This is a genomic window from Pseudomonas sp. HMSC066A08 (assembly GCF_001813025.1).
Lineage (GTDB): Bacteria > Pseudomonadota > Gammaproteobacteria > Pseudomonadales > Pseudomonadaceae > Pseudomonas > Pseudomonas aeruginosa.
In genome coordinates, this window is the sequence record NZ_KV811371.1 from 197960 (window position 1) to 244598 (window position 46639).

42 protein-coding genes and 1 pseudogene (1 of these 43 only partly in view) are annotated in these 46639 nt (G+C 68.7%); 18 read left to right on the forward strand and 25 right to left on the reverse strand.

The genetic code is table 11. From position 1 onward, the window contains the following. Positions 1–55, reverse strand: the 5' end (the start) of a protein-coding gene (locus HMPREF2886_RS29440) for a LysR family transcriptional regulator (RefSeq protein WP_058173052.1). Its footprint begins 860 nt before the window's first position; the window shows 55 of its 915 coding nt (coding positions 1–55); the start codon lies at positions 53–55; the stop codon falls past the left edge of the window. A 299-nt stretch (positions 56–354) separates the two neighbouring features. Between HMPREF2886_RS29440 and ycaC the strand changes: the two genes are divergently transcribed. The 7 genes from ycaC (at position 355) to HMPREF2886_RS29475 (ending at position 7224) form a co-directional block, all read left to right on the forward strand. Further along, positions 355–972, forward strand: coding sequence for an isochorismate family cysteine hydrolase YcaC (gene ycaC, locus HMPREF2886_RS29445; protein ID WP_003082476.1), 618 nt, complete (start codon positions 355–357; stop codon positions 970–972). Positions 973–1114: 142 nt separating this feature from the next. Then, entirely contained in the window at positions 1115–1522 is a 408-nt protein-coding gene (locus tag HMPREF2886_RS29450; RefSeq protein ID WP_033969206.1) for an OsmC family protein, read from the forward strand. Between the two features lie 27 nt (positions 1523–1549). Further along, entirely contained in the window at positions 1550–2107 is a 558-nt protein-coding gene (locus tag HMPREF2886_RS29455; RefSeq protein ID WP_057389006.1) for an NAD(P)H-dependent FMN reductase, read from the forward strand. A 26-nt stretch (positions 2108–2133) separates the two neighbouring features. Continuing rightward, a complete protein-coding gene (locus HMPREF2886_RS29460; protein WP_042164578.1) occupies positions 2134–3081 on the forward strand; it encodes a pirin family protein in 948 nt (315 codons plus the stop codon). Positions 3082–3240: 159 nt separating this feature from the next. Further along, on the forward strand, positions 3241–3714 hold the full coding sequence (locus HMPREF2886_RS29465) for an SRPBCC family protein (protein WP_003082488.1): 474 nt from the start codon (positions 3241–3243) through the stop codon (positions 3712–3714). Positions 3715–3716: 2 nt separating this feature from the next. After that, positions 3717–5558 (forward strand): glutathione-regulated potassium-efflux system protein KefB, encoded by a 1842-nt coding sequence (kefB, locus tag HMPREF2886_RS29470; protein ID WP_039027938.1) that lies wholly within the window; start codon positions 3717–3719, stop codon positions 5556–5558. A gap of 166 nt (positions 5559–5724) precedes the next feature. Continuing rightward, complete coding sequence (locus HMPREF2886_RS29475; protein WP_033969200.1) at positions 5725–7224, forward strand: flavin-containing monooxygenase; 1500 nt, start codon at positions 5725–5727, stop codon at positions 7222–7224. A gap of 16 nt (positions 7225–7240) precedes the next feature. Here HMPREF2886_RS29475 and HMPREF2886_RS29480 read toward each other — a convergent pair whose 3' ends face one another. The 15 genes from HMPREF2886_RS29480 to HMPREF2886_RS29550 all read right to left on the reverse strand — a co-directional run bounded on the left by HMPREF2886_RS29480 (position 7241) and on the right by HMPREF2886_RS29550 (position 24605). Then, positions 7241–8176 (reverse strand): DedA family protein/thiosulfate sulfurtransferase GlpE, encoded by a 936-nt coding sequence (locus tag HMPREF2886_RS29480; RefSeq protein ID WP_033969198.1) that lies wholly within the window; start codon positions 8174–8176, stop codon positions 7241–7243. Positions 8177–8354: 178 nt separating this feature from the next. Further along, on the reverse strand, positions 8355–9053 hold the full coding sequence (locus HMPREF2886_RS29485) for a pirin family protein (RefSeq protein ID WP_024915217.1): 699 nt from the start codon (positions 9051–9053) through the stop codon (positions 8355–8357). A gap of 117 nt (positions 9054–9170) precedes the next feature. Next, on the reverse strand, positions 9171–9806 hold the full coding sequence (locus HMPREF2886_RS29490) for an alpha/beta fold hydrolase (RefSeq protein ID WP_033976721.1): 636 nt from the start codon (positions 9804–9806) through the stop codon (positions 9171–9173). After that, complete coding sequence (locus HMPREF2886_RS29495; RefSeq protein ID WP_033976722.1) at positions 9803–11032, reverse strand: MDR family MFS transporter; 1230 nt, start codon at positions 11030–11032, stop codon at positions 9803–9805. Before HMPREF2886_RS29495 ends, HMPREF2886_RS29490 begins: the two co-directional genes overlap by 4 nt. Continuing rightward, positions 11029–11988, reverse strand: coding sequence for a clavaminate synthase family protein (locus HMPREF2886_RS29500; protein ID WP_033976723.1), 960 nt, complete (start codon positions 11986–11988; stop codon positions 11029–11031). Before HMPREF2886_RS29500 ends, HMPREF2886_RS29495 begins: the two co-directional genes overlap by 4 nt. Beyond that, positions 11985–13583: an asparagine synthetase B family protein gene (locus HMPREF2886_RS29505; RefSeq protein ID WP_039027939.1), complete on the reverse strand. Its 1599-nt coding sequence runs from the start codon at positions 13581–13583 to the stop codon at positions 11985–11987. Before HMPREF2886_RS29505 ends, HMPREF2886_RS29500 begins: the two co-directional genes overlap by 4 nt. Then, the gene (locus tag HMPREF2886_RS29510; RefSeq protein WP_033969186.1) at positions 13583–15061 is read right to left on the reverse strand and encodes a long-chain fatty acid--CoA ligase; all 1479 of its coding nucleotides are present in this window, start codon (positions 15059–15061) and stop codon (positions 13583–13585) included. The genes HMPREF2886_RS29505 and HMPREF2886_RS29510 overlap by 1 nt, the downstream gene beginning before the upstream one ends. Before the next feature lie 9 nt (positions 15062–15070). Beyond that, positions 15071–15817, reverse strand: coding sequence for a class I SAM-dependent methyltransferase (locus HMPREF2886_RS29515; RefSeq protein ID WP_070748903.1), 747 nt, complete (start codon positions 15815–15817; stop codon positions 15071–15073). Continuing rightward, the gene (locus tag HMPREF2886_RS29520; protein ID WP_003082506.1) at positions 15814–17181 is read right to left on the reverse strand and encodes a 2-isopropylmalate synthase; all 1368 of its coding nucleotides are present in this window, start codon (positions 17179–17181) and stop codon (positions 15814–15816) included. Before HMPREF2886_RS29520 ends, HMPREF2886_RS29515 begins: the two co-directional genes overlap by 4 nt. Further along, positions 17178–18056: a phytanoyl-CoA dioxygenase family protein gene (locus HMPREF2886_RS29525; RefSeq protein WP_003116358.1), complete on the reverse strand. Its 879-nt coding sequence runs from the start codon at positions 18054–18056 to the stop codon at positions 17178–17180. Before HMPREF2886_RS29525 ends, HMPREF2886_RS29520 begins: the two co-directional genes overlap by 4 nt. Further along, positions 18053–18667 (reverse strand): alpha/beta fold hydrolase, encoded by a 615-nt coding sequence (locus HMPREF2886_RS29530; RefSeq protein ID WP_033969182.1) that lies wholly within the window; start codon positions 18665–18667, stop codon positions 18053–18055. Before HMPREF2886_RS29530 ends, HMPREF2886_RS29525 begins: the two co-directional genes overlap by 4 nt. Beyond that, the gene (locus tag HMPREF2886_RS29535; RefSeq protein WP_070748905.1) at positions 18661–19923 is read right to left on the reverse strand and encodes a hypothetical protein; all 1263 of its coding nucleotides are present in this window, start codon (positions 19921–19923) and stop codon (positions 18661–18663) included. Before HMPREF2886_RS29535 ends, HMPREF2886_RS29530 begins: the two co-directional genes overlap by 7 nt. Further along, a complete protein-coding gene (locus HMPREF2886_RS29540; protein ID WP_177344469.1) occupies positions 19920–21740 on the reverse strand; it encodes a non-ribosomal peptide synthetase in 1821 nt (606 codons plus the stop codon). Before HMPREF2886_RS29540 ends, HMPREF2886_RS29535 begins: the two co-directional genes overlap by 4 nt. A 718-nt stretch (positions 21741–22458) precedes the next feature. Further along, positions 22459–23616 (reverse strand): murein transglycosylase A, encoded by a 1158-nt coding sequence (locus HMPREF2886_RS29545; RefSeq protein WP_070748909.1) that lies wholly within the window; start codon positions 23614–23616, stop codon positions 22459–22461. A gap of 95 nt (positions 23617–23711) precedes the next feature. Beyond that, the gene (locus tag HMPREF2886_RS29550) at positions 23712–24605 is read right to left on the reverse strand and encodes a LysR family transcriptional regulator (protein WP_070748910.1); all 894 of its coding nucleotides are present in this window, start codon (positions 24603–24605) and stop codon (positions 23712–23714) included. 84 nt (positions 24606–24689) lie between these two features. Here HMPREF2886_RS29550 and HMPREF2886_RS29555 point away from each other — a divergent pair, with 84 nt between their 5' ends. After that, the gene (locus tag HMPREF2886_RS29555) at positions 24690–25469 is read left to right on the forward strand and encodes an NAD(P)H-dependent oxidoreductase (protein WP_058177983.1); all 780 of its coding nucleotides are present in this window, start codon (positions 24690–24692) and stop codon (positions 25467–25469) included. A gap of 7 nt (positions 25470–25476) precedes the next feature. On the opposite strand, the gene HMPREF2886_RS29560 is transcribed toward HMPREF2886_RS29555, so the two are convergent. Continuing rightward, positions 25477–26103: an NAD(P)H-dependent oxidoreductase gene (locus HMPREF2886_RS29560; protein ID WP_033969171.1), complete on the reverse strand. Its 627-nt coding sequence runs from the start codon at positions 26101–26103 to the stop codon at positions 25477–25479. A 105-nt stretch (positions 26104–26208) separates the two neighbouring features. Between HMPREF2886_RS29560 and HMPREF2886_RS29565 the strand changes: the two genes are divergently transcribed. Together HMPREF2886_RS29565 and HMPREF2886_RS29570 are read left to right on the forward strand one after the other, a co-directional pair. Then, positions 26209–26817 carry a TetR/AcrR family transcriptional regulator gene (locus HMPREF2886_RS29565; RefSeq protein ID WP_033969167.1) on the forward strand — a complete coding sequence of 203 codons (609 nt, stop codon included), beginning with the start codon at positions 26209–26211 and terminating at the stop codon, positions 26815–26817. Positions 26818–26855: 38 nt separating this feature from the next. Continuing rightward, entirely contained in the window at positions 26856–27704 is an 849-nt protein-coding gene (locus HMPREF2886_RS29570) for an aminoglycoside phosphotransferase family protein (protein WP_079385161.1), read from the forward strand. A 76-nt stretch (positions 27705–27780) separates the two neighbouring features. Here HMPREF2886_RS29570 and HMPREF2886_RS29575 read toward each other — a convergent pair whose 3' ends face one another. Together HMPREF2886_RS29575 and HMPREF2886_RS29580 are read right to left on the reverse strand one after the other, a co-directional pair. Beyond that, a complete protein-coding gene (locus HMPREF2886_RS29575) occupies positions 27781–28131 on the reverse strand; it encodes a hypothetical protein (protein ID WP_033969162.1) in 351 nt (116 codons plus the stop codon). A 109-nt stretch (positions 28132–28240) separates the two neighbouring features. Beyond that, on the reverse strand, positions 28241–29047 hold the full coding sequence (locus HMPREF2886_RS29580) for an AraC family transcriptional regulator (RefSeq protein WP_003082516.1): 807 nt from the start codon (positions 29045–29047) through the stop codon (positions 28241–28243). A gap of 134 nt (positions 29048–29181) precedes the next feature. Between HMPREF2886_RS29580 and HMPREF2886_RS29585 the strand changes: the two genes are divergently transcribed. The 4 genes from HMPREF2886_RS29585 to HMPREF2886_RS29600 are packed head-to-tail and all read left to right on the forward strand — an operon-like array spanning position 29182 to position 32593. Further along, positions 29182–29379, forward strand: a complete 198-nt coding sequence (locus HMPREF2886_RS29585; protein ID WP_003082517.1) for a DUF1656 domain-containing protein — start codon at positions 29182–29184, stop codon at positions 29377–29379. A 12-nt stretch (positions 29380–29391) separates the two neighbouring features. Then, positions 29392–30300, forward strand: coding sequence for an efflux RND transporter periplasmic adaptor subunit (locus HMPREF2886_RS29590; RefSeq protein ID WP_033969161.1), 909 nt, complete (start codon positions 29392–29394; stop codon positions 30298–30300). After that, positions 30300–32339, forward strand: a complete 2040-nt coding sequence (locus HMPREF2886_RS29595; RefSeq protein ID WP_070748913.1) for an FUSC family protein — start codon at positions 30300–30302, stop codon at positions 32337–32339. Before HMPREF2886_RS29590 ends, HMPREF2886_RS29595 begins: the two co-directional genes overlap by 1 nt. Continuing rightward, positions 32336–32593, forward strand: a complete 258-nt coding sequence (locus HMPREF2886_RS29600; protein ID WP_070748915.1) for a DUF2790 domain-containing protein — start codon at positions 32336–32338, stop codon at positions 32591–32593. The genes HMPREF2886_RS29595 and HMPREF2886_RS29600 overlap by 4 nt, the downstream gene beginning before the upstream one ends. A 21-nt stretch (positions 32594–32614) precedes the next feature. On the opposite strand, the gene HMPREF2886_RS29605 is transcribed toward HMPREF2886_RS29600, so the two are convergent. Beyond that, positions 32615–33118 carry a thioredoxin family protein gene (locus tag HMPREF2886_RS29605; protein ID WP_033969145.1) on the reverse strand — a complete coding sequence of 168 codons (504 nt, stop codon included), beginning with the start codon at positions 33116–33118 and terminating at the stop codon, positions 32615–32617. Between the two features lie 191 nt (positions 33119–33309). Here HMPREF2886_RS29605 and HMPREF2886_RS29610 point away from each other — a divergent pair, with 191 nt between their 5' ends. Next, positions 33310–34092, forward strand: a complete 783-nt coding sequence (locus HMPREF2886_RS29610; RefSeq protein ID WP_024918330.1) for an AraC family transcriptional regulator — start codon at positions 33310–33312, stop codon at positions 34090–34092. A gap of 2 nt (positions 34093–34094) precedes the next feature. Here the strand turns inward: HMPREF2886_RS29610 and HMPREF2886_RS29615 are convergent, their stop codons facing one another. The 3 genes from HMPREF2886_RS29615 to HMPREF2886_RS29625 are packed head-to-tail and all read right to left on the reverse strand — an operon-like array spanning position 34095 to position 38192. Further along, entirely contained in the window at positions 34095–35606 is a 1512-nt protein-coding gene (locus HMPREF2886_RS29615) for an MDR family MFS transporter (protein WP_033976740.1), read from the reverse strand. Then, complete coding sequence (locus tag HMPREF2886_RS29620; RefSeq protein ID WP_033969140.1) at positions 35596–36747, reverse strand: HlyD family secretion protein; 1152 nt, start codon at positions 36745–36747, stop codon at positions 35596–35598. The genes HMPREF2886_RS29615 and HMPREF2886_RS29620 overlap by 11 nt, the downstream gene beginning before the upstream one ends. Then, positions 36744–38192: an efflux transporter outer membrane subunit gene (locus HMPREF2886_RS29625; RefSeq protein WP_039027950.1), complete on the reverse strand. Its 1449-nt coding sequence runs from the start codon at positions 38190–38192 to the stop codon at positions 36744–36746. Before HMPREF2886_RS29625 ends, HMPREF2886_RS29620 begins: the two co-directional genes overlap by 4 nt. Positions 38193–38543: 351 nt before the next feature. Between HMPREF2886_RS29625 and HMPREF2886_RS29630 the strand changes: the two genes are divergently transcribed. Then, positions 38544–40316, forward strand: a complete 1773-nt coding sequence (locus HMPREF2886_RS29630) for a S8/S53 family peptidase (protein ID WP_033976744.1) — start codon at positions 38544–38546, stop codon at positions 40314–40316. A gap of 22 nt (positions 40317–40338) precedes the next feature. Here HMPREF2886_RS29630 and HMPREF2886_RS29635 read toward each other — a convergent pair whose 3' ends face one another. Beyond that, positions 40339–42915 (reverse strand): PAS domain-containing protein, encoded by a 2577-nt coding sequence (locus HMPREF2886_RS29635; RefSeq protein WP_070748917.1) that lies wholly within the window; start codon positions 42913–42915, stop codon positions 40339–40341. A gap of 228 nt (positions 42916–43143) precedes the next feature. Continuing rightward, the gene (locus tag HMPREF2886_RS29640) at positions 43144–43458 is read right to left on the reverse strand and encodes a LasR-specific antiactivator QslA (protein WP_003106944.1); all 315 of its coding nucleotides are present in this window, start codon (positions 43456–43458) and stop codon (positions 43144–43146) included. A 1051-nt stretch (positions 43459–44509) separates the two neighbouring features. Here HMPREF2886_RS29640 and aprX point away from each other — a divergent pair. Both aprX and aprD read left to right on the forward strand, forming a co-directional pair. Beyond that, positions 44510–45754 carry a type I secretion system-dependent protein AprX gene (aprX, locus tag HMPREF2886_RS29645; RefSeq protein WP_033976747.1) on the forward strand — a complete coding sequence of 415 codons (1245 nt, stop codon included), beginning with the start codon at positions 44510–44512 and terminating at the stop codon, positions 45752–45754. A gap of 86 nt (positions 45755–45840) precedes the next feature. Further along, positions 45841–46639, forward strand: a pseudogene (aprD, locus tag HMPREF2886_RS29650) (alkaline protease secretion ATP-binding protein AprD); the annotation flags it as partial.

Genomic DNA, 46639 nt, shown 5'->3' on the forward strand with positions numbered 1-46639 from the left:
TGCCCAGCTCGACCACGTTGAGGAAGGCCTGTATGTCTTCGAGGCGCAGGCTCATGGATTAATCTCGAAACAATCGGGAGGCAGACTGTCGCATGCTGGCGAACTCCAGGTAAGGGGCGAGACGTGCCGAGCGCACTGCGGCGGCAACCGCAGGGCAAGCGTAGCGCGCCTGCGCGCACGCGGTGTTCGCGGACGAAGAACACCGTTTTCGTATTTTGCCGGGCGGTAAATGGGCGTCGCCGGCACTACTCTTGATAGGCGGCCGGCTGCCGAAGCCGCCCATGCATGCCTCACCCGAGGTGCTTCGATTCACACCGCGCGGCGACGGACGCCGCCCGAGACCGGAGAAATACCATGTCCTTCACCTACAAGCGACTCGACAAGAACGATGCGGCAGTGCTGTTCGTCGACCACCAGGCAGGCCTGCTCTCCCTGGTCCGCGATTTCAGCCCGGACGAGTTCAAGAACAACGTCCTGGCATTGGCCGACATCGCCAGGTTCTTCAACCTGCCGACCATCCTCACCACCAGCTTCGAGGACGGCCCCAACGGCCCGCTGGTGCCGGAACTCAAGGAAATGTTTCCGCAGGCCCCGTACATCGCCCGCCCCGGCAACATCAACGCCTGGGACAACGAGGACTTCGTCAAGGCGGTCAAGGCCACCGGCAAGAAGCAACTGATCATCGCCGGCGTGGTGACCGATGTCTGCGTAGCCTTCCCGACCCTCTCGGCGCTGGAGGAGGGATTTGACGTATTCGTCGTCACCGACGCCTCCGGCACCTTCAACCCGGTGGTGCGCGACGCCGCCTGGGCGCGCATGACCGCCGCCGGCGCGCAACTGATGAACTGGTTCAGCGTCGGCTGCGAACTGCACCGCGACTGGCGCAACGACATCGAAGGCTTCGGCGCCATCCTCGGCGGCCACCTGCCGGCGTACGCCAACCTGATCCAGAGCTTCGGCACGAAGAAGTAAGCCGGCTTCGCCGCTGTCCCGGACACAAGGCACTCCGACCATCGGGTGCCTTGTGTCGTTTTCCGTCCAGGTGTTTTCATCGGAACGCCGCTTCGCCGGAACCCGAGGTTCCGGCACGCCCCCCATGCACAGGAGAAACCCCATGGCTACCCAGGTCGTCAACGCTTCCCTCGGCGCCACCCCTTACCGCGTGACCCTCGGCGACGACAGCCACCAGTGGCTGAGCGACGTGCCGGCCGCCCTCGGCGGCGCCGACAGCGGCCCCTCGCCGCACGAGATCCTGCTCTCGGCGCTGGGCGCCTGCACGGCGATCACCGTGGCGATGTACGCGCAGCGCAAGGAGTGGCCGCTGGAGGGTATCGACGTGCAACTGAACATCGTCGAGGAACGCACCAAGCCGGAGCCCTTCACCCATATCCGCCGCGACATCGGCCTGGCCGGCGATCTCGACGCCGAGCAGCGCCAACGTCTGCTGGAGATCGCCAATGCCTGCCCGATCCATCGTGTACTCTCCGGAGAGGTCAGCGTCAGCAGCCAGCTACGCGACTGAACCCGCACGCACAACGAGGAGCACGGCATGAGCGACGACATCAAGGTATTGGGCATTTCCGGCAGCCTGCGCAGCGGCTCCTACAACAGCGCGGCGCTGCAGGAAGCGATCGGTCTGGTCCCGCCGGGCATGAGCATCGAGCTGGCGGACATCTCCGGCATCCCGCTGTACAACGAGGACGTCTACGCCCTCGGCTTTCCGCCCGCGGTGGAACGCTTCCGCGAGCAGATCCGCGCGGCGGACGCGCTGCTGTTCGCCACCCCGGAATACAACTATTCGATGTCCGGGGTGCTGAAGAATGCCATCGACTGGGCCTCGCGGCCGCCGGAGCAACCGTTCTCCGGCAAGCCGGCGGCGATCCTCGGCGCCAGCGCCGGGCGTTTCGGCACCGCGCGGGCGCAGTATCACTTGCGCCAGACGCTGGTGTTCCTCGACGTTCATCCGCTGAACAAGCCGGAAGTGATGATCTCCAGCGCGCAGAACGCCTTCGACGCCCAGGGCCGGCTGCTCGACGACAAGGCGCGCGAACTGATCCAGCAGCAGTTGCAGGCCCTGCAACTGTGGGTGCGCCGCCTGCGCGGTTGAATGCCTCGTCACCGGAGAGCCTGAACATGAGCAATACCGAAGAGCGTTGCGACCTGTCCTCCTCGTGGGACTGTCCGGAGCGCCGCGAGCACCTGCTGCAACGAGTCACCGCGCGTGCCGCGGAAATCGGCGGCGGGATCACCGTCAGTCGGCTGATGCCGTCGCGCCAGCGGCGGATGATCGGTGCCTGGTGCTTCCTCGACCATGCCGGTCCCGCCGAATTCGAACCCGGCGGCGGCCTGGCCGTGGGCCCGCACCCGCACATCGGCCTGCAGACCTTTACCTGGATGATCCAGGGCGAGGCGTTGCACCGCGACAGCCTGGGCAACGTCCAGGTGATCCGCCCCGGCCAGGTCAACCTGATGACCGCCGGCCATGGCATCGCCCACACCGAGGAGTCGCTGCCCGACGAGCGCCACGCCCACGCCGCGCAGTTGTGGATCGCGCTCCCCTACGAGCAGCGCGACATCGCCCCGGCCTTCGACCATCATCCCGACCTGCCGCGCTGGCAGGAGCAGGGGGTCACCTTCACCCTGCTGGCCGGCGCTCTGGACGGTCGGCAGGCGCCGTGCCGGCTCTACTCGCCGCTGCTCGGTGCCGACCTGGCCTGCCACGACGCCTCGACCCTGCAACTGACGCTCGACCCGCACTTCGAGTACGGCCTGCTGCCGCTGGAAGGCGGGTTGGAAGTGGGCGGCGAGCATTTCGCGGTGAACGAACTGGCCTACCTGGGCGACGGCCGCGACGGCCTGCAACTGCAACTCGACCCTGGCGCGCGGGTGCTGTTGCTCGGTGGCGCACCGTTCGGCGCGGAGATCTTCATGTGGTGGAACTTCGTCGGCCACAGCAAGGGCGAGATCGCCCGGGCGCAGAAGGCCTGGGAGGAGGGGGATCCCCGCTTCGGCCGGCTCGACGCCCTGGAAGGGCCGCGCTTGAGCGCTCCGCCGATTCCCTGGAAGATCGACGCCGAGTGAGGTCGATGTGCCGTCGGGTGCCCCGGCGGCGTCCTCGAATGCCTGTCGGCGATCGTTGCGGACCTGCGCCCTGGCGATTCGCCGGCAGCGGGAAAACTTTCTGCACCCATCGCCGGTCAGAACTCGCCTATCGCATGCACCGAACAGGAAGTGAGCCACATGCAATTCGAACACTTGGTCCAGGTCAACGACCGGACGCTTGTCGACCTGCCGGTCCTCGACCGGCTGCAACTCTGGGAAGGCCTGGTCTGCCGTGCGCGCGAGCCACAGTATTTCGTCGTCGGCCTGGAGCGTTTCGAGATCCTCGTCGATGACGGCGACCGCCTGCATCGGCGCCTGTACCTGCCGGGTCTGGTGGTCGAGGACGAAGTCGTGCTGAAGGCGCCGGACAGTGCCCACTACAGCATCAAGCCGAGCGCCGAGGTGGCCGGCGGCAGCCTCGACATGACCATCGAGGAGCCGGAGCCCGGCTCGCTGTTCGTGCGTTTCGCCTACTGCACCCGCTACCTGCAGCCGCTGGGCGACGAACTGCCCTACGACGCCTTCGTCAAGCAGGCCTATATCGCCATGGATGTGGAGACCATCGCCACCATCCGCGACCGGTTCGGCGCCAGCGCCGCCAGCGGGAGTTGAGCGTGGAACACGGAAGCAGTTTTCTCCAGTCCGGCGTGGTCTTCCTGATCGCGGCGGTGTTCATGGTGCCGCTGGCCAAGCGCCTGCAACTGGGCGCGGTGCTCGGCTACCTGCTGGCCGGGGTGCTGATCGGTCCCAGCGTGCTGGGCCTGGTGGACAACCCGGAAAGCGTCGCGCAGATCTCCGAGATGGGCGTGGTGCTGCTGCTGTTCATCATCGGCCTGGAGCTGTCGCCGCGGCGCCTGTGGGTGATGCGCAAGTCGGTGTTCGGCGTCGGCCTGCTGCAGGTGCTGCTGACCGGCCTGGTGATCGGCACCGTGGCTCTGGTCGGCTTCGACCAGCCGGTGAACAGCGCGGTGGTGCTCGGCCTGGGCCTGGCGCTGTCGTCCACCGCCTTCGGCCTGCAGATCCTCGCCGAGCGCAAGGAACTGACCCAGCCCCATGGCCGCCTGGCCTTCGCCATCCTGCTGTTCCAGGACATCGCGGCGATCCCGCTGATCGCCATGATCCCGCTGCTCAGCGGTGCGCACAGCGACGCCGGCGGCAGCGAACTGACCCAGACCCTCAAGGTGGTCGGCAGCATCGCCGCGGTGGTGGTCGGCGGCCGCTACCTGCTGCGCCCGGTGTTCCGCATCGTCGCCCAGACCAAGCTGCAGGACATGTCCACCGCCACCGCGCTGCTGGTGGTGATGGGTACCGCGCTGCTGATGGAGCTGGCCGGCGTGTCCATGGCCCTCGGTGCCTTCCTCGCCGGCCTGCTGCTGGCAGACTCGGAGTACCGCCACGAACTGGAGGCGCAGATCGAGCCGTTCAAGGGCCTGTTGCTCGGCCTGTTCTTCATCAGCGTGGGCATGAGCGCGGACATCAGCCTGCTGCTCAAGTCGCCGTGGATGGTGCTCGGCCTGACCGTGCTGCTGATCGCCCTGAAGGCGCCGGTGCTGTACTTCGTCGGGCGCATTTCCGGCGGCCTCGACAAGGCCTCGGCGCTGCGCCTGGGCGTGGTCCTGGCGGCCGGCGGCGAGTTCGCCTTCGTCGTGTTCAAGATGGCCCGCGACCAGGGCCTGTTCCAGAACGACCTGCACAACCTGCTGGTGCTTTCCATCACCCTGTCGATGGCCCTGACTCCGTTGCTGGTACTCGGCCTCGCGCGCCTGCTGGCGAGGGAGCCGGAAGCGACGAAGCCGCCGCCGGAAATGGAACGCATCGACAACGACGACACCCCGCGCGTGGTGATCGCCGGGGTCGGTCGCATGGGCCAGATCGTCGCTCGCGTGCTGCGCGCCCAGCGCGTGCCGTTCATCGCCCTGGACACCTCGGTGGAGACCATCGAGCTGACCCGTACCCTCGGCGCGATCCCGATCTTCTACGGCGACCCGATGCGCCCGGAGATCCTTCGCGCGGCCCAGGTAGAGAAGGCCGAGTTCTTCGTCATCGCCACCGACGACCCGGAGACCAACATCGAGACGGCCAGGCGCGTGCGCAAGCTGTACCCGCACCTGAAGATCATCGCCCGCGCGCGTAACCGCCAGCACGTCCACCTGCTGCTGGACGCCGGGGTCGAGCCGGTGCGCGAGACCTTCTTCTCCAGCCTGGAGATGAGCCGCATGGTGCTCTGCGGCCTGGGGCTGAGCGAGGAACAGGCGGACGCGCGGATCCGTCGTTTCCGTCGGCACGACGAAGAGGTCCTGGCCTCCCAGCACCTGTTCTACAACGACCGCGACGCGCTGATCAAAAGCGCTCGCGAGGCGCGGGTCGAGCTGGAGACGCTGTTCCAGAGCGACCAGTTGGAAGACCGCGGCGCGGTAGCGGCGGAGACCCCGGAGAAACCTTCTCGCGCATCCTAGCGCCCGACCCATGCCGGTACGCCGGCATGGGTAATTCCCACGCCTGGGTCCATACTCTCCGGATATCGCAGTACGAAGGTTGGGATACCCGCGCGGCGTCCCCTCTGTAGGGTGGAGGGCATCAGCCCAGCAGACGGCTGGACGCTTGCGCCGATCGAGGAACCTTATGCCTGTCGAACACCTGGACGTACTCATCGTCGGCGCCGGACTGTCCGGCGTCGGCGCCGCCTACCACCTGATGAAGCATTGCCCCGGCAAGAGCTTCGCCCTGCTCGAAGGGCGTGCGGCGATGGGCGGTACCTGGGACCTGTTCCGCTACCCCGGCATCCGTTCCGACTCGGACATGTTCACCCTCGGCTACAACTTCAAGCCATGGAGCGATCCCAAGGCCATCGCCGACGGTCCGTCGATCCGCCGCTACATCGAGGAGACCGCGCGGGAGAACGGCATCGACCGGAAGATCCGCTACCGCCACCGGGTGCTCAGGGCCGACTGGGATTCCGCCAATGCGCGCTGGAACCTCGACGTGCAGCGCGGCGACGAGCCCGAGCCGCTGCGCATGACCGCGCAGTTCCTGCTGATGTGCACCGGCTACTACCGCTACGAAGCCGGCTATACCCCGGAATTCGTCGGTCGCGAGGACTTCGCCGGGCAGGTCGTCCATCCGCAGCTGTGGCCCGAGGACCTCGACTACAGCGGCAAGAGGGTGGTGGTGATCGGTAGCGGCGCGACCGCCGTGACCCTGGTGCCGTCGCTGACCGACAAGGCCGCCCACGTCACCATGTTGCAGCGCTCGCCGTCCTACGTGATCACCCTGCCGCAGAAGGATGCGATCTCCAGTTTCCTCCGCCGCTTCCTTCCGGAGACCTGGGTCTACCGCCAGGCGCGGGCGCGCAACGTGGCGATGCAGATGGCCTTCTTCATGCTCGCCAGGACCTTCCCCGGCCTGGTCCGCAGGGCCCTGCTCAAGCTGGCCAGCCTGCAACTGGGCAAGCGCTTCGACATGCGTCACTTCAGCCCGCGCTACAAGCCTTGGGACGAGCGGGTCTGCGCGGTGCCGGACGGCGACCTGTTCAAGGTGCTGCGCAAGGGCAAGGCGTCGGTGGTCACCGAGCACATCGACCGCTTCGTCGACCGGGGCATTCGCCTGAAGACCGGCGAGGTGCTGGAGGCGGACATCATCGTTACCGCCACCGGTCTCGACCTGGTGATGTTCGGCGGCGCCGAGCTGGCGGTCGACGGCAAGCCGTTCCAGGTCAACCGGAGCATGGGCTATCGCGGCATCATGCTGCGCGACCTGCCGAACCTGGCGGCGGTGGTCGGCTATACCAACGCCAGCTGGACGCTCAAGGCGGACCTCTCCAGCGAATACTTCTGCCGCCTGATCAATCACATGGACGCCACCGGCATGCGCCAGGTGACCGCCCGCGACAGCACCGGCGACGTGCGCGAGGAGCCCTTCCTCAACCTAGACTCCGGCTACATCCAGCGCGCCGCCGAGCGCATGCCCAAGCAGGGCGACCGGATGCCCTGGAAGCTTTACCAGAACTACGTCCTCGACCTGGCGCTGCTGCGCTACGGCAAGGTCGAGGACGGCTACCTGGTGTTCTCCTCGCCGGCGCCGCAGCGGCAAGCCGACGGCGCGGCGGTGCAGGCGCTGGGCTGAACCCGGTGGGCGTCGCTCAGGCGTTCGCCACGACCTGCCCGTAGGCCTTGCGCCAGGCGTCCAGGCCGCCGGCCAGCGCCCAGGTGCGGGTGAAGCCGGAGGCGTTGAGGCGCTGGGCGAGCATCGCGGCGGAAAGTTCGTGGGGACAGGCGCAATAGATGACGATGCTGGCGTCCCTGAGGTCGCCGGGCAGGTCCTTCAGCGACACGTTCAGTTCCACCGGGATGGCTCCCGGAATGCCGCTCGGCTCGTCCTCGTGGTGGGCGCGGACATCGAGGATCACCGGCAATTGCCCCTGTTCGCGAAGGTTTTCCAGTTCCTCCACGCTGATTCGCGGAATCCGCCGGCTGCGCGACAGCAGGCGCTGGCGCTGCCAGAGCTTCCAGGCGATGAAGGCGGCGAAGGCCCCGGCGATCAGCAGCGCGCCGATGGCCGCGTAGTCGCTGAGCAGGGCCAGCAGGTGGTCCACCGCATCGCTGAAGATCACCCCCAGCAGCAGCGCGGAACCGGCCCAGAGTGCCGAGCCGGCGGCGTCGTAGGCGAGGAAGCGGCGCAGGCGGGTGCGGGTCATGCCGGCCAGGGTGGTGGACAACGCACTGGCGCCGGGCAGGAACTTCGACATCAGCAGCGCCCTCGGACCGACCCGCAGGTACATGTTCTGGCTCTGGCGGATGCAACTGTCCTGGGACAGCGAGACCTTGCAGATGCTGCGCAGGAGGAAGCCGCCGTAGCGGCGCCCGGCCAGGTACCAGGCGACGTCCGCCAGCAGGCAGGCGAGCACCACTACCAGCAGGACCACGCCCAGCGGCGCGCCGACGCCCTGCATGGCCAGCGCGCCGGCGACGATCAGCGCCGGGTAGGCGGGGATCGGCAGCCCGGCCTGTTCGCAGAGCACGTTGAGGAACAGCAGGAGCAGCCCGTGGTTTTCCAGCAGGGGTTGCAGTTCACGCATGGCGGAGCCTCTCGAATTCTTCTGCGGGTAGTGTGAGCGCGAAGCGTGAAGCTGGGAAGAACCAAGTCGGCCGGGCCGGAGGCGTTGCGGCGGATAACGCCGCTGCGTCGAGAGAGGGGCCCTGGGCTGGGGCGAAACGAAAGCAGCCCCTCGCCCGTGGGGGCGAGGGGCTGTCGGGTCAGGCCACTTCCACCAGCAGCACTTCGCTGTCTTCCAGGGCGGTGACCTTCAGGGTCGGCTCGTCGCGTACCGCCAGGCCATCGCGGGCCTCGGCGCGCACGCCGTTGACCTCGATGCTGCCGGTGGCCGGCACCAGGTAGGCGCGGCGACCGTTTTCCAGGGCGTACTCGGCGCTCTGGCCGGCCTTCAGGGTCACCGCGGCGACCTCGGCGTCGGCGCGGATGTGCAGCGCTTCGCTGTCATGCTCGTCGCCGCTGGCGAGAGTGACGAAACGACCGTCGCGCTCGGCCTTCGGGAACGGTTTGGAGCCCCAGCGCGGCTGGTCGCCGCGGCGGTCCGGGATGATCCAGATCTGGAAGATCCGGGTGGTCTCGGCTTCCAGGTTGTACTCCGAATGGACGATGCCGGTACCGGCGCTCATCACCTGCACGTCGCCGGCCTCGGTGCGGCCCTTGTTGCCCAGGCTGTCCTGGTGGGTGATCGCGCCTTCGCGGACATACGTAATGATCTCCATGTCGCGGTGCGGGTGCGGCGGGAAGCCGCTGCCGGCGGCGATCTCGTCATCGTTCCAGACCCGCAGGCGGCCCCAGTCCTCGCGCTCCGGGTCATAGTAGTCGGCGAAGGAAAAATGATGACGCGCGTTCAGCCAGCCGTGGTTGGCGTGGCCCAGACGGTCGAAGGGACGACGTTCGATCATGATCGGATCTCCATTGGGCCCGTCGCCGCTCGTTTGCGCGAGGGTGCGGGCGGTTGATGGGGTCATCATCCGTCAGATTGTTACGATAAAAAAGCGCGTATTTTCGGCTTTATCTATCTAATTATTAGATTCGATCAGGGCGTGAAGGAAGCGCGGGTCCGCCAGTGCGGCGAGGTGCCCACCCGGGTATTCCCGCACCCGCGCGTCCAGGCGACGGGCGAAGGTGCGTTGCAGCGACGGTGGGCTGAGCCGGTCGGCGGCCGCCACCACGTAGGTGACCGGGCAGGCCGGACGAACCTGCGGCGGTGGGTCGACCAGCAATTGCGCGGGTTCGCTGGCGCTGGTCGGCACCTCGGCGCCGAGCAGTTCGAGGAAGCCGGCGCGGTCCTCCAGGCGGACCCGCCCTCCGAGCGGATCGAGGCGGCACAGCCCGAGGAGATTGTCCTGGCCGCTGTCCTGGTAGCTTTCCAACGCGCCGCCGCCCTCGCTGACCAGCGCGCTGAACAGGTACAGGTGCGCGGCGCGCTCGCCCAGGCGGGCCGCCAGGCATTGCGCCAGGTAGCCGCCGAAGCTGTGGCCGCAGAGTATCACCCGCTCCTCGCCGGCCAGCGTGGCGGCGGCCTGGTCCAGCCAATGCGCCAGGTCGCATCCGGGCGCGTCGCGCAGATGGTCGCAGCTTCGCCAGCCGGCGCCTTCCACGGACCAGGCGGAGCGGCGCAGGAAAAATCCCGAGACCAGCAGCGCGCCGCTCATCCGCCGGCCCGCTCGGCCTGGCGCAGGCCGACCGCGCCGACCTGCAGCAGCATGATCACCCCGCACAGCGCGGCCAGGCCGAGGTACAGCGCCTGGCTGCCGGCATGGTCGAGCATGATCCCGCCGTACAGCGGCGCCAGCGCGGTGCCGAGGCTGTAGAGATTGGCCGCGCCGAAATAGCTGCCGCGCAGGTCGTCGGGGGTCAGTTGGTCGACCTCCACGCTGAAGGTCGGGAACACGATCAGTTCGCCGAGGCTGAGCACCACCGTGGCCAGCGCCAGGCCGGCGAACAGGGTCACCGGGGTCCAGGCGAAGCCTAGCTGGGCCAGGAGCATGAGCAGCATGCCGAGCACCAGGCGGCCGCCGGTGCCGGTGTTTTCCAGCAGGCGGAGGAGGGGAAACTGGGCGACCACTATGGTCAGCGCGTTGATGGTCACCAGCAGGGCGATGCTGTTGACCACGTCGGGCAGACCGCTGCGGGTGAGGTACTGCACCAGGGTCGAATCGAAGGTGGCGTAGATCAGCGCGGCCAGCATGTTGCACAGCAACAGCAGGGTGAAGGCGCGATGCCGGGCCATGCTCAGGCAGGCTTCGAGGAACCCCGTCGAGGCTCGCGGGGCAAGGCTGCGCCGCTTCGGTTCGAGGTGGTGCAGCAGGCGCCAGAGCAGCAGGCCGTAGCAGAAGTAGACCAGCGCAGTGACCAGGAAGGTGCCGGCCTGGGCGGCGACGCCGAGGGTCAGGCCGATCAGCGGGCCGAGGGCGGCGCCGAGGTTGATCAGGAAGTACCGGCAGTAGAGCGCCAGTTCCCGCGAGCGGCGATCCTCGACGCGGTCGCCGATCAGCGCCTTGCAACTGGATTCGAGCAGGGCGCAGCCGATGCTCACCCCGGAGATCGCCAGCCCGTAGGACAGCGGCTGGCCGCTGAAGCCCAGCAGCACGAAGGAAAGCCCGCTGAGGCTGGTGCCGAAGAAGATCAGGCGCTTGCGCCCGAAACGGTCCGACAGCCAGCCGGTATAGATGCCGCTGAGCGCGCCGCAGACAGTCGCCAGCGCCAGCAGCAGGCCGATGGCGCTGGCGGACAGCCGGAACTCGCGCCACAGCAGCAGTGCCAGGAACGGCCAGACCATGAAGTAGGCGCCGCGGGTGAGCAGCGTACCGACGAGCATCACGTGGATTTCCGTCGGCAGGGCACGGAAGCGTTGCACGCTGAAGATGTTGTCGCTCACGGGCGGGGCTCCTGGGCGAGGGGACGGATGCCGCCGCGCAGGCTGCCGGCGGCTACCTGGTGGAACAGCGGCAGGAAGCTTTCCGGCAGTTCGCGGGTGAACTCGCTGCTCAGCCAGCAGCGCAGCAGGCAGCGGCGCTGCCGCTCGTCGTCGCTGAACTCGGTGCGCGCGTGCAGGGTGGTGTGGTTGTTCACCAGCACCAGCATGCCCTTGCTGAAGTCCAGTTCGGCATAGCCGTCGGCGCGTTCGATCGCCTCGTCCAGGCCGTCGAGCATGCTTCGCACCTGCGGGGCGAGGCTTAGCCCGTGGCGCGTCACCGATTCGTTGAACTTGCGGATGTAGCGCAAGACGAAGGTCCGCGGGGTTTCCGTGAGCAGCGGCACCAGCGCGTAGTCGGCGTCGCCTTCGTCGCGCAGGTCGTGGGGGATCGGCTGGCCGAGCAGGGGCAGCCAGGCCGGGTTGGCGGCTTCCAGGGTGGCGAGGACGTCGGCCGAGGAACGTATGCGAAAGGCGCCACCCCGGCGCGCCGGCGACCAGCAGGCGAGCACCGTGAGGTCGGCGCGATCGGAGTGGAAGGCCAGTTCCTGGCTGGTCAGGTGGCCGCGCTGCGGCGCATCGCGGGCGTCGCGCAAGCCGAGGTCGCGCACCTCCTTGAGGTACTCGCCGTTGCGGTTGATCGCCACGGTGCGTCCAAGCCATTGGCAGAATGCGCGGAATACCCGCTGGAACTCGTCCTCGGCGAGCCCGCGCAGCAGCGCGGAATCGTGCAGCAGCACGCCGCTGCCGTGCTCCAGTTCGTGGTGCAGGCGCTGGCGCAGGAGAGCCTCCGCGCTATCCGCGGAACGCCGCTCCAGCAGGCGCGCGAACAGTGTTTCCAGGCCGGCGGCGAAGGCGGCCGAAGCGGAGAACACCGTGTTGCCCCGCCAGGGTGCGGGGCGACGATGGATGGTTGTCATAGCGAGGCTCCGTATTCCTGCTGCCAGAGCGACAGGGTGGTGAGGGTGAACAACTGGTCGCCGGGCAGCGCCTCGATGCTCGGTGCGTCCAGGCCTTCCAGTCCGAGGTCGTGGAGTGCCGGCAGGCGTTCGGCGAGGTGCCGGCGCATTTCCCCGAGGGCCTGCGGCCAACGTTCGAACGGCAGGCGGAAATGCCGTTTCGGCTGCGCCTGCCAGCGTTTCTCGCGCTGCTCCAGGAGCGCCACCAGCGGTGCCTTGGCGGTATCGCCGACGATTCGCTGGAGGCGCCCGGCGCGCTGCGCCAGGGCACCGTGCAGGTAGGGGGTGCGCGCTTCGATGGTGCGCGACATCAGCAGATGGTCGGCGCGGCGCAGCAGCGGCTCCAGCGAGTAGTGCAGGTCGAACTGGCCGATCGCCGCCTCGAGGCCCTGGCCGAGGGCCTCGTGGGCGAGTTCCTCGATCCGCTCGGCGACCCGTCGGCCCGCCGGCTCCGCCAGCAGCGCGGCCTTGCGCCGGTACTCGCCGAACCAGGCGGCGGCGAAGCGCCGCGGTTCCGGTGCGTCGCGCCGGCGCCAGAGTTCGAGATGGCGCGGGTAGCCCCAGAACAGTTCGTCGGCGCCTTCGCCGAGAAGCACGCAGTGATAGCCCTGCTCGCCGATACCGTCGGCCAGGCGCTGGTACATCAGCAGGCTGGACATCCGTGTCGCCCCGCCGAAGTTGCCGACCGCGCGACGCAGCAGCGGCATGAAGGCTTCCTGGCGCAGCTCGAAGCGTTGCAGCCGAGGGTGTGGCAGCAGGCTTTCCTCGTCGCCTTCCAGGCACAGGTGAAAGCGCTGCAACTGCGGGTCCAGGTAGCTGCCGAGCAGGTTGGAATCGACCCCGCCGCTGACCAGCAGGGCACAGGGGCGGAAGGTCTGGCGGCAGCGTTCGAGGGTTTCGCCGAGCTGCTCGTCGAGGCTGTCCGCCTCGCTGGCCGGGGCAGTGGCCAGCCGCTGGCGCTGGCAGAGGCGCGGACGCTCCTGGGAGAGATCGAAGCGCAACACCTCGCCGGGCAGCAGCAGGCGGATCTGCTGGAACAGGGTCTGGCCTTCCAGCGGCACGCCGGCGGCGACCACCTGGGCGATCGCCTCGGCGTCGGCGCGGGCGCCGCCGAGCAGGTGCAGCAGTGCCCTCGGCTCGGAGGCGAAGGCCAGCAGGCCGCGCTCGGGCTGGTAGCTGTAGTACAGCGGCTTGATGCCGAACTCGTCGCGCAGCAGGGTCAATTGCCGGGTCTGCGGGTCCCAGCTGGCGAGGGCGTACATGCCGTCCGGCAGTACCCCGCGCTGCAAGCCGTCGAGCAGCAGGCGGATCTCGCCATGGATTTCGCAGCCGGCCTGGTAGACCTCGCCGTTGTAGGCGACCCGCCGCTGGCCCTCCTGCGGCGGCAGCGGTACCGCCGCGGCGCCGGACATCGGCAGGCGGGTCATGCCGATGGCGCCGTTCGGCAGGGCCGCGATGCCCTCGCCGAACGGGCCGCGATGGGCCAGCAGGCGTAGCGCTCCGGCGAAGCGCGAGACACTGAAACCGGTGCCGACGTAACCGAGGATGCCGCACATCACGAGGCTTCCCGTTGCAGCAGGGCGGCGAGCGCACGGCGGTCGTGCTTGCCAGCGCCATTCAGCGGCAGGGCCTGGTGCGACAGCACCACGCGCTGCGGCGCGCGGAGGGTGCCGAGCTGCTGCTGGAGCCAGGGCAGGAAGGCGAACGCGACCTGCGGCGCGGTGTGGATCACGGCGACATAGTCTTCGCCATAGAGCGGGCAATCGACCTTCAGGCAGCAGACGTCGATCACCTCGTCCAGGCCGTTGAGCGCCCGTTCGCATTCATTCAGGTGGAACAGATTGCCACCCTTGTTGATGGTACCGTCGCAACGACCGAGGACGTGCACGCAGCGGTCCTCGTCGAAGTAGGCGAGGTCCTGGGTGTTCAGCCAGCCGTCCTCGAGCACCTGGGCGGTCAGGTCGGGGCGGTTGACGTAGCCGGAGAACAGGCTCGGCGTGCGCACCCACAGGCGCCCGCGTTCGCCGCTGCCGTCCAGCGGGCGGCCATCGGGATCGGTCAGCTTGAGTTCCAGGCCGACGGCCGGTCCCACCGAGTTGTCGAACGCGTCGCCGCGACGCTTGCCGAAGAGGAAGGCGAAGCCGCACTCGCTGAGGCCGTAGATGTTCGCCAGCGCCGCGTAATCGCGCTGGAAGGCCGCCTGCAGGTCGGCGTCCAGGCGCGCCGAGCCGGCGACGCAGAGCAGGCGCTGCAACGGCAAGCGGCGCGGCGGCGGGGAGCCTTCCTTGACCATGTGGTTGACCACCGGCGGCACCAGGTAGAGGAAACTGATGCCGAAGCGTTCCACGTATTCCCAGAAGCCTTCGCTGTCGGCCCAGCAGTGCAGCGGCAGGAGCACCGCGCTGCCGCCGTACAGCAGCGGGAAGAGGAAATTGATGCCGAGGATGCCCAGGCCGCTGATCCGGTAGAAGCAACCGGAGCGCGTGTGCTCGCCGATGCCCAGGCAGTCGCGGCCGATGCGGTAGGCATGGAGCATGGCCTGCTGGCTGAGTTCGATGCCTTTCGGCTGGCCGGTGGTGCCCGAGGTGAACAGGATCATGTGGCTGTGCGCGGCGCGGTCGAGCCGGCGCGTCGCGCGGCGCTCGAAATCCAGCGCCAGGCGCAGCCCGGCCAGCGCGCCCTCGAGCGGGTCTTCGCTGGCCAGCGCGTCCAGGCGCATCTCGTCGACGATGGCCTGCTTCGCGGCCTCCCCCCACTCGGGATCGATCAGCACCAGATGCTTGCCCGCGCGCATGACCGCATAGATCAGGCAGAGGTTGCGGTAGCTGTTGTCGAGCAGCACGCCGACGCTGCGGCAGGCATGCTCGGCGATCTGCTCGGCGAGGGCGTCGACCTGGCGGTCGGCGTCGCCCCAGGTGTATTCCAGCGGACGCTCCGGCTCGCGGGCGTCGATCAGGAACGGCCGCCGCGGGTCGGCGCTGCCGAGATGGCGGAGGGTGCTGTCGAGCGATACGGGTACGGGGAGGCTGCTCATGCCGGCTCCTCAGCGATTCAGCGCGGTGAAGGCGTGGATGTCGAAGTTCACCGCCACCTGCGGCGCGCTCTCGATCTCGCGCACCGCGGCGATGAAGCGGTCGGCGTAGTCTTCGCCGCCTTCCTGCTCGATGTAGCGGGTCACGTAGCTGGTGGAGAGGAAGAACAGCGCGACCTCCTCCGGGCTGAGGAAGATGATGTTGGCGAACACTTCGCGGCGGCAGTCGCGCAGGTGCGGGCAACTGCCCATGATCTCCAGGGTGTCGTCATAGCGGGTCAGGCGCGGATCACGGTGCTTGGCCCACTTGTTCACCAGTTCGTGCTCGATGAAGTCGCGCAGCGGTCCGTAGGCGATCGGGAAATCGTACTTGTAGGCGCAGAACAGCCCGCCGGGGGTCAGCCAGTCGGCCATGCGCGTCAGCACCTGCTTGCGGTCCATCCAGTAGAAGGAGGTGGCGCTGGTGACCAGGTCGAAGCGGCGTTGTGGCGCGAAGGTTTCCGCCGGCGACACGCTGAAGTGGATCTCCGGGTAGTTCTCGCGGGCCTTGGCGATCAGCGCCTCGCCCAGGTCGCTGCCTTCCACGTAGCGGAACCAGGGTTGCAGGCGGACGGTCGAGACGCCGTTGCCGCAGCCGATGTCCAGCGCCGCTTCGCGTGCCGGGGCGCGTTCGGCGAGGTTGCGGTAGAGCGAATCCGGATAGGCGATCTTGCCGCGGACCACGTTGTAGGCGTCTGCGTGCTTGTCGAACTGCTTCATTGGGTAATCTCCAGTAGGCTCTCGTGGTAATCGCCCTTGTGGACGAAATTGATGTAGGTGCCGCTGCCGCCGAGGTAGCGGTAGCTGTGCTCGACGCCGGCGGGGATGAACACGCTGGCCGGGCTCTGCAAACGGCGCAGTTGGCCGCCGAGCAGGACTTCCACCTCCAGGCCGCGGTAGTCCTCGTCGCTGCCGAGGAACAGGAACACCGAGTCGCAGTTGTGCACGTGGCTGTCGACGTGGCCCGGCCCGCCGTCGCCGACGTCGTGGAACTGGCGGGCGATGAAGTAGAACGGCGAGCCGTCGAGCAGGCGCCGGTCGAGCATGACGAAGCGCTTGCCGGGGCCGTGGCGGTGGTACTTCAGTTCGCTGGCGGATTTCTCGAAAGGCGTGAGGAACAGGGATTGGCGGTGCATCGGCGTGTAGCGTTGCAGCGAGACGCGGCCGTTGATCAGTTCCGGATCGAAGGCGCTGTAGGCGTCCTGGTTTTCCTGCATGGCCAACTGGTGCAGGCGGGCGACATGGACGAAGGCGTTCTCGCCGACCACCGGGTGCATCGGCGAACGCTTGATCCGGCTGTGCGCCTCGACCAGCTCGGAGACCGCGAGGACGTTCTTCAGGTTGAAGCGGTCGGCGGCGAACTTGGTGTGCAGCAGGGTCAGCAACTGGAAGGTATCGGTGATCCCGGCGCGTTCGCCGATCCCGTTGCAGCTCGCCGAGTGCCACTGGACCCCGGCCTGGATCGCCGCCAGGGTGTTGCCCAGGGCCAGGCCGCGGTCGTTGTGCACGTGGTACTCGAAGACCACGTCGGGGAACTCGTGGCGCAGCAGCGAGAGCACGTCGAAGGTCTCGTCCGGCAGCAGGATGCCGACGCTGTCGGCGAAGCAGATGCGATCGGCACCGGCGTCGCGCGCGGTGGCGATCATGCTGACCAGGTCGCTGACCGAGGTGCGCGCGGCATCTTCCACCGTGGCCCGGACCCGCAGGCCGCGTTCGCGGGCGTAGCGGATCGCGTCGTGGAACAGTTCGAGCACCTCCTCGCGGCTCATGCCCTTGAACTTGGTTTCCAGCGAGATCGCGTTGATCGAGGCGAACAGCCCGACCCACTGCGCACCGGTTTCCAGCACCGCGTCGATATCCTCCCGGCGCGCCCGGGCGTGGGCCAGCACCGGCGTGGAAACCGCCGCCACCACGGCGCGTACCCGCTCGCGTTCGTCCGCGGAAATCCGCGGGTGGCCGCACTCGATCATATCCACCCCCAGCGCCGCGATTTCCCTCGCCAGCTGGACCGACTGCGCGCTGTCGAAGCTGCACTGGCGGGCCTGGCACCCCTCGCGCAGGGTGCAGTCGATGACCCGGATCATCGTCTCGCTCCCGCGTCCGAGGCCGACAGCGTCGCCAGCCGCGGCTCCCTGATGAAGTCGTGGATCTTCGGCGCATGGCCGAACTGACGGGAGAAACGGGCGAGGAAGGTGACCATCTTCAGCGAGTAGTCGCACAGCTGCGGAAGATAGTGGTCGAGGTTGTCCTCGGTGATTGCTTCGTCCGGGAACACGCTTTTCAGGTTGGAAGCGATCCAGGTTTTCATGCTGTCCTCTCGATTCAGTTGGTGGAATTCGTCGTCGTCGACGAAGACGATCGGCATGCCGATGCGCAGCTGGCCGCTGCGGTTGTTGTGGCTGCCATGTGCGGTGCGGGCGGGCCAGACCAGGACGTCGCCGGCGTCCAGCTCGGCATCCACCAGTTGCTCGCGGGAAATGCCGTTGGCCTGGAGGTCGATGCACTTGAACATCGGGTAGGCGAGGTCGAATTCGTGAGGGAAGATCGTGCGGTCGTCGGGGTAATAGAACATCCCGCCGTTGTCGTTCCGCGACGGGGTCAGGGCGACCCAGAAGGTCTGCGCGCTTTCGTAGCGCTTCTCCCACAGCGCGATGTCCTGGTGCAGCGGGATGTAGGACTCGTCGGCGTGGCGCTTGATGAACGCCGCGTGGCGCAGCAGGCGCGGCTTGCGCAGATGGTCGCGGACCAGCGCGTCGAGCCCGGAGCGGGCGAACCAGTCGTCCCAGAAGAGTGGGTCGTGGCGGTGCAGGTTGCGCACCTTCTTCGCCTCGCGGCGCTCGTCGTCGGCGATGTCGAATTCCGGTTCCAGCGCCGGGTCCGGCCGCTGCGCCGCGGCGAGGATCCAGTCCAGCGCCTGTTGGCGCAATTGCGGGGATACCACCTGCCGATAGTGTTTCATTGGACGGACTCCTTGCTGACGGTGTGGACGATGAAATCGATCACCGCCGGGTCCTGCAGGGCCAGGTGGTGCGGACGCTCGCAGGGGAAGGTGTCGAGCCGCTCGATCAGGTCGCACCAGCGTTCGGCGGCCGGGTCGCGGCCGGCGTCGTCCCGGCAGCGCACCCAACTGGCGCGGGCGAGGCGATGGCGGGGCTGCCAGCGGGCGAACAGCTCGACATTGCGCAGCAGGACCTCTTCGCGCAGTTCGCCAAGCTCGCTCATCAGGGCGATCCACTCGCGCATCTCGGCGCTCAGCCAACGCTGGTATTGCTCGCTCGGCGGCATCCGCCGCAGGGCCGGCCAGGGCAGGTGGCTGTCGATCATCAGCAAGCGGCTGGCCGGCAGGTGGCGGGCCATCTCGTAGCCGACCAGGCCGCCGAAGGAATAGCCGATCAGCCAGGCCGGCTCTTCCGCCAGCCCGTCGAGTACCCGCCTGGCGAGGGCTTCGATGCTGGCGTAGGCATCCAGCCGGTGGTAGTCGACCGGCCGGCAGTCCGTTGCGTCGAGGCGTGCCAGCAGCCCGCGGAAGCAGCTCGGGTGGCCGATGAAGTCAGGCAGCAGGATCAGCATGGGCGCAGCGCCTCGGCCATGGCCGCCGCCAGCGCCAGGGTCCGTTCGCGGCCGAAGCGGCTGGCCAGGCTGGCGTCCCAGCCGCCGTCGTCGCGCCGGACCAGGGTCAGGGTCAGCGGCAGGCGGCTCTTCAGCGTCGGCCGGTGGACGAACCCGGCGCTGCGGAATGGCTGGTCGATGACATTGATCATCACCTGGGCGTCGGCATAGCGCAGTCCGGCCCGTTCGGCGATGGCCTCCGCCGGCAGCAGGCTGTGCTCGAACGCCTCGAGCCTGTGCCGTTCGAAGGTTTCCTCGGCGGTCGCGACGTCCAGCAGCAGCGGCACCAGGTTCAGCCAGCAGCCGGAGACCGCCGTGCCTCGGCGACTGCGCAGGCTGACCGGGGTCAGCGCCAGGAAGTTGCCGGTGGCGCCCAGGCTGGCCAGGGCGAGAGCCAGGGCGCAAGCGAGCCGGGTCAGCAGGGCGGTCTCGCCGTCTCCTGGCGTGGCGGCCAAGCGGAAATCCTCGCAATGGCTGGCGCGCTCCGCCCAGGGCAGGCTCGCCAGTCCGCGGAACGCCTCGCCGCGCTCGCTCCAGTAGTCTTCCAGCCTGGTCCTGCGCTCCCGCAGCTGGCGCTCCAGGCGCCATTGCTGCTGGAGGAAGCCGAACTCGGGGGCCGCCGCTTCGGTCTCGGGGTCCGCGTTGAGCGCGGCCAGGCGGGCCAGCAGCACGCTGGCGAAGTCGGCGTCGGCGACCAGGTGATGCAGCCAGACGCCCCAGCGCGGACGTCCTCCGCAGCGCCCGTGGAACAGTCGCAGCAGGCCGCGCTCGAACAGGGAGTGCGGGCGTTGCAGCAGCGCTGCGATGAGCGTGTCTTCATCGGCGAAGGGGCCGACCTCCAGCGCCGGACTCTCCTCGGGCCGCCCGTGGACGACCAGTTCGAAACCTGCCGCGCCGCTGTCCACCTGGCTGTCGAGCAACGGGAACTCTTCGCGCAGGCGCCGACCCAGGCGCGTCAGGTCGGATGCCGGCACCTCGGCCGGAGCCAGGTAGCAGAGGCCGAAACGGGTCAGGTCGGCGCCGAGCAGCTCGCTGAAGACCATCCCGCAGGACCAGGGCGACAGGTCGACGCGCAAGGACTGCGCGGCCTCATCCGGCATCGGCTGGTGCCGCAGTCGGTTGCGCTCGGAAAGGGACAGGCGGTGCCAGTCGCCGACCACCACCAGGTGCTCGCGGAACCAGTGGTAGCGCACCTCCGCGGAGAGACCGACGTTCATGCCGCGCTCCTCGGCAGCACCAGCGGCTGCTCCGGCGTCGCCGCCCGTTCCAGCAGACGCTCCGGCGCCAGGCCGTGGCTGCGCAGGAGACGGCTGAACTGGTCGAGGCGCGAGTTTGCCTGCAAGTCGGCGAGTCCCAGGTTTGCTCCCGCACCCGCCGATTGACAGAGGGCGACCAGTTGCAGGGCGAGCAGCGAGTTGCCGCCGCAGAGGAAGAAGTCCTGGTCGGCGGCGCCGACCTCGCAACCCAGCAATTCGCTCCACAACTGCGCGCAGCCGCGCTGGTCGGGATCGAGCGCGCTGGCGCAGCGCTCCAGCGGTTCTTCCAGGCGGCGCAGCAGGGCGGCGCGGTCCAGCTTGCCGTGCGCCGTCAAGGGCAAGGCCTCGACCCGGACGCAGGCATGCGGGCGCTGCCAGGTGGGCAGTTGGCGGAGCAGGGCCTGCGGGCTGGCGTCGGCTTTTCCCGTCCAGGCGCAGAGCAGTTGCTTGACGCCGTTGCGCTCGCGGACCAGCAGGGCGCAGTCGAGGATGCCCGGTTGGCGGCGCAAGCGCTGTTCCAGGGCGGGGAGGTCGAGGCGATAGCCGTTCAGCTTGACCTGGCCATCGCCGCGGCCGATGAAGCGCAGCCGGCCCTGCTCGTCGTAGCGAGCGCGGTCGCCGGTACGGTAGGCACGCAGGAGGCGGCCGCGATAGGGCAACTCGACGAAGCTGGCGCGAGTGCGCGCCGCATCGTTCCGATAACCCTGCGCCAGGCCGGCGCCGAAGGCGACGATCTCCCCGGCCCGGTCGGGCTCGGCGATTTCCTGTCCGTGCTCGTCGAGCAGGAGCACCGCGGTGCCGGCGATGGCCTTGCCGATGGGGATGTCGTCTTCCTCGAGGTCGTCGTCGGTGACGACATGGCAGCAGGTGAAGGTGGTGTTCTCCGTCGGTCCGTAGCCATTCACCAGGTGCAGTCCCGGATGCCGCAGCAGCGCCCGGCGCACGTGCGGCACCGAGAGGATGTCGCCGCCGGTGAGCAACTGGCGAAGGCCGCCGAGGCAGTCCGGGTCGAGGTCCACCAGGGTGTTGAACCGCGAGGCGGTGAGCCAGGCGCTGTCGGCTCCGCGTTCGCCGATCAACTGGCGCAGCACGCCCGGTTCGAGGGGGCCGAGGTCGTTCAGCACGCAGCAGCCGCCGTTGAGCAGCGCGCCCCAGATCTCCAGGGTCGCCGCATCGAAGGACAGCGGCGAGTTGACCAGGAAGCGCATCTGCGGAGCGAACGCGAGGAACGACTGGCCCAGGCACAGGCGGGTAATGCCGGCGTGGGTGCAGGCGATGGCTTTCGGGCGGCCGGTGGTGCCCGAGGAGAAGTTGATGTAGGCGATCTGGTCCGCCGCGAAGCATGGCCGGGCGACCGAGGGTGGAGCGGCAGGCAAGTGCCTGACCGGGACGCAGGGAAGACCGTTGGCCGGCGTCGGCGTGGTCGAGCAGTCGAGGATCAGGCGGCAGTCGACCTGCCGGCACAACTCTGCATTCCAGGCCGCCGGTTGTTTCAGGTCTATATATAAGTAGTGATGGCCGGATAATAGTATGGCGAGCAGGCAGACAATACTTTCCCGAGAATATTCGCCGTACACTCCAAGACAAACTCCCGGCTGCGGATAATGCTCGAGAAGATAGTCTGAAAGTTGTTCGGCGCTATGCAGGAGTTGCCGATAGTCGACACTTCCGAAACGGTCCCTGATGGCTTCGCGATGGGGATGAAGCGCTGCCATCTCGCTGAAGCGGGCCACCACCGTCGGGTGCGCGTACAGGTCGAGCAGGGAGTTCTGGGACATTCTGGCGATCGCCTTTTTTCGAAAAAATGGGTCCATCTGCCGGCTTTTTCGGCTAAATGAAGGATTTTTGGTTTTTCGCGAAGACGGCGACCGAGTCTTCCCGGGCTCTGCCAGTCGTCCGCCGCCCACCGGCTCGCTCACGCGAGCGGCAAGCGTCGAGGCGCCTTGCCCGGAAAAAACGTTATGGAAATACGGAGTGCCGTCGACTCAAGGGCAGTCAACTGCTGCCATGCAGTCTTATCGTCAGGAAAGAGAGAAAAGCGATGAGAATGGATTCACGGTCACGCATTGCACTTCCACCTTGCGTTGGTTTTCCGAAGTGTTTCGCTGTGTGTGTTTTTATATGTTTCGTGGGTATTTAAAATAAGATACAAATTTCCCCTCACAACTATGAAAATTGGTAGTTGGCGAAAGGGCGCCATGAGGGGTGTCGAAGCGCGCCGGCTGATGGCTTTTTGCCGAGGCAGGCGGCCGCGGCTACGCCTGCCGGGGGTAGCACGGACAAGTGGTGTCGGGGGGCCTGGCCGCTGCGGCGAGGCGCGGAGGTCCGGCTGATGAGGCGGTCATCACAGAAGATTCTGCGGTGTCATTCAGCGCTTGAATGGTTGCTGCGCAAGCGCGCCCGGCGCCGTCGATGCTGGACGGCGGTGTCGGGCGCCAGCTGGCGTTGCGTTGGCCAGCCGCCCCGGCCGGGTGCGTCGGCCCCGGCCGGAGGTTTTCAGGAGGCGGGCAGCGGCGCGCCCTTGGGCCATAGCAGCCAGAGCCGGCCCGGCTGCTTCATGTGTCCGGCGAGTTCGCCGGCGGCGTCGCCGGTGCCCCAGAACAGATCGGCGCGGACCTCGCCGACGATGGCCCCACCGGTATCCTGGGCCGCCACCGGGCGGACCACCGCGCTGCCGTCGTCAGGGCGGGTGGTGGACAGCCACATCAGGCTGCCCAGCGGAATCACCTTGCGGTCGATGGCCACGCTGTAGCCGTCGGTCAGCGGCACGTTCAGCGAGCCGCGCGGACCTTCGTCGCTGTCCGGGCGCAGGCTGAAGAACACGAAGCTGGGATTGCTCGCCAGCAGCTCGGAGACCCGCTGCGGATTGGCCTCGGCCCAGTCGCGGATGCGCTTCATGCTGATCTCTTCCTTCGGCACCAGGCCCTGCTCGACCAGCCAGCGGCCGACCGGCCTGTACGGGTGGCCATTCTGGTCGCCGTAGCCGATGCGCAGTTGCCGGCCGTCTTCCAGCTGGATGCGCCCGGAACCCTGGATCTGCAGGAACTGCAGGTCCATCGGGTCGCCCAGCCAGGCGAGCACCGGCGCGCTGGAGCCGTTGTCGCGGATCGTCGCGGCGTCGTCGTAGGGTTTCAGCACCCGGCCTTCCAGGCGTCCGCGCAGGCGCTTGCCCTTGAGTTCCGGGTAGACGCTTTCCAGCGCGACCACCACCAGGTCGTCCGGTACGCCGTAGACCGGCACCGGGGTCTTCTCGCCCTGGCTCAGGCTGCCGTGGTAGACCGGTTCGTAGTAGCCGGTGATCAGGCCCTGGTCGCCGTTGCTGGAGGAGCGCAGGCTATAGACCTGCATCCGCTCCTGGAGGAACGCACGCACCGCCGTCGGATCGGCGGCGACCGTCGTGGCGCTCGCACAGGGCTCGCCCCATACCGGGTCCTTGGCCAGCCGCGCGCAGGCCGAGCGCCAGGCATTGAAGCCGGCGAGCAGGTCGGCGTCGCTGGTGGCCGGCAGGGCGTCCCAGGGCACGCTGTTGTAGGTGGTGACTTCGGCGGGTTTGGGCGGGGGCTCTTTCTTGCCGTCGTCGCATGCGGTCAGCAGGGCGGCGAAAGGGAGCGCGCAGAGCAGCAGGCGGCGCCAGGGATGGAACGGAAACTTCACGCCAAGGACTTCCTGGTGGTGGATCGAAGCCCGCTAGCTTGGGCAAAGCGCGACGGTGCGTCAAACCGCGGCGACGACCGAAGCGTATCGCCGCGTTACACCGAGGCGGCGATGAGTTCGCGCAGCCAGCGATGGGCCGGATCGCGGTGCGAGCGCTCGTGCCAGAGCATGGCCAGATCGTAGCCGGGCACCTCCAGGGGTGCCTCGACCACCCGCAACCCGTCGCGCTCGCGTACCAGTCGCGACGGCAGCAGCGCCACCAGGTCGGTGCTTTCCAGCACCGCGCGAAGGAACAGGAAGTGCGGTACCGACAACGCCACCCGGCGTTCCGCGCCGAGTTCGGCGAGCGCCTGGTCGGTGGGGCCTAGGAAGCCGCCGCCGTCGGGCGAGACGATCGCCTGCTCGAGGCGGCAGAACTGCTTCAGCGTCGGTCGCCGGCGCAGCCCCGGATGCCCGGCGCGCCCGGCCAGCACATAGCGCTCGCTGAACAGCCGGCGACAGCGCAGCCCCGGCGGCGCTTCTTCGAGGGTGTGGAAGGCCAGGTCGATCTCGCCGCGTTCCAGCTGCCGGCAGACTTGCGCCGGCGCCAGTTCCAGCACCGCCAGGCGGCTGCCCGGCGCCTGGCGGCGAAGACTGGCGAGGATCGGCAGGAGGATCGCCGACTCGGCGTAGTCGGTGGCGGCGACGCGCCAGGTATGCCGCGACTGCGTCGGATCGAACGGCGCGGCCGGCGCCACCGCCTGCTCCAGGGCTTCCAGGGCCAGGCGTAACGGCTCGCGCAGCTCCTCCGCCCGCGCCGTCGGGCGCATCCCGCGCGGGCCGGGAAGCAGCAAGGGATCGTCGAAGATCGCCCGCAGCTTGGCCAGGTGCACGCTCACCGAGGGTTGGGAAAAGTTCAGGCGTTCCGCCGCGCGCGTCACATTGTGTTCGGTGAGCAGCACGTCGAGGGTCACCAGCAGGTTCAGGTCCAGTCGCCGGAGATTAATCATCCATATACCTGGAATTTCGGATATTCATTTCAACTATATCCGGCGATGGCCGATCCTGCGCCCACCTTTTGCCGGAGACCCGCCATGAACGTACTCATCGTCTATGCCCATCCCGAACCGCGCTCCCTCAACGGTGCGCTCAAGGACTTCGCGGTCGCCCGCCTCGAGGCGGCCGGCCATGCGGTGCAGGTCTCGGACCTCTACGCGATGGGCTGGAAGGCCGTGCTCGATGCCGGCGACAGCCTCGAACGCGAGGCCAGCGAACGCTTCGATCCTTCCGCAACTTCCCTGCGCGCCTTCGAGAACGGTTGGCAGAGCGTCGACATCGCCGGTGAGCAGGACAAGCTGCGCTGGGCCGATACGCTGATCCTGCAATTCCCGCTCTGGTGGTTCAGCATGCCGGCGATCCTCAAGGGTTGGATCGATCGCGTCTATGCCTGCGGCTTCGCCTACGGGGTCGGCGAACATTCCGACAGCCACTGGGGCGACCGCTACGGCGAGGGCCGGATGCAGGGCAAGCGGGCGATGCTGGTGGTCACCGCCGGCGGCTGGGAGTCGCACTACGCCGCGCGCGGTATCAACGGACCGATGGACGACCTGCTGTTCCCCATCCACCACGGCATCCTGCATTACCCCGGCTTCGAGGTATTGCCGCCGTTCGTCGTCTATCGCAGCGGCCGGATCGACGCGGAGCGTTTCGCCGCGCTGAGCGAGCAGTTGGGCCGACGCCTCGATGACCTGCAGCGCACTGCGCCGATCCCGTTCCGCCGGCAGAACGGCGGCGACTACCTGATCCCGGCGCTGACCCTGCGCGACGAACTCGCCCCGCAGCGGACCGGTTTCGCCATGCACCTGGCCGAATGACCTGGGGTCAGGCCTCCAGCGGCTGCGCCTGGGCGGCCCCCTGCGCGCCGCATGCGGCGAAGAGCTGGCTGCCGATGTGCAGGGCCTGGTCCAGATGCCGGACCGGATCGGCGGTCTCCGACTCCAGCAACAGTTCGGAACGGACCACCCGTGCGCCGCAGTAATCGAAGATGCCATGGTCGATCTGGGTGCGCATCGCCCCGGCGTAGCCGTGCCGCTCGAAGGTGCCGGCATCGGCGCCGCCGACACCGACCAGCACCACCCGCAGGCGCTGCAGCTTTTTCCGCAGGTCGCCGCCGATGCTGTAGTCGAAGGCCCAGCCATTGGAGAACACGCGATCGATCCAGCCCTTGAGCAGGGCCGGCATCGACCACCAGTAGATCGGGTAGACCAGCACCAGGGTATCGGCGCGATCGATGCGCGCCTGCTCGGCGAGGACGTCGGCGGGAGGCGACGCCTGGCCGCGATGCACGGCGTGGTCGGCCAGGCCGAAGCGCGGCTCGAAGCCTTCCGCCGCCAGATCGGCGGTTTCCGCGGAATGGCCGGCGCGGACTACGCCTTCGGCGATGTGGGCGGCGAGGGCATGTGTGAGAGAGCGGGGATGGTGATGGGCGACGACGATCAGGGCATGCATGGGCGAATTCCTCCGGCAATTGCGGGAATGGGGGCAAGTCGATAGTCTGGGTAAAACCTACCTTTTGTAGGTTACCTTCAGTAAGTTACTTTTAGTAGGTTATCTATGTCAACGCACTCCCCAGACGACCCGTCGCCACGCCGCCGCCTGTCCCGCGACGAGCGCCAGCGCCAGTTGCTCGAGGTGGCCTGGCGACTGGTCCGCGAAGAAGGTACCGAGGCGCTGACCCTCGGACGCCTGGCCGAGCAGGCCGGGGTGACCAAGCCGGTGGTCTATGACCACTTCGGCACCCGCGCCGGCCTGCTGGCGGCGCTCTACCAGGATTACGACCTGCGCCAGACGGCGCTGATGGATGCTGCCCTGGCAGCCAGCGAGGCGACCCTGGAGGGGCGCGCCGACGTCATCGCCCGCGCCTATGTCGACTGCGTGCTGCAACAAGGACGGGAGATTCCCGGGGTGGTCGCGGCCCTCGCCAGCTCGCCGGAGCTGGAGCGGATCAAGCGCGACTACGAGGCTCTCTTCATGGACAAGTGCCGCGCCGTGCTGGAGCCCTTCGCCGGCGGCGGACGGCTGACCGTCGCCGCTCTGCGCGCAATGATCGGCGCCGCCGAAGCGCTGTCGCACGCGGCCGCCACCGAAGAGATCGCCCCGCAGGAGGCGCGGCGGGAACTGTACGAGGCGATCGTGGCGATGGTCGCGCGGAGTCGCCGGTGAAGGAGCCGCGTGCCCTGGAGGAATATCGCCGGGCGATAGTGGCGGCCTGTCCGGAGCTGGCGGACGCCACTTTCGCCATCCTGGCCTCGGGCTGGCATTCCACGGCGGTGGAGGTCGGAGGGCGCTGGGTGTTCAAGTTTCCGCGCGGCGCGGAGGCCGAGGCGGCGCTGCTACGCGAGGCCGCCGTGCTACGCCTGGTGCGTCCGGCGGTGAGCCTGGCGGTGCCGGCGCCGCAGGTGTTTGCGGGACCGCCGCTGTTTTCCCGCCACGAAAAACTGCCTGGCGGTTACCTCCTGGGTGAGGACTACCGGCGCCTGGACGAGCCCGCACGGCAGGCGGTCGGCGATGCGCTGGGGCGCTTCTACGCCGAGCTGCATCGACTGCAACCGGCGCGCATGCGGGCGGTTGGAGCCTTGCCGGTGCGGCCCTGGGAGTCGCCCGCGGCGATGCGCAGGCGCGCCTTGCCGCTGCTGCCTGCGGCCTGGCGCGAACGGGCAGGGCGCCTGTTGCGGGAATACGCCAAGCTGCCTGCCGATCCGCTGGGTTCGATCTTCGGCTTCTTCGACGGCCATGGCTGGAACATGGCATTCGATAGCGAGGCCGGGCGGTTGAACGGTGTGTACGACTTCGCCGACGCGGGCATCGGTCCGCTGCATCAGGAATTCATCTATTCCGCGTTCATCGATGCCGATCTCTCCGAGCGCATCGTCGCCGCCTACGAGCGCTTCAGCGGCCGGCGCCTGGAGCGTCGGCGGATCGCCTTGCTGACGGCGGCGCATCGGCTGTCGGAGCTGGCCGAGCTGGCCGACGACCCGCGCCATCTGCCGGACATGCTCGCCGGCGCCCTCGACGGCCTGGCCCTGGCGGAGGCGCAGGGCTTGGCCTGATGAGGGGACGCGCGGTTGTGCTGGGCGGGACGGATATGACCGCGCGCGGACATCCGCCGCGAAGTACCGCTACCGCTCAGAGATAGGCTTGCGCGCGGCGCCGCGAGCGCGGCGTGCGGTTCTTCCCGGACAATTCGTTGAGACGCGCCTGCCAGGCCGCGCGGGCGGCATCGCGGTCCTGGCGCTGCGCGGCGGCGGGCCTGGACTCGGCTTTCGGCCGCGGCGCGGCCTTGTCGGTCACTGGCGCAGCGGCGGTGGGAGTGACAGGGGCACTGGCCGGAGCGGCGTTTTCCTGGGCCTGGGCGAAGGCGTTGGTGCGCCGGCAGGTCTTGCAACTGACCTGGCCGACATCGCTCGAGCCGTTCACGTTGCTGTCGCCGCGCCCGCAGGCTGCCTGGCCGGATTCGCTCAAGAAGTGCGTAACCATCTGATCCTCCTGGAGAAAAAAGGGCGGCATTATTCCCAGAAGTGCCTTCGAGTGCCAGCCTCGGGGGAGAACAGCTGACGAACTGCAAGACCTTTCCGTCGACCGCCGTTCAGTCGGCTGGCCGCCGCATGCTGTCGCGCACGTAGCGGGCCGGGGGGCTGCCGAGCGCCTTGCGGAACATGCCGATGAAGGAACTGACCGACTCGTAGCCGAGGATCTCGGCGGTGCGTTGCACCGAAACGCCGGCGGACAGTTGCTGCAGGGCGATGATGATCTGCAATTGCTGGCGCCACTGGCCGAAGGTCATGCCGGTCTCCCGGCGCACCATCCGCGCCAGGGACCGCTCGCTCATCGCCACTCGCCTGGCCCATTCGGCCATGCTGGCGCGGTCGCCGGGGGCGCGGGTCAGTTCGTCGGCGATGCGGCGCAGGCCGCGGTTGTCCGGCAGCGGCAGGTAGAGCTGTTCGGTCGGCGCCTGTTCCAGGAGTTCCAGCAGCACCCCGGCGAGACGCGCGAGCGGGCCGTCGTGCGGATAGTCCTGCGGTTGCGCGCTCAGGTGCAGGATCAGTTCGAGGACCAGCGGCGACAGGGCCAGGGTGCAGCAGTCGCTCGGCAGGCGTGCCGCCCCCGGCTCGACGAAGAGGAAGCAGACCTTGCCGTTGGCGGTGACCCGGTTGCTATGGGCGATGCCGCCGGGAATCCACACGCCGAACCCGGCCGGCACCATCCACAGGCCATCGGGCACCGTGCAGGTGATGCCGCCGCGGCAGGCCACCACCAGCTGGCCCTTGCGATGCCGGTGCACCGGCACCTCGGTGTCGTTGTGCCGGGCCTCCAGCTGCAGGGCCAGGGCCGGCTGGCCGAGCGCGTCGGGATCGAAGCGTTGGGCGAGGTAGGTCTGCGGTTCACGGCTCACGGCAGGTCCTGTGGGTTGTCCGAATTCGACTATTTTCTGGCTGAGTAGTCGATATTTGCAAATCGCCACGCCCCGTAGCCTGTGCTCGTCAACCCGACAGGAGCGGCCGACCGCTCCGCGCCCTCGATACCCTGGTGCCCTGCATGCTGAGCGAAGTCTCCGTTTCCGGCCTCTACGTGCCGCCATTGTTCCTCTACCTGTGCCTGGCGATGCCGCTCTACCTGCTGCTGGAGCGCCTCGCCTGGCGCTGGCTGGAATGCGCCTGGCATCCCGGCCTGCTGCGTTTCTTCCTGTCGTTCATCGTGCTGTCCGTGCTGGTGCTGAAGTTCTGAGCCGAGGTCCCCATGTCCATCGTTCGTCTTTCCAAGGTGGCTGCGACCTTCGCCTGCGGCCTGTTCGCCCTGTGCCTGGCGTTGCAGTTGTGGCAAGCCTACGTGCTGGCGCCCTGGACCCGCGACGGGCGGATCAGCGCGCAGGTGATCCGCATCGCGCCGGAAGTCTCCGGCAGCGTCGAGGCGGTGTTCGTCGCGGATAACCAGCGGGTGGCCCGCGGCGACCCGCTGTACCGCATCGATCCGCGCAGCTATCGCCTGGCCGTGCGCCAGCGCGAGGCGGAGCTGGAGCAGGCGCGGGAAACCCTGCGCCAACGTGACGAGCAATGGCGCCGACGCATGCAGTTGGCGGGCGCGGTTTCGCGCGAGGAGGTCGCCAACGCCGGTCGCGCCCTGCGTATCGCCCGCGCCCGCGCCGAGGCCGCCGGGGCGGCGCTCGACCAGGCGCGGCTGGACCTGCGGCGCAGCCAGTTGCGCTCGCCGGTGGACGGCTATGTGACGCAGTTGCGCGTGCAGCCCGGCGATTACGCGGCGGCGGGCCGGACCAACATCTTCATCGTCGATCGGCGAAGCTTCTGGGTCACCGGCTATTTCGAGGAAACCAAGCTGCGCAATGTGCGGGTCGGCGCGCCGGCGACGATCAAGCTGATGGGGTTCGATCCGCTGCTCGACGGCCATGTCGCGAGCATCGGTCGCGGTGTCGCCGACCTCAACGAAAGCCGTGCCGACAGTGGCCTGCCGCAGGTCAGCCCGAACTTCAGCTGGATACGCCTGGCGCAGCGCGTGCCGGTGCGCATCGAACTCGACCGGGTACCGGCGGGCGTGGTGCTTGCCGCCGGCATGACCGGCAGTGTCGAGGTGCTGCAGGCGGGGACCGCGCGGCACTGGCGGCTGACCCGCTGGTTGCAGGAGTACCTTTGATGGCGGCGTCGGCGTCCGGCGGGCGCGATTGGTACGCGGCGTTGCCGTTGCCCTGGCGGACCGACAGCCTGGGCTACGTACTGCGCAGCATCGGTGCTGCCGCCCTGGCGCTCGGCCTGGGGCTCTACCTGCAACTGGATTCGCCGTTTTCCGCGGCGTCCACTGTGCTGTTGCTGATCAATCCGGTGCAGGGGGCGGTGGTCGGCAAGGGCTGGTGGCGCGCCGTGGGTACCCTGGTCGGCACGCTCGCTGCCTTCGTCCTGACCGCGCTGTTCGCCCAGAAGATGCTGCTGTTCGTCGTCGCCCTGGGGTTCTGGCTGGGTCTCTGCGTCGGCGTCATGAGCCTGGTCCGGCACTTCTACGCCACCGCCGCGGTGGTCGCCGGCTACACCGTGTGCCTGGCGCTGGGACCGGCCATGGTCGAGCCCGAAGCAGCCTTCGAGCACATCGTCACCCGCGCCTCGGCGGTAATCGTCGGAGTCTGCTGCCTGAGCCTGGTGACCGTGGTCTTCAGCCGCAGGACCGTGTCCGGGCGGGTGCGCCAGCGTCTCGTCTCGCTCTGCGCGGCGACGCTGGTGCTGGTCGCTGCGCGGCATGCCGGTGCGGCTGACGGGGAACTGGAGCGCCGTCGCCGGACGCTGGCCGGCGAGGTCTACGCGGTAGACGACCTGCTGGGCGTCGGGCGCGCCGAGTCGCGGGCGCTGAGCGCTGCGCTCCCGGCGATCCGCGGTGGCCTGGCGGCGCTGTTTTCCACGCTGATGGAGTTCCGCTTCGCCGGCGAGACGCATTGGGCCCGGCGCTTGGCGGAGCGCGGACTGGCGCTGCCGATGGCCGACGACCTGCGTCTGCTGGGCGGCCAACTGGAGCGCGGCGAGCTCGACTTCGCCGGCGCCGCGCGACGGCTCGCGAGCTTGCGCGGTGGCCTGGCGGCGATTCGGCGCGGACTTCCGACAGACCAAGCGGATGCCTGTCGCGAAGGGCTGTTCATGGAGCGTCTCGACGAGCAACTGGATGACCTGCAGGCCGCCCTGCGGGGGTTCGCCCGGCTCGACGGCCGGGCCCGTGCCGACGTCCGCCCAGCGGCCTTCCATCGACATTACCGCGAGGCCTTGCGCAACGGCACGCGAGCCTGGCTGGCGATGCTGGTCGGCGGCGCCCTGTGGTTCCTCAGCGGCTGGGACCAGGGGCCGACCCTGCTGGCGGTGCTCGGCCCCTACTGCACGCTGCTGGCAGCCTCGCCCTTTCCCGCCGAGGGCACGCGCAATTTCATTCGCGGCACGCTCTACGCGATACCTGCCGCATTGCTCTGCAAATTCCTTCTGCTACCGCTGATCAACGGCTTTCCATTGCTGCTGCTGTGCCTCGCCTTCTTCTGGTCGTTCGGTATCCAGGCCACCACAGTGCCCAGGCGGGCGTTGCAGGGAATCGCCTACCTGATCGCCTTCAACACCCTGGTCGCCACCGGCAATCTCGCCCGCTTCGATTTCGGCGACTTCGCCAACCAGTCCTGCGCCTGGGTGCTGGCGCTCTGCATCAGCCTGCTGGTCTACCGCCTGCTGCCGAAGGACCTGGAACGGCATTCGGCGTCGCTGCTCGACCATCTGCGCCGCGAGACCCTCGCCTTGCTGCGTCGTCGCGCCGGTTTCGACGCGCATGCCTGGCAGGCCCGCCAGCAGCATCGCATCGCCCAGTTGGGCGCGCTGCATGGCATGGAACATCCGCGCAGCGCGCTGGCCCTGCGCCTGGGCTTCGTATCCCTGCAACTCGGCCGCGAGTCGCGGCGCCTGTGGCGCGCCCTGGCCGGGCTCGACCCGGCCGCCGCGGAGGCGCGGTGGATCGAGCGCGCACTGCGAGCCATCGCCGTCCGCCATCGCGATCCGCCGCTCGCCGCGCGGCACGCACGCCGTGCCGGCACCCGCCTGGCGGCCGCCGGCGAGTGGCGCCTGGCCGCGATCCTCACCGACCTCGCCTGGTTGCTCCGGGCCTATTCGCAAAGCGTCTCGTCCGACGAGGCGCAGCATGGAGAAAAGACCTCATGAAAACTTCGTTCCTGCTGGCCTTGCTGCTGTCCTGCTGGTCCCAGGTCCAGGCGGCGGACGACGACGGGAAAGAGTTGCCGCCGATCGAGCGCTACGACTACGGCATGCCGCTGGACTTCGAGCGGGTGCTTTCCGTCACGCCGGTGCCGGCCACCTGTGGCGTGGTGCCGCTGGTGATGCTCTACCGCGACAGCGCCGGACGCCTACATCGCTTGCAGTACCGCGGCCTTGGCGCGGGCTGTTCGCGGCACTGAGAAGCGGGCGCAGGCGCTGTCTCAGCGCGCCGCGCCTTCGATGATCGCCAGGACGTCGCCGATGGCGTGCTCCAGGTAGTCGCCCGCCTTGTACGCCGCAAGCGCCTGCGGACCGCCGTCGAGCACCGCCTGCGGCCGTTCGACGAAGTGTCCGAGCAGGTTGAACTCCTCGTCCAGCACCAGTACCAGCGGAATCGGGATTCGCTCCAGCGCCAGGCGCTGGCGCAGGTCGTCCTCGGCGCGGCCCTTGGAAATGATCGCCAGCTCGATGTTCGGTTGCAGGCGCTGCGCGAAGTCCAGCGCGGCCAGGTTGATCTGGCAGTCCGGGCACCACATTTCCCCGGCGGCCAGCAGGCGGTAGCGCCGTTCGATGCGTTGCAGGCGTTCCGTCAGCGCGCTCGGCAGCCCGTCGCTTTCCAGCTTCTGCCGGAACCGCGCGACCGCGCCCTGTTCCGTGGCCAGGCCATGGCCGACGAAGGCGGCGAAGCCTTCTCCGATATCGAACAGTTCCGCGTAAGAGGCCATGCTGGTTTCGCTCCTGTGCTTGGGGAGGGATGGCGCGGCGGATACGCCAGGCAGTCGCGCCACGCCGGGGCGGCCAGGGTAGCGCGCTCGCCGCGTCGCGGCGAGCGCCGGCGTGCTTCGCCGGGACTGGTCGTTAGCATGGCGCGGCTGGTAAAAAGACAGCGCCCCCACTGCCCGCCAAGGCCCGCCCGATGCTGATCGACCTGCCTTCCACCCGTCCGGTCTTCGCCTATGCCCAGGATTATCTCCACGGCGAGCGCGTCGAGCTGCACCGGCATTCGCGCGCGCAATTGATCCATGCGCTCAGCGGGGTGGTCACGGTCGGCACCGCCGAGGGCACCTGGGTGGTGCCGCCGGGACGCGGTGTCTGGTTGCCGGCCGGTATCGAGCATGCCCTGCGTTTCGCCGGCCAGGTGCGCATGCGCACCTTGTTCATCGCCCCGCAGGCGCGCCACGACCTGCCGCAGGACTGCCGGGTGGTGGACGTGCCGCCTTTGCTGCGGCAATTGATCGTCGCGGCGATGCGGATCGACCCGGACTACCCGCCGGGCGGCCGCGACGAGCGGGTGATGGAGCTGATCCTCGATGAACTGCGGGTACTGCCGATCCTCGCCCTGCACGTCCCACAGCCGGTCGATCCGCAACTGGCGGCGCTGTGCCGCAGCCTGCGCGCCGAGCCGGCCGCCGACTGGAGCCTGGGCGATGCCGCGCGTCGCCTGGGCGTCAGCCCGCGGACCCTGACCCGCGCCTTCCAGCGCGAAACCGGTCTCAGCTTCGTCCAGTGGCTGCGGCGCATGCGCCTGCTCGCCAGCCTCGATGCGCTGGCGGCAGGGCACTCGATCCTCGAGGTCGCACTGGACCTCGGCTACGACAGCCAGAGCGCCTTCAGCGCCATGTTTCGCCGGACCCTGGGCGTTTCGCCGAGCCTCTATTTCGGCCGCGGCGCCGCCTACGGGGTGGCCGAGGGCGACTGAGTTCAGTCCTTCTGGCGCAGCATCAGCGAGGCCAGGGCGCAGGCCAGGAGCGCCACGCAGGAAAGGTAGAAGGCGTCGGAGTAGGCCATCAGGTAGGCCTGCTGGCGCACCCCGTGGTCTAGCAGGGCCAGCGCCTGCTGCTGCTCCGGCAGTTGTATCCGCACCTGGCCGCCGCCCAGGCGCTGCTGCAGGGCGCCGTCGAAGATCGTCAGGGTCTCGCCGATCCGCTCGGAGTGGAAGCGCTCGCGCAGCGAAACCAGTTGCGTCAGCAGCGCGGTGCCGATCGCGCCGCCGAGGTTGCGCAGCATCGAGATCAGCGCCGAGGCCGAGCCGGCCTGGGCCTTGTCGAGGCCCTTCACCGCCAGTACCGAGAGCGCGACCATGATCAGCGGCTGGCCGATGCCGCGCACGACGATGGAGGGGATGATCACGTTGCGTCCCGCGTCGGCGTTCAGGTGCGCGCCCATCCAGCAGCCCAGGGCCATGATCGCGAAGCCGCCGGCCACCAGCAGCTTGGGGTTCAGCCAGCGCATCAGGCGCGGCAGCAGCGGCGCCAGGAGCAGTTGCACGAGGCCGTAGAGGATCAGGCTGTCGCCGATCTGCCGGGCGTTGAAACCCTGCAACTGGGACAGGTAGTTGGGCACCAGGAACACCAGGCCGAAGGTCGCCGCGCCGAACACCGCCATCGCCAGGCTGGACACGCCGAAGTTGTAGCTGCCCAGCAGGCGCAGGTTGATGAACGGCCGCGCGCCCCACAGCTGGCGCTGTACGAAGAGCAGCAGGGCGAGCACGGCGAGGACGGCGAAGGTGCGGATGAAGCCGGACTCGAACCAGTCGCGGCGGCCACCTTCCTCCAGCACGATCTGCAGCGCGCCGAGGCCGGCGACCATCGCGCCGATGCCGAGCCAGTCGGCCTGGCGCAGGCGTTCGCGGTCGCCGTCGCGGGGGCGGATCGACCAGGCCACCGCGGCCAGCAGGGCGACCCCCGGCAACAGTTGCAGGAGAAAGATCCAGCGCCAGGAATAGGCATCCGCCAGCCAGCCGCCGATCGACGGGCCGGCGGCCTGGGCCACACTGTTGGAAAGGCTGAACAGCGCCATGCCGAGGGGTATCCGGCTGGACGGCAGCTCGGTGAGGATCAGTTGCATCGACAGCGGGATCAGCACCGCTCCCGAAGCCCCCTGGATCACCCGGATCAGGATCAGCGTCGACAGGTTCGGCGCCAGCGCGCAGCTCAGCGAACTGAGCAGGAACACCAGCGAGCCGAGGAGCATCACCCGGCGCAAGGAGAACACTTCCACCAGCCAGGCGGTAAGCGGGATCATGCTGATTTCCGCGACCAGATAGGCGGTGGAGATCCACGAGCCCTCCTCGAAGGTGGCTCCCAGCGCGCCTTCTATCTCCGGCAGCGCCGCGCTGGTGACGTGCACGTTCATGCCGGCCATGAAGCAGCCGAACAGGCCGCCGGTGACGGCGACCCAGGCACGCAGCGATACCTTGTCGTCAGCGCTCATCGGCGGAGGCTCCGTCCGGTTCGCGAGTGTCCACGGTGGCGATCACCGACATCCCCGGCAGCAGCCGGCCCCGCTCGGCGGCGTCGGCGTCCAGGCGGATACGCACCGGGAAGCGCTGGACGATCTTGGTGAAGTTGCCGGTGGCGTTGTCCGGCGGTAGCAGCGCGAATACCGCGCCGGAGGCCGGCGCCACGCTGTCGACGCGGCCGCGCCAGCGGCGGCCGAACGTGTCCACTTCCAGTTCCACCGGTTGCCCGGGGCGGATGCGTTCGAGCTGGGTCTCCTTGTAGTTGGCCACCACGTAGGCCTGCTCCAGCGGCACCACCGCCAGCAGCGGCAGCCCCGGCGTGACGTACTGGCGCAGGCGCACCTTGCGCTGGCCGACGCGGCCGGCGAATGGGGCGCGGATCTCGGTATCGTCCAGGGCGTGGCGCGCCAGTTCGCGCGCCGCCGCGGCTTCCTGCAGCTCCGCCTGGCGCTGGGCGAGCGCCGCCTCCGCCTCGCGCCGCCGGCTCTTCAGCACCTCGCTGGCGGCGCGCTGGCGGCCTTCCTCGGCGCTTGCCCGTTGCGCCGCCGCCCGCGCTCGCTGGTGCGCCGCGCCGGCGTTCTCCAGGCGCTGGCGACTGGTGGCATGCTCGTCGGCCAGTTGCCGATAGCGTCGCCAGTCGGTCTCGGCGCGGCGCCATTCGGCTCGCGCCGCTTCGCCATCGGCGCGGGCGCGGCTGATCGCCTGCGCCTGCTCCAGCAGTTGCCGATCGAGGGTCTCCAGCTTCGCGCGCTGGGCCTCCAGCGCCGCCTGCGCCGCCGCTTCGCGGGCCTCGGCGGCGCGCAGGCGCTGGCGGAAGTCGCGCGGGTCCAGGCGCAGCAGCAGGTCGCCGGCCTGGACGTCGGCGTCGTCGGCCACCAGCACCTCGGCGACGTAGCCGGAGACCTGCGCGCTGACCGCCACCCAGTCGGCGCGTACATAGGCATCGTCGGTGCCCTCCAGGAAGCGTCCGCTGCTCCACCACCAGGCCAGCAGGGCGGCGAGCGCGATGGCGCCGGCGAGGCCGCCCAGCAGCCAGGTTCGGCGCCGGCGCGTGGCGGCTGGCATGGTTTCGCCAGCGGTGTGTTCGATGGGTTCCCTGATTGCCTGGTTCATTGTCCGTTTTCCTGGTGGGAGGGATTGGGAGCGGCTTGCCAGCCGCCGCCGAGAGCCCGGAACAGTTCGACCTGGCGCTCGGCGACGCGCATCTCGGCGTCGACCAGGCGCGCCCGGTCGGCGACCAGGCTGCGTTGACTGTCGAGCAGCTCGAGGGCATCGAGGGCGCCGGCGCGATAGTTGCTGCGCGCCAACCGGTAGGCGTGGCGCTGCTCGTCGAGGGCACGCTGGAGGTCGGCACGGCGCTGGCGCTCGCCGGCATACAGCGCCAGGGCACGCTCGACCTCGCGCAGGGCGCCGAGCACCGCTCCGTCGAAGCGCGCCAGGGCGGCGTCGCGCTCTGCTGCGGCGCTGTCCAGGCGGCCTCGCGCGCTTTCCCGGTTGGGGAAGCGCCAGCTCAGCAGCGGGCCGGCCGCGTAGGCCAGCGCGCCGCTGCCGCCGAGGCCGGCGAGGGTCGCTGCGGAGGTTTCGGCGCCGACGGCGAAGCTGATGCGCGGGTACAGCTCGGCTTCGGCCAGCGCCCGCCGGGCGTCGGCGGCGGCGAGCCGGCGCTCGGCCGCGCGGATGTCCGGGCGGCGCGCCAGCAGGCTCCAGCCGTCACCGGTGGGCAGGGCACGGCGCAGTTGCGGTATGCCGGCGCAGGTCGCGGCAGGAGCGTCCAACTGGCGCGGCGAGCGCCCGCTGAGCAGCGCCAGTTCGTAGAGCGCCGCGCGCCGCCGCGCTTCGAGCATCGGCAGCGCGGCGCGGGTCCGCTCGCGCAAGGCCAGCAGCCGGCGTCGCTGCAGCTCGCTGGAAAGGCCAGCGGCGAGCTGGCGTTCGCTCAGCGCCAGGCTCGCGTCGAGCAGGCCGACCGATCGGCGTTGTACCTCTGCCCGTCGCGCCAGGGCGCAGGCGCGGACGTAGGCGAGGGTGGTCTGGCTGGCCACGCTGACCCTGAGCAGGTCGCGCGCCGCTTGCGCCGCTTCGGCATCCGCCTTCGCCGCGGCGATGCGGGCGCGGACTTCGCCCCACAGGTCCAGCTGGTAGGACAGGTCGAGGCGGGCGGTGTGTTTCCACTGGCTGTGCAGGTCCTCGTCGGTGGCTTCGGCGAGGGTCTGGTCGTCGCCATCGCGCCCATACTGGTAGCCATAGCCGACCTCGGTCCGTGGCCAGCGTTCGCCCTGTGCGCCGCGCAGATGGCCGAGGAGCGCGCGGGCATGGGCATCGGCCGCGGCCAGGTCGCGGTTGTGGCGCAGTGCGGCGGCCACCAGGCGGTTCAGCCCAGGGTCCTGGTAGAGCGTCCACCACTGGGCGGGCAGCGCGTCGCCGCGGGTTCCCGCCACCCTCGACAGGCCAGGGTCGAGGCTTTCCGCGCGTGGCGCGGGTTGATTGCGGTTCGCGCAGCCCAGCGCGGTGGAGATCCCCAGCGCCAGCGCCACGCAACGCAGATGACTGGCAAGCGGCATTGCCCTGCTCCCGTGTCTGAAAGAGCGGGGAACGGTAAGGCAGGCGCGGGCGGCCTGCGCCGGCAAAAGCGCCAGTCATCGTCGCGAAATGGACAGTCGGCGGATTTTTCAGCGTTGCCGCATCAGGTACGGGCCGCGGTCCAGGGCCAGCAGCCCGGCCGGGATGGCCAGCAGGGAGAGGCGGGCGATCTGCCGGGAGCAGCGGTTCACCCCGCCTTCGACGAGGCGCAGGCGCTGGAGCAACTGGCGGGCTAGCCTGCGCCTTGGTGTGGCCGGGGCCCGCCTTCAACCTGAACGAAGCGTTTCGCCAGGCGGTCGGAACAACAGGTCCCCGTTACGGAAGCCGAGTCCATGCCGCTGCGCCGTGCCGTTTCCGCCATTCTTTTCGCGTCCCTGGCCAGTCCCTTGGCCGCCGCCGAAACACCCCTGCGCCTGGAGCGCCTGGAGCGTTGCGGCGATCTCCTGGCCAGCGAGCGGCAGGAGTGGTGCCTGCGCGTGCGCGGCCTGGGCGCCGGCCTGCCGCGCCTGTTGCTGGACGGCCGCGAACTGCCAGCCACCGCCCTGCGGCGCGAGGGTGACGGCCTGCGGCTCCGCCTGGACCGCCGTGGCCACGCCAGCGGTCCGCTCTGGCTGGAGCAGGGCGGGCGCAGCAGCAATCCGGTATGGCTGACCCTGAACGGCAGCCATGTGCTCGCCGCCGGTCCCGACGAGGTGGCGAAGAACATGGATGGCCTGACCACCTACGTCGACCTGGTCAGCCTGTTGATCGAGGAGAACCACGACGGTCGCCGGGAGGCCGAACGCCTGGCCGATAAATATGGCGCGCGGGTGGTCGGCGCGATCCCGCCGTTGAACCTCTACCAGTTGCGCCTGCCGGCGCGCGACCTCGTCCAGCGCGACGCGCTGGTCCTCCGCATCGGCAGCGAGACCAGCGTGGACGCCGTGGTGGTGGAGGAGTCCGCGCCGGAGAAGGGCGAGGAAACCGAGGCGGTGCGCCGCTCCGTGGACAAGCCGGACAGCGACTCCGACGAGTGGGCGGCCAATCGTTTCATGGACGCGGTGAACTATTACCAGCGTCGGGTCCGCGCCCGCCAGGCGCCGCTGGAGACCCGCCCGGTACGCATCGGGGTGATCGAGCGCGACGTCGACTTCGACGCCCCCGACTTCGCCGACTACCTCGGCCCCTGCAAGGCGCCCGCGCCGCGTACCTGCCTCTACGCGCGCGACGCCGAACGTCCCGACAACCACGGTTCGACGGTCGCCGGCATCCTCGCCGCGCGCTGGGACCAGGGCGGCAACAGTGGCTTCCTGCGTGGGCTGGACCGCACCAGCCAGGGTTTCGAAGTGATCGTCGAGCGCAATTCGGACGCTGGCATCACGGCCAACGTCGCCGCCTCGGTGAACCTGGTGGAGGATGGCGTGCGGGTGCTCAACTGGAGCTGGGGCATCCACCGCGTCGGTGCTCGCGACGTCGATGGCGACGAGGTGGATTCGCTGGTGCGCTCGGGGATCGCCATGAGCGGCTACGAGGAGTTGCTCGAGGAGTTCTTCCTCTGGCTGCGCAAGGAGCATCCGGACGTGCTGGTGGTCAACTCCGCCGGCAACGGCTCGTCCTACTCCGGTACCGACGAATACCGCCTGCCGTCCTCCTTCGTCACCGAGCAGTTGCTGGTGGTGGGCGGGCACCAGCGCAGCGAGCGCCAAGGCCTGGCGGTGGACGACCCGGCCTATGCGGTCAAGCGCAGCACCTCGAATGTCGACATGCGGGTGGATGTCACCGCCGCCGCCTGTACCCATGCCTCGACCCTGGAGCGGGACGCGCGGGGCGAGGTGCACTGCGGCACGTCCTATGCCACGCCGATGGTCGCCGGCACGGTCGCCGCCATGCTTTCCCTCAACCCGCGGCTACAACCCGAGGAGATCCGCATGCTGCTCCGGCGCAGCGCCATGACCATCGGCGGCGACTACGATTTCGAGCCGGCCGATGCCGAGGACCTCACCGCACCGATCCTGCCCTCGGAGCGCGGCTACCGCCTGGATCACCGCGACGTCGGTCGCTCGGCGCGGCTGGACATGCAGAAAGCCCTGGACCTGGCGGTGAAGAGCCGCGAGCGGGTGCGCTGAGGCGTTCCGCCGGCCCAGAGCCTCAAGGCGAGGCTTCCAGCAGCCGGGCGAGGCGTTCGGCGAGTTCGTTGTGGCGGAACGGCTTGGTCAACACCTCGAAGCCGTTGAGTTGCTCGGGCCTGAGGTTGGCGTAGCCGGTGATGACCAACACCGGCAATTGCGGGAAGCGCTGGCGCAGTTCCTCGGCAAGCTGCACGCCGGTCTTGTCGGCCATGAGATGGTCGGTGACCAGCAGGTCGGGCGCCAGGCCGCGCTCGACCTCGCCCAGGGCTTCCTCCGCCGACGCCGCCTCGCTGACCTGGTAGCCGAGATCGCCGAGCAGCAGCGCGGTGGTGTAGCGCACCATCCTGTCGTCGTCGACCAGCAGCACCTGGGTCGGTCGCGACGCCTCGGGTGCGTCCGGGCAGCTTTCCGCGACGGATTGCGTCTGCTCCGCGGTGATCGGCAGCCAGATGCTCACCCGGGTCCCCTTGCCTATCTCCGAATGGATGCCCAGGCCGCCGCCGGACTGGGCGACCAGGCCCTGGACCATCGACAGGCCGAGGCCGGTGCCCTTGCCCACGCCCTTGGTGGAAAAGAACGGCTCCATGCAGCGGGCCAGCACCTCGGCGGGCATGCCTCCGCCGTTGTCGGCGACTTCCAGGCACACGTAGCGGCCGGCGCCGAGACCGTCCACCGCGCCGTCGATCACCTGGTCGGTCCGTGCGCCTATTTCCAGGTGGCCGCCTTCGCCCATGGCGTCGCGGGCATTCACCGCGAGGTTGAGGATGGCCAGTTCGAACTGGTGCGGATCCACCACCACCGCAGGCAGGCGTTCCGGGATCTCGATGCGGACCTCGATGGTCGGGCCGAGCGAGCGCTCGATCAGGTCGCGCATGCCCTCGACCAGTTCGCGCAGGGCCACCGCCTGCGGCTTGAGGGTTTGCCGGCGGGCGAAGGTGAGCAGGCGACCGACGAGGTTCCGCGCCCGTTCGGCGGACTGTAGCGCGCCGTCGATGAGGTCGGCGGAGCGGGCGTCGTCGAGCCGCCGGCGGATCAGTTCCAGCGAGGCCATGATCGGCGTCAGCAGGTTGTTGAAGTCATGGGCGATGCCGCCGGTCAACTGGCCGACCATCTCCATCTTGCGTGCCTCGTGAAGCTGTGCCAGGGCGCTTTCGCGCTGGGCGAGCATGGTCGCGACGCGTTCCTCCAGGCTTTCGTTGAGCTCGCGCAGCTCGTTCTCGGCGCGTACCCGCGCGCTGATGTCCATGCACACGCAGAGCAGGCCGCTGGCGGCATGCTGCTCGTCCACCAGCGGCGTGACCTGGTTCTGCACCCACACCGTATCGCCGTCGGGACGAACGTAGCGGCCGCTCATCTCGAACGCCGCGCCGGCCGCTCCGCCTGGCGCCGCGGGGAGGGCGAAGTCGGCGGGGTCGAGGATGTCCTGCATGCGCAGGCCGAGCAGGGTCTCGCGCGAACGGCCGGCGATCTCGCAGTAGCGATCGTTGACCCGGGTGAAGCGCCAGTTCCGGTCGCACACCGCGATGCCCGCGCTGGCCTGGTCGAACATCGCCGCCAGTTGTGCCGAACTGGTACGCAGCGCCAGCTCCGCGCGGGCATGGGTGAGCGAGGTCCAGGCCAGCTTGGCGGCTTCCTCCGCCAGGCGCCGCGGATCTTCGCCGAGCGCCCGCGGATGGGCGAAGTGGATCGCCAGCAGCGCCTCCAGCCGGCCGTGGCGCAGCACCGGGACATGCAGCGTGGCGCCCAGCCCCAGGCGCGCGCGGCTCGCCGCTTCGTCGAGACTCATGCCGCGCTCCCCGGCGAGGTCCTCCCGCGCCACGCTGCGTCCGGCACGCAGTTCGCCGGACAGGGTGGCGCCGAACGCCAGGTAGCGATGCCGACCGACCGCCGAACGGCCGTCGTGGAGATAGTCGCGATGGACCTGGAAGGTCATGCCGTCGCCGTTGTCCTCGCCGAAGAATATCCGCGACGCGCCCAGCTCCTCGCCGAGCCGGCGCAGGGCGGTGGCTTCGATTTCCAGGGGGTCGGCCAGGGACGGCAGGGTCTGGCCCAGTTCCAGGAGGAACGCCTGACGGCGTTCGAAACGCACCCGCTCGGTGGTCTCGGTGACGATGCACAGTACGCCGCCGACGGAACCGTCGGTTTCCCGCACCGCCGAATAGAACACGTCGAAATAGACCGTTTCGCCGCGCCCGTGGCGTTCGATGTAGAAGGGCCGATCCTTTGCCGCGAAGGTCTCGCCGGTCTCGTACACCCCGCGCAGCAGCGGTTCCAGGTCATCCCACAGCTCCCGCCAGTTCTCTATCGCCGGCCGGCCGAGGGCGCGCGGATGCTTGTCGCCGATGCTCGGCGCGTAGGCATCGTTGTACAGGGCGACGAATTCCGCGCCCCAGAACAGCACGATCTGCGCCTTGGCCGGCAGCAGCGTGGCCATCGTCGTCTTCAGGCTCGCCGACCAGGCGTCCGGCGGGCCGAGGGGCGAACTGGCCGCGTCGAGGCTGAGCAACAGTTTCCCGACCGCTCCTCCGTTGGCCAGGAAGGCCGGTGGATGGTCGAGGGTGTTCGGGTCCGGTTCGATGGTGAAAGGCTGTGCCATGTCTGCGGAGTCTTGCTCGGTTCCGGGTGAGGTGGTGGGTCGCATGGAATATAGGAGGGCGGTGGGTGCGCTTGCGTTCAATCCGACTGGGCGGGATGGCGCAGCGGGGCGCTCGACCGTTGCCGCGAGGCGGAGCCCGGCGACGATTTCGTACGCGGTGCCCGAGACCGCGATGAAGACCTGACGTCGGGGCGAACGACGCCACCGGCGTCATTCGCCATGGCCGGGTCAACCGGAACGTCGATCGGCTACCAGGCGCTGCTGCAGGCGCGTCAGGAAGGCCACTTCGAAGGCGGTCTTCTGCATCGGTGTGGGCAGGCTGTCGCGGCCGAAGGCGAAGGCGGTCCAGAGCTGGCCTTCGATCTGGTCGGCAAGCCAGTTCTCGGCCTGGCGGACACCCTTGTCGATGGCGGGTTGGGCGGGAACCGGCCAGAGCAGGGAGAGGCCGGGTTGGCGGTCGGCGGGGGGAATCTCGACCATCAGGTCCTTGTAGCGTTCGATGATTGCGTCGACGTGGGTCTTTTCCTTTTCATCCTTCGTCATGCTGGGTACTCCGTTTCTGAGAGTCACATGACCTGCCGCCTTCGCTGTCAATCGATGGAGGCAGGATCGCGCAGGGTTGACAGACCGGGAAACGGAACCGGCAGACCACGAGGGTCTCCCCACGCGATCCGCCATGAAGGCCCGCAGTTGGAAAACTGCGGTCGAGCCGATGCCTGCAAAAGCATTCGCTGCTTTCGCATGCACCGCTCGGCGCATCGCGCCGTCTCTTCGGGCTGTCAAACCCGGTCACGGATTTGGCCGTGACGGGCGCAGGATAGGGGCAGGCAAGGCGGGGAGCAAGGGCGGGAACGGGTGACGGCAGAGGCTATCGGCCGGCAAGGCGTTGGCTGAAGCGATTCATGGAAATAACCCGGCGTTGGAGCGCGCCGTTAATTATCGATGCGCTGCCGTTTGCCAGGAGGAAACAATTCGCCTGGTTTGTTCGATTCAATATTTTGTGATGCGCTTCACGTAATAAGGGTGTGCCCCATGAGCTACGCAAAAGTGTCATTCGCTTCTTCGAAGAGGGCGCTGCCGAAGTTGCACGCGAGTTGGATAGGCCGCGAGGGCGGCTCGGCGTTGTAGCGCATAAGGATATAACCGTTTCTCCATTTCTGATTTTCGTCAAAGTTGCTGCCGGCGCGACCGCCCGTCATTCGATATTAATTAAAAGCGTCAATAATCCGTTTAGGAATCAGGGGCTTGGAAATCCACCTGGCAGAACTGACAGGTCGGTATGCCCAACCAAAGTATTGAACTGATTTAAGTGGTGGTACAAATTTGCCTTTCCCATGTTAGTCCTACTTAACAGGCGAAGCGGTGGAGAGCGCTCTGTTGCGGGCTGCTCGGGATTAAATGGGTTTCGCCCTCGGGGGCTCCTGTCTTCCAATAAAAACAAGTTGTCGCCAGGCCTGATGAACTTTCAGGTACCCGCGTTCCGTTTTCTCGCGGAACTCACTGACTGCGCTTAACCGCGTGACCGGTTCGGTCGGTAAACAGCGACCCGCGCCGGAAACGCGATAACCGAGACAACTCAATCGAGGAACAGAAGATGGGATTATTCAATGCAGCCGCGAACCTGTTCGGCCAGGTCTACGAGCGCGCGACGCAGGTGGCCGCCACCGCCGTCACGGCGGTGGCGGACGTGGCCAGGACATTGGTGGGGTCCAGCGTCGACGCCGTGGAGCAGCAGGTGCACGAAGCGCTGACATCGGTGCATGACGCCGTTGCCAGCGTGGAGCAGGCGGTGGAGGGTACGGTCGGCGCGGTGGCCGGCACGCTCGGCGAGATCGCCGGCGACGCCCTCGACACCCTAGGCTCCGCGGTCGGCACGCTGGGCGGGCTGGCCGGCAACTCGCTGGCGATCGCCGACGACCTGTTGCACGGGCGCGTCGAGCCGGAGGATTACCTGAAGCTGGTCGGTGACCTGGGGCAGGGCGTCGGTGCCACCGTCGGCCATGCCTGGGAATTCGGCAGCGACAGCCTGAAGGCCGCCAACGATCTCTACCACGCCGCCTACCAGGGCGGCTCGCTAAGCCTCGGCAATAGCGACGGCCTGCTCGGGGTCAATGTGATCGGCTCGCTGCTCGGCGGCAATCACGACCAGGGCGTGATTCCCGATAGCCGCGGCATCCTCGGCCCGCTGCCGATCAACGTCTCCTTCACCGAGCAAGGCCTGACCTTCGGCGGCGAGACGCCGCTGACTCCGTTGGTCACCGCAGCCCTGGCGCTGAATCCGATCACCGCGCCGCTGGTACCGGTGCTGGCGCCGCTCAATCTCGGCGGCCTGGGGGTGGTCGGCTCGGTCGACAAGGAAGGCTTCAGCGCCAAGTTCTACGGTATCGCCGGACCCAGCTACAACCTCGGCGTGGCCAATCTCGGCGGTACCCTGGAGCTGGGCAGCTACAACGAGGTCAAGCTGCTGAGCTGGAACGAGGTGACCCTCAAGGACCTGCCCATCGTCGGCGGCATCCTCGGCTACGTGCCGGTGGTCAAGGACATCGGTGTCTCGCTGCCGACGCTGGACCTGCACTTCGACAGCAAGCTGTATGCGCAAACGATTGCCGGCGTCGATGTCGCCGGGGTCGGGCCGAAGGGCCAGATCGAGCTGGTGCATGACCTCGACAACGACCTGTCGATCGTCGCCGGTATCGCCGGGGATACCGCGCACAGCGCCCTGGACGGTGCCGGCAAGGTGCTCGCGGCGCTGCTCGGTCACGGCGGCGAAGCGGCGCCGCCGACAATCCAGCTGATCGGCGCCGACCCGGCGCCGGAGCATCAGGCCCTGGCCGCCTGACGGCGAGGGAACGCCCGGCACAGGGAGGTGCCATCCGGGCTCATTCGGGATTCCAGCGGCAGTCGTGGCAGAAGTGAGCGCGCTCGATGGCAAGGCTCGGTTCCAGCGTTACCAACGAAATCAAACAGGCCCTGGCGGCCAGTCGCGGCGCATTGCGCAGCGTGGCGGCCTTCTCCGGGGTGATCAACCTGCTGATGCTGGTGCCCTCGTTGTACATGCTGCAGGTGTACGACCGCGTGCTGTCCTCGGCCAACGAAGTCACCCTGTTGATGCTGACCCTGATGGCGCTCGGCGTGTTCGTCTTCATGGGCGCGCTGGAGGCGCTGCGCAGCTTCGTCCTGGTACGGGTCAGCGAACGCTTCGACGGCCAGTTGCACGGGAGGGTCTACGCCGCCGCCTTCGAACGCAACCTGCGCGCCGGCGGCCAGGAGGCCAGCCAGGCGCTGCACGACCTGACCACCCTGCGCCAGTTCATCACCGGCCAGGCGCTGTTCGCCTTCTTCGACGCGCCCTGGTTCCCGGTCTACCTGCTGGTGATCTTCCTCTTCGACCCCTGGCTCGGCCTGCTCTCGCTGGCCGGCGCGCTGGCCCTGGTGGCCCTGGCCTGGTTCAACGAACGCGCCACCCGTGCGCCGCTGGCCAAGGCCGGCGAGTTGTCGATCAAGTCCGGCCAACTGGCCAGCAACAACCTGCGCAACGCCGAGGTGATCGAGGCGATGGGCATGCTCGGCAGCATGCGCGGGCGCTGGGAACGGCTGCACCAGGCGTTCCTCGACCAGCAGAGCCTGGCCAGCGAGCGCGCGGCGCGGATCAACGCGCTGAGCAAGTACCTGCGCATCGCCCTGCAATCCCTGGTGCTCGGCCTCGGCGCCTGGCTGGCGGTGG

Excerpts from the sequence above, each read along its gene's own strand:
- ycaC (WP_003082476.1), top strand. The coding sequence starts at position 355 with ATGTCCTTCACCTACAAGCGACTCGACAAGAACGATGCGGCAGTGCTG.
- HMPREF2886_RS29620 (WP_033969140.1), bottom strand. The coding sequence starts at position 36,747 with ATGAACCAGGCAATCAGGGAACCCATCGAACACACCGCTGGCGAAACC.
- HMPREF2886_RS29600 (WP_070748915.1), top strand. The coding sequence starts at position 32,336 with ATGAAAACTTCGTTCCTGCTGGCCTTGCTGCTGTCCTGCTGGTCCCAG.
- HMPREF2886_RS29630 (WP_033976744.1), top strand. The coding sequence starts at position 38,544 with ATGCCGCTGCGCCGTGCCGTTTCCGCCATTCTTTTCGCGTCCCTGGCC.
- HMPREF2886_RS29500 (WP_033976723.1), bottom strand. The coding sequence starts at position 11,988 with ATGACAACCATCCATCGTCGCCCCGCACCCTGGCGGGGCAACACGGTG.
- HMPREF2886_RS29515 (WP_070748903.1), bottom strand. The coding sequence starts at position 15,817 with ATGAAGCAGTTCGACAAGCACGCAGACGCCTACAACGTGGTCCGCGGC.
- HMPREF2886_RS29530 (WP_033969182.1), bottom strand. The coding sequence starts at position 18,667 with ATGCTGATCCTGCTGCCTGACTTCATCGGCCACCCGAGCTGCTTCCGC.
- HMPREF2886_RS29455 (WP_057389006.1), top strand. The coding sequence starts at position 1,550 with ATGAGCGACGACATCAAGGTATTGGGCATTTCCGGCAGCCTGCGCAGC.
- HMPREF2886_RS29540 (WP_177344469.1), bottom strand. The coding sequence starts at position 21,740 with ATGTCCCAGAACTCCCTGCTCGACCTGTACGCGCACCCGACGGTGGTG.
- HMPREF2886_RS29635 (WP_070748917.1), bottom strand. The coding sequence starts at position 42,915 with ATGGCACAGCCTTTCACCATCGAACCGGACCCGAACACCCTCGACCAT.
- HMPREF2886_RS29525 (WP_003116358.1), bottom strand. The coding sequence starts at position 18,056 with ATGAAACACTATCGGCAGGTGGTATCCCCGCAATTGCGCCAACAGGCG.
- HMPREF2886_RS29450 (WP_033969206.1), top strand. The coding sequence starts at position 1,115 with ATGGCTACCCAGGTCGTCAACGCTTCCCTCGGCGCCACCCCTTACCGC.
- HMPREF2886_RS29485 (WP_024915217.1), bottom strand. The coding sequence starts at position 9,053 with ATGATCGAACGTCGTCCCTTCGACCGTCTGGGCCACGCCAACCACGGC.
- HMPREF2886_RS29550 (WP_070748910.1), bottom strand. The coding sequence starts at position 24,605 with ATGATTAATCTCCGGCGACTGGACCTGAACCTGCTGGTGACCCTCGAC.
- HMPREF2886_RS29535 (WP_070748905.1), bottom strand. The coding sequence starts at position 19,923 with ATGAACGTCGGTCTCTCCGCGGAGGTGCGCTACCACTGGTTCCGCGAG.
- HMPREF2886_RS29475 (WP_033969200.1), top strand. The coding sequence starts at position 5,725 with ATGCCTGTCGAACACCTGGACGTACTCATCGTCGGCGCCGGACTGTCC.
- HMPREF2886_RS29505 (WP_039027939.1), bottom strand. The coding sequence starts at position 13,583 with ATGTGCGGCATCCTCGGTTACGTCGGCACCGGTTTCAGTGTCTCGCGC.
- HMPREF2886_RS29575 (WP_033969162.1), bottom strand. The coding sequence starts at position 28,131 with ATGGTTACGCACTTCTTGAGCGAATCCGGCCAGGCAGCCTGCGGGCGC.
- HMPREF2886_RS29590 (WP_033969161.1), top strand. The coding sequence starts at position 29,392 with ATGTCCATCGTTCGTCTTTCCAAGGTGGCTGCGACCTTCGCCTGCGGC.
- HMPREF2886_RS29510 (WP_033969186.1), bottom strand. The coding sequence starts at position 15,061 with ATGAGCAGCCTCCCCGTACCCGTATCGCTCGACAGCACCCTCCGCCAT.
- HMPREF2886_RS29460 (WP_042164578.1), top strand. The coding sequence starts at position 2,134 with ATGAGCAATACCGAAGAGCGTTGCGACCTGTCCTCCTCGTGGGACTGT.
- HMPREF2886_RS29615 (WP_033976740.1), bottom strand. The coding sequence starts at position 35,606 with ATGAGCGCTGACGACAAGGTATCGCTGCGTGCCTGGGTCGCCGTCACC.
- aprX (WP_033976747.1), top strand. The coding sequence starts at position 44,510 with ATGGGATTATTCAATGCAGCCGCGAACCTGTTCGGCCAGGTCTACGAG.
- HMPREF2886_RS29610 (WP_024918330.1), top strand. The coding sequence starts at position 33,310 with ATGCTGATCGACCTGCCTTCCACCCGTCCGGTCTTCGCCTATGCCCAG.
- HMPREF2886_RS29605 (WP_033969145.1), bottom strand. The coding sequence starts at position 33,118 with ATGGCCTCTTACGCGGAACTGTTCGATATCGGAGAAGGCTTCGCCGCC.
- HMPREF2886_RS29640 (WP_003106944.1), bottom strand. The coding sequence starts at position 43,458 with ATGACGAAGGATGAAAAGGAAAAGACCCACGTCGACGCAATCATCGAA.
- HMPREF2886_RS29560 (WP_033969171.1), bottom strand. The coding sequence starts at position 26,103 with ATGCATGCCCTGATCGTCGTCGCCCATCACCATCCCCGCTCTCTCACA.
- HMPREF2886_RS29565 (WP_033969167.1), top strand. The coding sequence starts at position 26,209 with ATGTCAACGCACTCCCCAGACGACCCGTCGCCACGCCGCCGCCTGTCC.
- HMPREF2886_RS29555 (WP_058177983.1), top strand. The coding sequence starts at position 24,690 with ATGAACGTACTCATCGTCTATGCCCATCCCGAACCGCGCTCCCTCAAC.
- HMPREF2886_RS29490 (WP_033976721.1), bottom strand. The coding sequence starts at position 9,806 with ATGAGCGGCGCGCTGCTGGTCTCGGGATTTTTCCTGCGCCGCTCCGCC.
- HMPREF2886_RS29520 (WP_003082506.1), bottom strand. The coding sequence starts at position 17,181 with ATGATCCGGGTCATCGACTGCACCCTGCGCGAGGGGTGCCAGGCCCGC.
- HMPREF2886_RS29595 (WP_070748913.1), top strand. The coding sequence starts at position 30,300 with ATGGCGGCGTCGGCGTCCGGCGGGCGCGATTGGTACGCGGCGTTGCCG.
- HMPREF2886_RS29480 (WP_033969198.1), bottom strand. The coding sequence starts at position 8,176 with ATGCGTGAACTGCAACCCCTGCTGGAAAACCACGGGCTGCTCCTGCTG.
- HMPREF2886_RS29465 (WP_003082488.1), top strand. The coding sequence starts at position 3,241 with ATGCAATTCGAACACTTGGTCCAGGTCAACGACCGGACGCTTGTCGAC.
- HMPREF2886_RS29625 (WP_039027950.1), bottom strand. The coding sequence starts at position 38,192 with ATGCCGCTTGCCAGTCATCTGCGTTGCGTGGCGCTGGCGCTGGGGATC.